Consider the following 55063-nt stretch of genomic DNA (forward strand, 5'->3'; position numbering starts at 1 on the left):
AGCGTTCGTCCTGAGCCAGGATCAAACTCTCCGTGAATGTCTTCACGAGAGCGGCACCATCGGGAGGAATAATCCCGACGTGCCCAGCGTCCTCGCTGTGTTTTTCTACAAAGGAACCTCGTCCGAGATGGACGGGGTATCAACATATCTGGCGTTGACTTTTGGCACGCTGTTGAGTTCTCAAGGAACGGAAGCTTCCTTCGAGACCGTTTCACCGGCCCCTCCGGGCTTTCCCTTCGTTGTCTCCAGCTTAGCAGATCCGATTTCCTTCTCTGCCACCCTCTGGAGGGGGTTTCGCTTTCGGCGTTTCCGCCTCGGCGACATTCACTACGTTAGCGGATTCCTTCGCGTCTTGCGAATTCGTCCCCCACTCACCGTTCGATTCCATGCCGATGGAATTCGAGGGCACGAAAGTGCACCCGAATCTTCGGGGTGGATGTCGTCGTGGTGAGTGACCGCCGATCGGAGGATCCGGACGAACCGGGCGCACCGTCTCAAGCGGCTCGGGCTACGTTACGCATGGGCGGCGGCGGAGTCAAGCCCCGCCGCCGCCCAAACGTGGATAACCAGCCGACGTCAGCCGCCGGCGACCTCGACGGCCGCCAGGCTCTTCTTGCCACGGCGCAGCACGAGCCAGCGGCCGTGCAGCAGGTCGGAGGCCTGGGGGGCCGCGTCCTCGTCGCCGATCTTGACGTTGTTCACGTACGCGCCGCCCTCCTTGATGGTGCGGCGGGCAGCGGACTTGCTGGCCACGAGCCCCACTTCGGCGAGGAGGTCCGCGACGGAGGCCAGCTCGGCCACCTTGGCGTGCGGCAGTTCACCGAGGGCCGCCGCGAGGGTCCGCTCGTCGAGCTCGGCGAGTTCGCCCTGGCCGAAAAGTGCCTTGGAGGCGGCGATCACCGCGGCGCACTGTTCGGCGCCGTGGACGAGGATGGTGAGCTCCTCGGCGAGGGCCCGCTGGGCCGCGCGGGCCTGCGGACGCTCCTCGGTGAGCCGCTCCAGTTCCTCGATCTCGGTCTGCGACCTGAAGCTGAAGATGCGCAGGAACTTGGACACGTCGCGGTCGTCGGCGTTCAGCCAGAACTGGTAGAAGGCGTACGGCGTGGTCATCTCGGGATCGAGCCAGACCGTGCCGGACTCCGTCTTGCCGAACTTCGTGCCGTCGGCCTTGGTGATGAGCGGGGTGGCGAGGGCGTGCACGGAGGTGCCCTCGACGCGTCCGATCAGGTCGATGCCGGCGGTCAGGTTGCCCCACTGGTCGCTGCCGCCGGTCTGCATGGTGCAGCCGTAGCGGCGGTGGAGCTCCAGGAAGTCCATGCCCTGGAGGATCTGGTAGCTGAACTCGGTGTAGCTGATGCCGGCCTCGGAGTTGAGCCGCCGGGCGACGGCCTCCTTGGCGATCATCTTGTTGACCCGGAAGTACTTGCCCACGTCGCGCAGGAACTCGATGGCCGACAGGCCCGAGGTCCAGTCCAGGTTGTTGACCATCACCGCGGCGTTCGGGCCCTCGAAGGAGAGGAAGGGCTCGATCTGCGCGCGGATCCGCTCCACCCAGCCGGCGACGACGCCGGCGTCGTTCAGCGTCCGCTCGGCGGTCGGCTTGGGGTCGCCGATCAGACCGGTGGCGCCGCCGACGAGGGCGAGCGGCCGGTTCCCGGCCAGCTGGAGCCGGCGGATGGTGAGGATCTGCACCAGGTTGCCGAGGTGCAGGCTGGGCGCGGTGGGGTCGAAGCCGCAATAGACCGTGACCGGGCCGTCCGCGAACGCCTTGCGCAGTGCGTCCTCGTCGGTGGAAACGGCGATCAGCCCTCGCCACCGCAGCTCGTCGACGATGTCCGTCACGGTTCTCGTGCCTCCTGGTGTCGTTCGATGCCTCGTACCCGTCGTACGGAGTCTTTCCGAGACTACGCGTTCCGCTCGACTCCTTTTGCGCGCCCCGGGGCACGGCGGCGCGGTGCGTGGGCGCGGTAGCGGCTGTCGGCGCTGTCGCCGTCGCCGTCGCGCGGCGGGACCGCCGCTGAGGCGTCCTCCGGACCGCAGGCGATGTTCGTGCAGTGCCACATGGCGTACGTGACGCGCTGAAGCTGTTCGCCGGATCACCTTCCGGAAACGGTGCCGATGTGTGACGGCGGGAGCGCTCCTCGTCGTCGTGCACAGTGCCGATGATCCTGACGGTCACCTGACCGGCCAGGAGCGCGCCGCGCTCGCGAGCGGTCACGCATCGTCTGGGCCGAGCCCGGGCCGCGCGCCGACGGTTCGCGGCGAGGCGTACAGCGGCTCAGGTTCCGGCGGACGGCTTGGCTCTCGGGCTCAGTCGGTACGCCGAGACCGTTGGATCACCGGCGAGATAGAAGCGGTGCTGCCAGTCGTGGGCTTTGCTCACGCCTACCCGAGGACCGACCCGGATGAGTGTGGCGGGTGCCGGCTCGCCCTCCGAGAGCGCGACCGACGCTCCTGCCAGCAGGTCTGCACCGTTGTGCTCCGCCGTGATGCCGAGGGCTTGGCAGAAATTCCCCGGACCTCGCGCGAGACGTGGACTTTCGACCCTGCCCCCTCGCCGCTCGCGGGCCAGGTCTTCACCTTCGATGACCCGGCCTGCCCGGATGAGGACAGCCGTGGCGATGCCGTCTGCCCCGGTGACGATGTTGGCGCACCAGTGGAGACCGTGGGACCGGTAGACGTACAGGTGCCCCGCGGGTCCGAACATGACGGCGTTCCGGGGTGTCATGCCTCGGTAGGCGTGCGAGGCGGGGTCGGCCGAACCGGAATACGCCTCGGTCTCCGTGATGGCGATGCTCACGGTTCCCTCAGGCGTCACATGGGTGAGGACGGCACCGAGCAGCTTGGGCGCGACTTCTTCAGCGGGGTGAGCAAGATCCACCACGTTCATGCTGACCGCCTTGACGTGCATAGGTGAAGTGAACGTACGCGTGGCCGGGCGGGCCGCACGTGACCGCGTCGCGGTCGGTGCGTCCGCGGTAGGCGTGGGAGCCGGGGTCGAGGGGGCCGGCGTAGGCCCCGATCTCGGTCGGCCTGAGCGCGACGGGGCCGTCGTCCGTCCTGCGTACAAGGGTTCGCCCCAGGAGGTCGGGGGCCGCCTCCGGCACCGGCCGGTCGAAGAAGGACCTGGGGAGCGGGGTGCTTTCCGGAGGGGGGATCATGCGGTACGAGAGTAATGGAACCGTTCGGGGTGGGGCCGCGTTCGTAATGACCGAGGCAACCGCCAGTAAAGGGAGAGGGACATCGTGGGCTTCAAGAAGCTGCTTGCGAGCTTGGGCGCCGGTGGCGCGTCGGTCGAGACGGTGCTCAACGAGCCGAACGTCGTCCCGGGCGGGGTCGTCCAGGGTGAGGTGCGGATCCAGGGCGGCTCGGTGCCGCAGCAGATCGAGGGGCTGTCGGTGGGCCTGCAGGCCCGTGTCGAGGTCGAGGGCCAGGACACGGAGTACAAGCAGGACATCGAGTTCCACCGGCAGCAGTTGGGCGGGGCGTTCGAGGTGCAGCCGGGTGCGGTGCACGTGGTGCCGTTCGGGCTGGAGATCCCGTGGGAGACCCCGATCACGACGTTCCTGGGTCGTCACCTGACCGGGATGAACGTCGGCGTCACCACGGAACTGGCCATCGCCCGTGCGGTGGACTCCGGTGACCTCGACCCGATCAACGTGCACCCGGTGCCCGCGCAGCAGGCGATCCTCGACGCGTTCGGCCAGTTGGGCTTCGGCTTCAAGAACGCGGACCTGGAGCGCGGCCACATCCGCAACACGCGGCAGCGGCTGCCGTTCTACCAGGAGATCGAGTTCTTCGCGCCGCAGCAGTACCGCGGGCTGAACCAGGTGGAGCTGAGCTTCGTCTCCGACGGCCACGAAATGGACGTCGTCCTGGAGATGGACAAGAAGCCGGGACTGTTCAGCGAGGGCAGCGACGCCTTCCGCTCGTTCACCGTGGACCTGAACAACTTCCACTCGACCGACTGGGCGGGGTACCTCAACCAGTGGCTGGCCGAGGTCGGCGGCAAGCGCAACTGGTTCTAGGATCGGCGGGCGGAAGCGCGTTTCGCGATCAGCAGGAGGTACCGAGGTGACCGAGCAGAAGCGGCGGCCGCTCCCCCACGATTTCCACCCGCCGGTGGCGTCGTTCACGGTGGTGAGCGAGGACATCGAGCCGGGTGGCACGCTGAAGGACTCGCAGGTCTACGCCGAGGGGAACGTCTCTCCGCACCTGCGGTGGGAGGGCTTCCCCGAGGGGACGAGGAGCTTCGCCGTCACGTGTTACGACCCCGACGCGCCCACCGGCAGCGGTTTCTGGCACTGGGTGCTCTTCGACATCCCGGTGTCGGTGACGGAACTGCCCGCAGGGGCCGGCAGCGACGGTTTCAAGGGGCTGCCCGAGGGTGCGGTGCACGTGCGCAACGACTACGGCAGCAAGGACTTCGGCGGTGCCGCGCCGCCGCCCGGGGACGGGCCGCACCGGTACGTGTTCACCGTGTACGCGGTGGACCAGGAGAAGCTGGGGCCGGAGGGGGACGTGTCGCCCGCCGTCGTCGGCTTCAACCTGCGGTTCCACGCGATCGCACGGGCCAACCTGATCGGCGAGTACGAGAACCCGCAGTAGTCGTGGCGCTCCCGGCCGCGGCCGGGGGCCTGAAATCCCGTTGCGCCCCGGCGCTCCCGCATCGCACTGTGGTGTCTGCCTGGTGACCTGACCGTCACCGGGGGTCGGCACCGCAGTGGCGGGGGCGGCGGGGCGTTGCGCTGTGCGGCTCTCGCCGCGCGACCTGCCTGCCGTCCGCCGGAGCCCGGTCATGCGCCCGGGCGTCCACGCCGATCGCCGCGCTCCGGGCGCCCCGGACCCCCGACGGGGGAGGGCGCCCGGGGTGGCCGGCGGCCGGCGGTCGCCGTTTCGCTTCCCGTTTCCTCCTGTTCGCTCTCACGTGCGGAAATTGCGTTGTCCGCACGGGTATCGCCCGGTCACAGTGGAGCCACCTCGCCACGGGGCGGGGATGGACCCGAGGGGTGGGCGACGTGCGTGAGACGCTGGTGCTGAACGCGACCTTCGAGCCGCTGTCGACTGTGTCGCTGCGGCGTGCGGTGGTGCTGGTCATGCAGGACAAGGCCGTGGTCGAGCAGGCTCATCCCGGGCTGCGGATCCGTGCGGCGGCGGTGGAGGTGCCGGTGCCGCAGGTGATCAGGCTCTGCAGGTACGTGAGGGTGCCCTTCCGACAACGGGCGGCGTGGTCGCGGCGGGGTGTGCTGGTCAGGGACCGGCACCGGTGCGCGTACTGCGGCCGGAGGGCGACCACCGTGGACCACGTGCTGCCGCGTTCGCGCGGTGGTGGGGACACGTGGCTGAACACGGTGGCCTCGTGCGCGGAGGACAACCACCGCAAGGCGGACCGTACGCCGGAGCAGGCGGGGATGCGGCTGCTGACCCAGCCGTTCGAGCCGACGCCGGCGGACGCGCTGCTGCTGGCGCTCGGATTGAAGGACCGTGAGGGCGTTCCGGGCTGGCTGCCGCAGACGGCCTGAGTCCCGGGTCCCGGGGCGGTCGCCCGGCTACTTGAGCAGGAGCTGGGTGATCGCCACGAGGCCCACGACGACGATGACGCCGCGCAGGGCGACGGGCGGCATGCGGCGGCCTACGCGGGCGCCGAGCACGCCGCCGATGGCTGCGCCGGCGGCGATGAGCGCGACGGCGGTCCAGTCGAAGTCGGCGACGAAGAGGAAGAAGACCGCTGCGACACCGTTGACGATCAGTGCGAGGACGTTCTTCGCCGCGTTGATCCGTTGCCAGGACTCCTCGAGGAGGACGCCCATCAGGGAGAGGTAGATGACTCCCTGGGCGGCGCCGAAGTAGCCGCCGTACATGCTGGCGAGGAGGAGTCCGGCCAGCAGGAGAGGACCGCCGTGCACGGGGACGGAGGTGCCGTTGCCGGATCTTCGGGCCTGGAGGGCGCGGGAGAGCCGGGGCTGGACGACGACGAGGACGAGGGCGATGGCGATGAGGACCGGCACGATCGTGTCGAAGGCCCGGGAGGGCAGCGTCAGCAGCAGCATCGCCCCGGTGAGACCGCCGACGAGGGCGGTGGCGCCCAGCCGCAGCAGGCGGGGGCCCTGTCCGGCGAGTTCGCGCCGGTAGCCGATGGCGCCGCTGATGGAGCCGGGGACGAGGCCGAGGGTGTTGGACACGTTGGCGGTGACGGGTGGCAACCCCACGGCGAGCAGGACGGGGAAGGTGATGAGCGTCCCGGAGCCGACGACGGTGTTGATGGTGCCGGCCCCGATTCCGGCCGCGAACACGGCCAGGGCTTCCCAGTAGGTCATAGGCGTCTCCATGGTCGGTGCGGCTCCTCTCCCCCTGACGGGACCGGGGGAGCCGGAGCGCACGGATCATGTCATACGCGTTCGCGGCGGCGGCCGCGCTGCTCAGTCCTTGTCGAGCCGGGGGGTCTCGCGGCGGGTGCCGCCGTCCCCGGGACCGCCGCCGGGGGCGCCGGGGAGGTTGACGATGCCGCCGAGACCCTTGAGGGCGTCGTTGAGTTCGCTGGGGATGATCCAGAGCTTGTTGGAGTCGCCCTCGGCGATCTTGGGGAGCATCTGCAGGTACTGGTAGGCGAGCAGCTTCTGGTCGGGGTCGCCCGCGTGGATGGACTCGAAGACCGTGCGGATGGCCTGGGCCTCGCCCTCGGCCTTGAGCGCGGCGGCCTTGGCCTCGCCCTCGGCGCGAAGGATCGCGGACTGCTTCTCGCCCTCGGCGGTGAGGATCTGGGACTGCCGGATGCCCTCGGCGGTGAGGATGGCGGCGCGCTTGTCGCGGTCGGCGCGCATCTGCTTCTCCATCGAGTCCTGGATGGAGGTGGGCGGTTCGATGGCCTTGAGTTCGACGCGGTTGACGCGGATGCCCCACTTGCCGGTGGCCTCGTCGAGGACGCCGCGCAGGGCCGCGTTGATCTCCTCGCGGGAGGTCAGGGTCCGCTCCAGGTCCATGCCGCCGATGATGTTGCGGAGGGTGGTGACGGTGAGCTGCTCGATCGCCTGGATGTAGCTGGCGACCTCGTAGGTGGCGGCCCGTGCGTCGGTGACCTGGTAGTAGATCACCGTGTCGATGTTGACGACCAGGTTGTCCTGGGTGATCACCGGCTGCGGCGGGAACGGCACGACCTGCTCGCGCAGGTCGATGCGGTTGCGGATGGTGTCGATGAACGGCACCACGATGTTGAGGCCCGCGCTCAGGGTCCTGGTGTAGCGGCCGAAGCGCTCGACGATCGCCGCGCTGGCCTGCGGGATGACCTGGACCGTCTTGATGAGTGCGATGAAGACGAGCACCACCAGGATGATCAGGACGATGATGATCGGCTGCACGTCCACTCCCACGCCGATTGCCTGTGGCTACCTGTACGAAGACATGATCAAGTCTGGCAGACCCCGCGGGGAGGCGGGCCGGGTTCGGCGAATTCCCGTGCCGTCTCCGGGTGCGGGGGCGCGCCGGATCACATCACGACCGCCGTCGCGCCCTCGATCTCGACGACGTCCACGCTCTCGCCGGGTTCGAAGGCCCGTCCGGTGTCGAGGGCGCGGGCCGACCAGACCTCGCCGTTGAGCTTGATGCGGCCGCCGTGCCCGTCGACTCGTTCGAGTACGACGGCCTGGCGGCCCTTGAGCGCGTCGATGCCGCTGCGCAGCTCCGGGCGCTGCGCGCGGCTCCGGTTGGCCAGCGGGCGTACGACGGCGATGCCCGCGACCGAGACGATGACGAAGATCAGCACCTGTGCGGTGATGCCGAGGCCGAGGCCGGCCGCGATCGCGGCGGCGACGGCTCCGACCGCGAACATCCCGAACTCGGGCATCGCGGTCACGACAAGCGGAATACCCAGCCCTACGGCGGCGATCAGCCACCACAACCAGTCGTCCACAGGCCCATGGTAGGGGGCCGCAGTGGATCTGTGACAGGGTGCGACGGCTCTGCCCGACGCTTTCGGCGCGGGGCCGGGTGCGCGGGTGGCGTCAGCGGGTCACTTCAGGGGCAGTCCGTTGGCGGTCCAGCGGTCGCCGCGGCGCTCGACGACGAGCGGGAGGCCGAAGCACAGGGAGAGGTTGCGGGAGCTGAGTTCGGTCTCCATGGGGCCGGCGGCGACGACCTTGCCCTGGCGGATCATCAGGACGTGGGTGAAGCCGGGGGCGATCTCCTCGACATGGTGGGTGACCATCACCATGGAGGGGGCGATCGGGTCGCGGGCGAGCCGGCCGAGGCGGCGGACGAGGTCCTCGCGGCCGCCCAGGTCGAGGCCGGCGGCGGGCTCGTCGAGCAGGAGCAGCTCGGGGTCGGTCATCATGGCGCGCGCGATGAGGGTGCGCTTGCGCTCGCCCTCGGACAGGGTGCCGAACCTGCGGTCGAGGTAGTCGCTCATGCCGAGGCGGTCGAGGAAGGCGCGGGCGCGGACCTCGTCGACCTGCTCGTAGCTCTCCTGCCAGTGCGCGGTCATGCCGTACGCGGCGGTGAGCACGGTCTCCAGGACGGTCTGCCTGCGCGGCAGCTTCTCGGCCAGGGCGACGCCGGCGATGCCGATGCGGGGGCGCAGTTCGAAGACGTCGACGCCGCCCAGCTTCTCGCCGAGGATCTGGACGGTGCCGGAGGTCGGGAAGAGGTAGCTCGAGGCGATGTTCAGCAGGGTCGTCTTGCCGGCGCCGTTGGGGCCGAGGATGACCCAGCGCTCGCCCTCGGCGACCGACCAGGAGACCTGGTCCACCAGAGCCCGGCCGTCTCGGACCACGGATACGTCCACCAGCTCCAGAACATCGCTCATGAGCGTGTTGTCTCCCACTTCCCGATCGCACGTCTGCCGTCGCGAGCACCTGTAGGCGCTGCCCCCAGGAAATCTACGCCACGGCCGGGCCGCCCCAGTCCTTAGGCTGGGGGGATGCTCGACGAACCTCGCTCAGGACGGTTGGCGGCCTGGGGAAATGCCCTGATTGCCGGACTTGCCGCGCCGGATGACGCCGCTCAGGAAGTGCTCGCCGACGATTCGGTCCACCGGATCTCCGGACTCCCCGGTGAGGACGGCCCGGTGGGCCTGACGCTGGGGCTGGGGCGGTTGCGCGCGCTGGGTGTCCGCGGCCTGCGGATCGCGCTCCCGGTGCCCGGGCATCCGCTCGGGCTCAGCGGGCCGCCGGAGTTCAACGCGCGGGCCCTGGCGGCGGGCGAGGCCGTCATCGCGGTGGGCGGACCGGCCGTCGGCCTGGTGCCGGAGGTCGTGGAGGCCGGGCCGCGGGGGGACGTGCACGTGTCGGTGGAGTGGCGGTGCCTGGAGGTGCGGGACGCGCCGCCGGCGGACGTGCCCTCGCTGGGCGAGGCGGAGCGGGAGCTCGCGGAGGCACTGCGGGACGCCACGGAGGCGCTGGCGCGGCTGGACGTGGCAGGCGCGGGCCCCGCGGCCCAGGCGGCTCTGGAGGCGTACCGGGCGCGGGCGGCGCGCGGGCGCGAGGTGCTGGCGCCGGGGTATCCGCCGCGGGCGGTGCGGGTGCTGGAACTGGCCCAGCGGGTCGGCGCGCTGATCGGGATCGCGACCGGTGCCCAGGCCGGGCACGGGGCGGCGGTCAGCGCCTCGGAGATCGCCGCGCGGGCCGAGTTGCTGCGGCCGGTGGAGCGCACGGCGCGGAGGGCGCAGGTGGCGGCGTACAACGCGTACGTCGAGGAGGCCGAGCAGCGCCGGGGCTGAGTCCGGCCCGGAACGGCGGAAGGCCCCGCGGACGACGCTGTCCGCGGGGCCTTCCGTGCACGTCAGTGGTTGAAGCAGACGTTGCCGATGGCCGGGTTCAGGATGCCGACCGCGTCGATGGTGTTGCCGCACAGGTTGATCGGGATGTTCACCGGAACCTGGATCACGTTGCCGGAGAGCACACCGGGCGAGCCGGCGGCCACGGCACCCGCGTGGGAGTCGGCGAGCGCGGTACCGGCCGAACCGGCGGCGGCCGCACCGGCGGCGGCGATGATCAGGGCGGCCTTCTTGGCGCTGTTCATGAAACTGTTCCTCCTGTGATGACACGGCCCGGTTCGAGGAGCCGCACTGTGAGGAACGCGGAGCCCGGGGCATTGACACGGGGAGGGCGCCGGAAACCTCCGTACGGCGGAATCTGCGGGAGGCGCCGGAACGTGCCGTGTGCCGTGCGGAAGGACGCCGTGGTCAGCACGAACGGACCGGCCCCGGTGCGGCGAGGCGCTCCGGGGCCGGTGGTCACGGCCATGCCGTGGGGGGTGACGTTCTGGGTCAGCGGTTGACGCAGACGTTCCCGATGGCCGGGTTGAGCAGGCCGATGACGCTGATGGTGTTGCCGCAGACGTTCACCGGGACGTGCACCGGCACCTGGATCACGTTGCCCGAGACCACACCGGGGCTGTTCTTCGCGCCACCGTGGGCCTGGGCGCCACCGCTGTGGGCGGAGGCGGCACCCGCGCCGACCATGGCGAGGCTCCCGGCGACCATGGCGACGGCTGCGGCCTTGTGCAGGTTCTTCACGTTTCTTGACCCTCCTTGCATGGGTACCGCGGCAGTCGCCGCAGCACGCCATGGAAAACGGCCCACGCCCGCCCAGGTTGCGCCATCCGGGCGACATACACCCGACGGTATGAATCTCACTCCGGACCGAGACGATCCGCTTGTCCTACCGCTAAGTGCCCCGGCTTCGGTGCCGTCGGATGCCGCTCACCTGCGGCGCCGGATCGACCGGATCAGCTGCCGATGCCGTGCCGGACGGCCCACAGGGCCGCCTGGGTGCGGTCGGAGAGGTCCAGTTTCATCAGGATGTTCGACACGTGGGTCTTGACGGTCTTCTCCGAGAGCACCAGGGCGCGGGCGATCTCGCGGTTGGAGCGGCCCTCGGCGATCAGCGACAGCACCTCGCGCTCCCGGTCCGTGAGGGTGCCCCCGCGGCCCTGGCCGGGGGTGGTCTCCTCCGGGGAGAGCAGGACGTCGGCGACCTCCGGCTGCAGCAGCACGTGTCCGGCGTGCACCGAGCGGATCGCGCCGGCCAGCGCGTCCGGGTCCACGTCCTTGTAGACGTAGCCGGCCGCGCCCGCGCGCAGGGCCGGGACGACCGTGCGCTGCTCGGTGAAGCTGGTGACGACCAGCACGCGGGCCTTGCTGCCGTTGTCGCGCAGCCGCCGCAGTGCCTCGATCCCGTCGACACCAGGCATGCGGACGTCCATCAGGATCACGTCGGGGGCGAGTTCACCGGCGCGGTCCACGCCCTCCTCGCCGTCCCCGGCCTCGCCCACCACCTCGATGTCCGGCTGCACCTCCAGGAAGGTCCGCAGACCTCGGCGGACGACCTGGTGGTCGTCGACCAGCAGGACGCGAATGGGGCCGTCAGCCACCGGGCACCTCCATCTCGATCACGGTGCCCCTGCCGGGCGCCGAATCCACCGTCAGCCCGCCGCCCACCCCGTCGGCCCGGTCCCGCATCGAGACCAGCCCCAGGTGGCGGCCGGCACGGCGCACCGCGGACGGGTCGAAGCCCCGCCCGTCGTCGCGCACCGTGAGCACCGCTCCCCTGCCCCGGCCCTCCAGGGACACCGTCACCCGGCCGGCGTCCGCGTGGCGCAGCGCGTTGTGCAGGGCCTCCTGGGCGACCCTCAGCAGCGCCTCCTCCTGGGCGGCGGGCAGGGCCCGCACGTGACGGTGGCCGAAGGAGACGCGCGCCGAGTGCGCCCGGTCCAGGACGCCGACCTGGGTGCGCAGGGTGGCCAGCAGGCCGTCCTCGTCCAGCGCGGCGGGCCGCAGCTCGACCACGACCGCGCGCAGTTCGTCGGCGGCCTCGGCGGCGAGGGCGGCGACCTGCCGCAGCTCCTCGCGGGCGCGTTCCGGATCGCGGGCCACCAGGGCGGAGGCCGCCTGGGCGGTCAGCCGCAGCGAGAACAGCTTCTGCGAGACGGCGTCGTGGAGCTCGTGGGCGATCCGCGCCCGTTCCCCGGCGAGGGTCAGCTCGCGGCTGCGCTCGTACAGGCGGGCGTTGGTGAGGGCGATGGCGGCGTGCGCGGCAAGGGTGCGCAGCAGTTCCTCGTCCTCCTCGGTGAAGCCGCCGCGGTCCTCCGGGGGACGGGTGGCGCAGCGCTTGTTGGCGAGGAAGAGGGCACCGAGGATCTCGTCGCCGTCGACCACCGGCATGCCGAGGAAGTCGGCCATGTCGGGGTGGGCGGACGGCCAGCCACCGAAGCGCGGGTCGCGCTTGACGTCGCGCAGGCGCTGCGGGGTGGCCTCGTGGAGCATCGCGGCGAGGATGCCGTGCTGCCGGGGCAGCGGGCCGATGGCCTTCCACTGCTCGTCGCTGACGCCGTCGACGACGAACTGGGCGAAGCCGCCGTGGTCGTCCGGCACGCCCAGGGCCGCGTACTGGGCCTCGAGCAGTTCGCGGGCGGACGAGACGATCGTCTGCAGCACCTCGCGCACTTCCAGGTGGCGGCTCATCGCGAGGACGGCCTCACTCACCGCCTCGATGCCGCGTCGGGACGATCGGCTGGACATGACCTCACCGTACCGGCGGGGTGGGAGCGGCGGGATCGGCCTCCTGACCGACCTCCCCCGGTCCGCGGACCTAGGGCGAAGTGCCTTCCGCCCGTGCTGCGGGCGGCCGAGGTGCCCGGGGCGGGGCCGCTCCTACGGTGGGGGCAGCCGCCGGGCGACGGGCCGGGCGGCCGGCGGGAGGACACGTCATGCCGGTGGCAATCATCACGGGAGCGTCGCGGGGACTGGGCCGGGCCCTCGCCGGGGCGCTCGCGGAGCGGGGCTGGGACCTGGTGATCGACGCGCGGTCGGCCGGGGCGCTGGAGCAGGCGGAGGGGGAGCTGGCGGAACGCACGCGGGTGGCCGCGCTGCCCGGTGACGTCACCGATCCGCGGCACCGGGTGGACCTGGTCGCGGCGGCCTGGGAGTTCGGCGGGCTGGACCTGCTGGTGAACAACGCGAGCGCGCTGGGCGCCGAGCCGCTGCGGCCACTGTCCGATCATCCGCTGGAGGGGCTGCGGGCGGCGCTGGAGACCAATGTGGTGGCCGCGCTGGGCCTGGTACAGGAGGCTTTGCCGCTGCTGGGCCGGCGGCGGGGGGCGGTCCTCAACATCAGCTCGGACGCCGCGGTCGAGGCGTACCCCACCTGGGGAGGGTACGGCGCGAGCAAGGCGGCGTTGGAGCAGCTGTCGGCGGTGCTGGCGGCGGAGGAACCGGACCTGCGGGTGTGGTGGCTGGACCCGGGCGACATGGGGACGGAGCTGTACGCGGCGGCGGTGCCCGACGATCCGGACGCGGACGGGCGTCCGGCTCCCGGGTCCGTGGTGCCGGCCGTGCTGGGGCTGCTCGACGGCGCCGCGGCCAGTGGACGCTACGTGGCGACGGCGCTGCTGGAGGCCGGGCGGTGACCGCGCTGGGCGCGCTGAGGGTGCCGGAGGAACTGGCGGCGCGGGTGCCGGTGGAGCAGCGCTCCGGCGGGGCGTCGGGCCGTGACGGGGTGCGGTTGCTGGTGGGCCGGCGGGCCGGGGGCGAGGTGGCGCACCACGCCTTCGGCGACCTGCCGGAGCTGCTGCGGGCCGGGGACGTGCTCGTGGTGAACACCTCGCGGACCCTGCCGGCGGCGGTGGACGCCACGCTCGGGGAGGCGCCGGTGGTGGTGCACTTCTCAGGCCTGCTGGACGACGGGCGCTGGGTGGTGGAACTGCGGACGCCCGACCGGCGGGGTACGACCCGGCCGCGCGCGGGAGGCCCGGCGGGCGTGGCGGTGGCGCTGCCCGGTGGTGAGCGGCTGGTGCCGCAGGAGCCGCTGAGCCCCTGCGGGGAGAGGCTGTGGGTGGCGTGGGCGTCGGTGGCGGACGCGATGGCGTTCCTGCACCGGCACGGGCGGCCGATCCGGTACGCGTACACCGAGCGGGACCAGCCGGCTGCGGCGTACCGGACGGTGTTCTCGGTGCCGTCGGACGACGGTCTCGGCTCGGCCGAGATGCCGAGCGCGGCCCGCCCCTTCACGACCGGGCTGGTCACGGCTCTGGTGAGCCGGGGGGTGCAGTTCGCCCCCGTGGTGCTGCACACCGGGGTGTCCTCGGGCGAGGCGCACGAGCCGCCGTACCCGGAGCGGTTCTCGGTGCCGGAGAGCACCGCGTGGCTGGTGAACGCCGCCCGGGCGGGCGGCGGGCGGGTGGTGGCGGTGGGCACCACCGCGGTGCGCGCCCTGGAGACGGCGGCCGACACACGGGGGCGGGTCGCGGCTGCGGGCGGCTGGACGGACCTGGTGGTCACCCCCGAGCGGGGCGTGCGGGCGGTGGACGGCCTCCTCACCGGGCTGCACGACCCGGCGGCCTCGCATGTGCTGATGCTGGAGGCGGTGGCCGGGCGGCAGTTGCTGGAACGGGTCTACGACGCCGCGGTGGGGGCGGGTTACCTCTGGCACGAGTTCGGGGACGTGAACCTGCTGCTGCCCTGACCTCCCGCCCGGGGCACGTGGCGTCGTGGCGCGGTCGCGGTGCGCGACGCACCTGTGAGGCGGCGCACAGGACGTACATCACGTACGAGGACGCGTAGTAGTGCACGGGCTGCCGGATGGACCGAAGGTACGGCGTGCGCCGTACCCGGCCGGTCCGGCGACTACGACTTCGGGTAGTAACGGGTGGGTTTGGCGGGGGAATTTGCCGGGGCTAACAATGCTCGGGTCGCTCCGCGCCGTGTTGGACATGCGGCGCTTCTCCCTGCCCGAGGGCGGGAGTGGAACGCAGCCGAATGGAAGAGGTCACTCCCCCATGCAGCTCCCGACGATCCCGAAGTTCGACCGTCTGACCAAGGCCCACAAGTACTCCGCCGCCGGCATCGCCGCGGCCGGCGTGGGCGTCCTGGCCATCACCGGTGTGACCGGGACCGGCGGGACGGCGCAGGCCTCCGGCAAGGCGGCGGAGCCGGCCGCGGAGCGGGCGCGGTCCGTAGCGGCCGAGCAGCACGCCTCGCACGCCGCCCACGTCGCGCACCGCAAGGTGCTGGCGAAGCAGCACGCCGCCCATGTCGCCCACCAGGCCGTGGTGCGCAAGCGCCAGGCGCAGGAGCGGGCGCGCAAGGCCGCGGACGAGGCGCGCCGGCAGGAGCGGCAGGCGGCGAACCGCAGCCATGAGCGCAAGGCCCTCGTCCCGCAGCAGCGTCAGGAGAACTCGCGTTCCGCGCCGCGCGCGGCCGCCCCGCAGGCGCCCGCCGCACCGTCCGGCACCCCGCAGCAGATGGCGCAGCAGATCATCGGTGACGCGGCGCAGTTCCAGTGCTTCTCCAACATCGTGATGCACGAGAGCACCTGGAACCCCTACGCGGTCAACCCCTCCTCCGGCGCCTACGGCCTGGTCCAGGCGCTGCCGGGCGCCAAGATGGCCTCCGCGGGCGCCGACTGGCGCACCAATCCGGCCACGCAGATCAAGTGGGGTCTGGACTACATGAACGGGCGCTACGGCAGCCCCTGCGGCGCCTGGTCGTTCTGGCAGGCCAACCACTGGTACTGAGCCGGCGCACGCAGGGCGCACGCCATACGGAAGGCGGCGGCTCCCCACCCCGGGGAGCCGCCGCCTTCCGTCGTCGTACGAGCGGCCGCTACTTGCGCATGACCTCCGGCTCGTGGCGGCGCAGCAGGCGCAGCACGAGGATGCCGCAGACGAGGGCGATGCCGAGCAGTATCGCCATGTCGAAGCCCCACTGGCTCGCCGAGTGCTCCCACAGCGGGTCGAGGTTGTCGGGCGTGGCCGGGTCCCACGGCGGCATGATGTGCCCGAGGTCCAGGGTGGCGCCGGCGGCGCCGACGGCCCAGCGGGACGGCATCAGCCAGGCCACCTGCTCCAGACCGACGGTGCCGAAGATCTGGAACAGGACACCGGTGAAGACGACCTGGACGATCGCGAACATCACCAGCAGGGGCATGGTCTTCTCGGCGGTCTTCACCAGTGAGGAGATGACCAGGCCGAACATCATCGAGGTGAAGCCCAGCGCGATGACCACCAGGGTGATCTCCGCGGCCGGGAAGCCCTTGACGATCAGGCCCTCCTCGGGGAGCTTGCGCACCGACAGCCCGATGGCACAGATGATGACGCCCTGCAGGGCGCTGATCAGGCCCAGCACGAAGACCTTGGAGAGCAGGTACGCGGAGCGGGACAGGCCCGTGGCGCGTTCCCGTTCGTAGATCACGCGTTCCTTGATCAGCTCGCGCACCGAGTTGGCGGCGCCCGAGAAGCAGGCGCCGACCGCGATGATCAGCATGATGGTGCCGGCGTCGGTGTTGAACTTGCCCGCCTCGTCGGGTGGCGCCAGTCCGAACTTCGCCGGGATGACCACGCTCACCAGGCCGAGGACGGCCGGGAGGATCACCATCAGGGCCATGAAGCCGCGGTCGGAGGCGATCACCGACAGATAGCGGCGGACGAGGGTGACGAACTGCGCCGGCCAGCTCTGCGGCTTGGGCGGCTTGGCCCGCTGCGGGGCCGCGCCTACGGACTGCGGGGCGACCGCGTCCAGGTCCGCGGCGTAGATCTGGTAGTGCTGGGAGCCGTGCCAGCGGCCGGACCAGTCGTAGTCGCGGTAGTTCTCGAAGGCGGAGAAGACGTCGGCCCAGGTTTCGTAGCCGAAGAAGTTCAGCGCCTCCTCCGGCGGGCCGAAGTAGGCCACGGCGCCGCCCGGCGCCATCACCAGCAGCTTGTCGCACAGGGCGAGTTCGGCCACCGAATGGGTCACGACGAGCACGGTGCGGCCGTCGTCGGCGAGGCCGCGCAGCAGCTTCATGACGTCGCGGTCCATGCCCGGGTCGAGACCGGAGGTGGGCTCGTCCAGGAAGATCAGCGAGGGCTTGGTGAGCAGTTCCAGGGCGACGGAGACCCGCTTGCGCTGGCCGCCGGAGAGCGAGGTCACGCGCTTGTCGGCGTGGACGTCCAGCTTGAGTTCGCGCAGCACCTCGTCGATGCGGGCCTCGCGCTCGGCGGCCTTCGTGTCGCCGGGGAAGCGGAGCTTGGCCGCGTAGCGCAGGGCTCTGCGGATCGTCAGCTCCTTGTGCAGGATGTCGTCCTGCGGGACGAGGCCGATGCGCTGCCGCAACTCGGCGAACTGCTTGTAGAGGTTGCGGCTGTCGTACAGCACCTCGCCCTCTTCGGCGGGGCGGTAGCCGGTCAGGGCGCGCAGCAGCGTCGACTTGCCGGAGCCGGACGGGCCGATGACGGCGACCAGCGACTTCTCGGGGACGCCGAAGGAGACGTCGTTGAGGATGGTCTTGGTGGTGCTGCCCTGCGGCACGCGGACGGTGAGCCGGCGGGCGGAGAAGGAGATCTCGCCGGTGTCGACGAACTCCTCGAGCTGGTCGCCGACGAGCCGGAAGGTCGAGTGGCCGACGCCCACGATGTCGTCGGGACCCAGCAGATGACGCTGTATCGGCTGGCCGTTGACGTACGTGCCGTTGTGGCTGCCGAGGTCGACGATCTCGTAGCGGCCGTCGGGGTGCGCCCTGAACTCCGCGTGGAAGCGGGAGACCTGCAGGTCGGAGACGACCAGCTCGTTCTCCAGGGCACGGCCGATCTTCATGACGCGGCCGAGCACCAGGTGGTGGAAGGTCGTCGGGCTGCGGTCGCCGTACACGGGCGGCGCGCCGGCGCCGCCCGACGGCCCCTGCGGCGACGGGATGCGGGCCTGGGGTTTGCGCTGGTCCGGACGGGAGGCCGGCGAGGGCTGCGGCACGTGGGCGGCGGGCGAGCCGTTCCCCCAGCCGCCCTGCCGCGGCGGGCCGCCGGAGTCGGGCGTCACCGGCGCGGCGGGCCCGGACCGGCGGCCCTGCTGCGGGTTCGCCAGCGCGGTCTCGGCGCTGTAGAGGTCACCGCCGGCCGCGGCGCCGCCGCTGAAGCTCAGGCGCGGGCCGTCGGTGGCGTTGCCCAGGTTGACGGTGGCGCCCGCGGCGACGTCGTAGGCGTGGACGCGCTGGCCCTGAACGTAGGTCCCGTTGGTGCTGCCGAGGTCCTCGACGACCCAACCGCGTTCGCCACGGCGGATGGTGGCGTGCCGCCAGGAGACCCGCGCGTCGTCGAGGACGACGTCCGACTGCGGATCGCGGCCGAGGCTGTACGACCTGGCCGGGTCGAGCGCCCAGGTCCGTCCGTTCAGTTCGAGTACGAGTCCAGGCACCCCAAGCCCCACAAAGTTGTCCCCCGAGTTCCCCATGGGGGGAGTCTAGGGATTGCGAACATCGGGCGGAACTCTTCCAGGCACGCGCACCCGTCAGGAAGCCGTGCCGCGGCGGTGATGTGAACCCTCTTCCGAGAAGCCGTTGACGGCGCCGAAACACCACCGGAGAGTGGTAACCGCCCATGAACCGTGCGGATCATGACGGATCGGGGCACCATGCAGCGCAGGCGGTACGGACGCGAGACCTCGGGGGCGGGCATGACCGCGTACACCTCCACACCTTCGAACGCGCCCGCGCGCCCTGGGCGACCGGTCCCTTGGGGCGGTGTGCTGCTCTCCGCGGTCGCCGCGGTGAGCTGGGCGTACCTGGGGATGGTGGGGGCCGCGGCGCTGGGGCTGCACCTGCTCGGCGCGGACACCGCGGGCTCGCTGGGGCCGATGACGGCGGCCGTGGTCGCCATGGCGGTGGGCGGCAAGGTCGTCCCCTCCGGTGACGTGGCGGTGTTCGGTCTGGGCGGCGCGGGCGGCGCGGGCCGGCTTGAGCTCATGCCGCTGGGTGTCGGCCTGATCGGTGCCCTGCTGCTGGCCTGGGTGTTCCTGCGGTCGCTGCGCGGGGCGGGGCTGACCGTCCCCGGGGGCGAACTGGCCGCGCGGGCCGGGGCGGTGGTGGTGCTGTTCGTGACGCTGCTGGGTGCGCTGGCGTGGGCCGGGGAGGACACCATCGCCCTCGACGGGGCCGCGCTGGGCGGGGACAAGGGCGGCGGCCTGACGGACGGGTTGCCGGGCATCGGTGACCTCGGCGGCGGGCTCGGGGACGGGCTGCAGGACCTGATCGATGCCAAGGCCTCGGTGAGCTTCCACGTCGCCACCGGCCGCAGCCTGCTGGGCGGTCTGCTGTGGGTGCTGGTCGTCCTCCTGCTGGCGCTGCTCAGCTCGCGCCGTACGCCGCTGCCCCCCGCCCTGGAGGGGCTGCACCGGGTCGTCCGGCCCGCCGCGTCGGCGCTGCGCCGGGTGCTGCTGCTGGCGGTCGCCGCGGGCTGCGCCGCCGCCGGGTACGCGGCGGTGACGGGTGACGAGCCGGGCCGGATCGCCGGGGCGGCCCTGCTGGGGGCGCCCAACGGGGTGTGGCTGGCGGTGCCGCTCGGGCTGTTCGTGTCCTGGCGGGGCACGGCCACCGGGGAGTTGGCGAAGGTGCTGCCGGATCCGCTGGACCGGCTGCTGTCGACCAGCGCCGAGGAGCCGGTGACGCCCGCCCGGCTGGCCGAGTACGACCAGCGGGTGTGGCTGCTGACCGTCGCCGCGGCGCTGATGATGCTGGCCGCGGGCGCGCTGGCGGCGGCCCGCACCCCGCGGTGGGGGACGACGCGGGCCGGGTACGCGGGGCGCTGCGCGATACGGCTCGGACTGGTCACGGCGGTCGCCTTCCCGCTGCTGGTGTGGGTGACCGGTGTCTCGGTGGACGCGGGTGTCTCCGTCTTCGGCTTCGACGCGGTGGGCGCCGGCATCGCGCTGCACGGCAGCCTTCCCCTGGCGTTCCTGCTCGGCGCGGTCTGGGGGGCGCCGGCGGGTGGCGCGGGGGCGCTGCTGGCGCTGGCGACGGGCACCGCCGGACGCCGGGTGTCGCCGTACGCGCTGCGCCGTGCGGCCGAGGCGGCGGCCGGGGAGAGCAGCTCGCGCACCTATCCGGGCATCGCGTACCAGCCCGGCCCGTACGTCCCGAGCCCCGGCTACGGCCCTCCGGACACCGGGCCCAACCCCTACCGGCAGCCCCCGCAGGGCCCCGCGCCGCAGGGTCAGGCGCCCCACGGCCCGCCACCGCGGGGTCAGGCGCCGCATTCCGCGCGGACCGTCACCGGGGCGCCGCTGCCCCCGCCGCCCGGCCCTCCCCCCGGGCCGCCCGGCCCGCCGCGCGAGGGCCCTCCGCCGCCCGGCGCGCCCGGCGGCAGCCGCTGACCACCGGCGGTGTCCGCCAGGCGGAACACATGTCCGTCCCGGGCACGGTGCCCGATACGGTGGAGACACCATGAACGACGCATCGCAGGCGACCGCTGCCACCGCCGCCAATGTGCCGACGCTGCTGGTCAAGATCTTCGGTAAGGACCGGCCGGGAATCACCGCCGGGCTCTTCGAGACGCTGGCCCGCTTCCAGGTGAACGTCATCGACATCGAGCAGGTCGTCACCCGGGGGCGCATCGTGCTGTGCGCCCTGGTGCCGGCCCCCGCGGGCCGTTCGGAGGAGGGCGAGCTGCGCGCGACGGTGCACGCGTGGGCGGAGTCGATGCGCCTGCAGGCCGAGATCATCTCCGGTATCGGAGACAACCGGCCGCGTGGCGAGGGCCGCTCCCATGTGACGGTGCTGGGGCATCCGCTGACGGCGGAGTCCACGGCCGCCATAGCGGCCAGGATCACCGGCGCGGGCGGCAACATCGACCGCATCTTCCGGCTCGCGAAGTACCCGGTGACCGCGGTGGAGTTCGCCGTCTCCGGCGTCGCCACCGACCGGCTGCGCCCGGCGCTGGCGCTGGAGGCCCACGAACGCGGGGTCGACGTGGCCGTGGTGTCGGCGGGCCTGCACCGCAGGGCGCAGCGGCTGGTGGTCATGGACGTGGACTCCACCGTCATCCAGGACGAGGTGATCGAGCTCTTCGCGGCGCACGCGGGCTGTGAGGACCAGGTCGCCGAGGTGACGGCCGCGGCGATGCGCGGCGAGCTGGACTTCGAGCAGTCCCTGCACGCGCGGGTCGCCCTGCTCGAGGGACTGGACGAGTCCGTGATCGACAAGGTCCGCCAGGAGGTGCGGCTGACGGCCGGGGCGCGCACGCTGATCCGCACGCTCAAGCGGATGGGGTACCAGGTGGGCGTGGTCTCCGGGGGCTTCACGCAGGTCACCGACGACCTCAAGGAGCGGCTGGGACTGGACTTCGCGGCCGCCAACACCCTGGAGATCGTGGACGGCAAGCTCACCGGCCGGGTGACCGGCGAGATCGTGGACCGGGCGGGCAAGGCCCGGCTGCTGCGGCGCTTCGCGGCGGAGGCCAGGGTGCCGCTGAGCCAGACCGTCGCCATCGGCGACGGCGCCAACGATCTGGACATGCTCAACGCGGCGGGCCTCGGGGTCGCCTTCAACGCCAAGCCGGTGGTGCGGCGGGCCGCGGACGCCGCGGTCAACGTGCCGTTCCTGGACACCGTGCTCTACCTGCTGGGCATCACCCGCGAGGAGGTCGAGGCGGCCGACGCCCGGGACGGCGCCACCGCCTGACCGGCATGGCTCCACGGGTACGGCGAGGGCCCCGGCAGCAGGCGCTCCGGGGCCTTCGCCGTACCGTCCCGCGGCTCACCGGGCCGCGTCCGGGGGCGGCTCAGTCGTGCGGGGACCAGAAGTCGACGAGGCGGCCGACGCCGTGCTCGACCGTCTTCCAGGGACCGGAGAAGGCGATCACCGCGATGGCCGCCGTCGGGAAGCCCGTGCGGTTCATCCGCGCGCGGGCGTCCCCGTCGCTCTCCCCCGCGAGGGCGTCCGCGAGCGCGTGGATGGCCGGGTTGTGCCCCACCAGCAGCACGTCGTCGACGTCCTCGGGGGTCTCGTTGAGCAGGGCGATCAGATCACCGAGGGTGGCGTCGTAGAGACGCTCCTCGTAGACGGTGCGGGGGCGGTGCGGGAGTTCGTGGGCGGCCAGCTTCCACGTCTCGCGGGTGCGCGTGGCCGAGGAGCAGAGGGTGAGTTCGAACGGGATCCCCAGTTCGGCGAGCCTGAGGCCGGCGACGGGGGCCTCCTTGCGTCCCCGTTCCGCCAGCGGTCGCTCGTGGTCGGGGACGTCGGGCCAGTCGGCTTTGGCGTGCCGGAGCAGGACGATCCGGCGGGGCGATGCAGCTGCGCTCATGACCCTCAGCTTTCCAGAAATCCGGCCGCCAGGCGCGGGCTGCGGGACGGATCACGGTTCGCCGCGGAAGGGTCACAGCAGGTGCTGCAGGAGCCCCGGGAGCCCTTCGCCGACCGCGTGCAGGAGCTGTCCGACGGGCTCCGCGGCCGAGGCCTCCGTGGCCCCCGGGCCCACGACCAGGGCGAGCAGCGCCGCGAAGGCGAGGGCGGGCAGGGCGAGCGCCCACCACGGCAGGCGCGTCTGCGTGCCGCCCCCGACCGCCGGGCGAGCGGCGCGGGTTCGCGGGGTACGCGAGGGAACAGCCTGCGTGGACACGGGGCGCCTCCGTGGGTCGGCCGGGGTGCCGGGACGTCGTCCCGCCTTGCACCACGACGCTACGGAAACGCGGCCGCCGGTCCCATCGGGTGGCCCACCCACTTGACCCTGACCCTGGCCCCCTAGGGGAGGTGGGGTTGTCCCTACCCCGGGTCTCGGGGGTGGCGGGTCAGCCGAACTTGGCGCCGATGACGGCGATCACCGCGACGAAGGCTGGGACGGCCATCATCAGGCCGAAGACGATCAGGAGCTTCTTCTGCGGCTGCGGGGGGTCGGGCTCGAGCACGGGCATGCCGCCCAGTCTCGCATCCGCCGGCGCCGCCCGCGCACGCGGGTTGTCAGAGCTCGTCCTCCACGGCGCGGTCGCGGCCGGCGACCACACCCGCGGCGATCTGCGGCACCAGCAGGGCCAGCATGAAGGCCACCGGCAGGTCCCAGCCGCCGGTGTGCTGGTAGAGGGTGCCGACGAGGATCGGACCGGGGATGGAGAGCAGGTAGCCGGTGCACTGCGCGAAGGCGGACAGCCGCACGACCCCGCCGCCGGTGCGCGAGCGCATCCCGATCATGGTGAGCGCGAGGGGGAACGAGCAGTTGGAGATGCCCAGCAGCAGGGCCCACACCCAGGGCGCGGCGGCCGGGGCCGCCCACAGTCCGCCGTAGCCGGCTATCCCGAACAGGCCGAGGCCGACGGCGAGTCCGCCCTGGTGCCGCATCCGGCCGGCGAGCGCGGGCAGCACGAAGGAGAGCGGCACGCCCATCACCATGGTGACGGCGAGCAGCACACCCGCGGTGGAGGCGGAGACCCCGGCGTCGCGGAAGATCTGCGGGAGCCACCCCATGGTGATGTACGCACCCGTGGCCTGGAGCCCGAAGTAGACGGCGAGCGCCCAGGCGGTGCGGCTGCGGGCGATGCTGCGGGCCTGCGCCCGCTCCGGGGCCGCGGCCTGCCGGGAGGCGGCGGGGGCCGGGCCCCGGTCGCGGACGAGGGCGAGCCAGGGCAGTACGGCGACGGCGGCGAGCACGCCCCAGGCCGCGAGGCCGAGCCGCCAGTCGCCGCCGAAGGCGCGGGTCGCCGGGACGGTCGCCGCGGCGGCGAGGGCGGTGCCCAGGGACAGGGCCATCGAGTAGAGACCGGTCATGGTGCCCACGCGGTCCGGGAACCAGCGCTTGACGACGACGGGCATCAGGACGTTGCCGACGGCTATGCCGCCCAGCGCGAGGGCGCTGGCGGCGAGGAAGGGCACCGTGCCGCCGGTGAACGGGCGGAGGAGGAGCCCCAGGGTGATCGCGACCAGGCCCGCGCAGACCACGGCACCCGGGCCGCGGCGGCGGGCCAGCCGGGGCGCGGTCACCCCGAACACGGCGAAGCACAGCGCGGGGACGGAGGTGAGCAGGCCCGCGACGGCGCCGCTCATGCCGAGGCCGTCGCGGACCTCCTCCAGGAGCGCGCCGAGGCTGGTGATCGCGGGCCGCAGATTGAGTGCGGCGAGCACCAATGCGACGGCCACCAGGATCCGCGTGCGCCGTACGCCTTGCGCGGCGGTGGGGAGGTGTGCGGGCATGGTGGCCCGTTCCGTGGCAGGGTCGAGCGTCGCTTCGTCGTCACGCATGCCGACCATCATAGAATGATGGGATGAATGTTGAGGAGAGCCCATGCCCCTGACCTCGCCCCGGCGCTCCGCCCTGGCCGACCAGGTGATCGCGCAGCTGCGCGCCCAGATCACCTCCGGTGAGTGGCCGGTGGGGTCGCGGATCCCCACCGAGACCCAGTTGGTCGAGCAGCTGGGGGTGGCCCGCAACACCGTCCGCGAGGCGGTCCGGGCGCTCGCGCACAACGGACTGCTCGACATCCGGCAGGGCTCCGGCACCTATGTGCTGGCCACCAGCGAGCTGGCCGGGGTCATGCACCGCCGCTTCGCCGGCTCCGACCCGCAGCACGTCGCCGAGCTGCGCAGCGCCCTGGAGGCGTCCGCCGCCGCGCTCGCCGCGCGGCGCCGCACGGATCGCGACCTGAGGCAGCTGGACGCGGCCCTGGCACGGCGGGAACGCGCCTGGGAGTCGGGCCACGCCGAGGCCTTCGTCGACGCCGACGCGGCGCTTCACCTGTCCGTCGTGGCGGCCTCGCACAACGAGGTCGTCGTCGAGCTCTACGCCGACCTCGGCGAGGTGCTGCGCGCGTTCCTGCGCGCGGACGTCGGCGAGGAGCTGCGCCCCGAGCAGTACGTGGACCACGCCCGGCTGGTCGAGGCGATCCGGGCCGGCGATCCGGAGGCGGCCTCCGCCGAAGCGTCGGCGCACGCCTTCAGCTGCCGGTTCAGCCCAGCGTCCCGGTGACCCAGATCTCCTGGATCTCCTCCCAGCAGCGGTCGCTGAGGGTGACGCTCTCGGCGGGTCCGACCGGGACGAGGACTCCGTCGACGTCCGGGTCCCACCACTGGAGGCACTCGATGTGCAGCTGGACCCGGTCCAGGTCGGGGTCGGGGTTGAAGCACACGGCGACGCCCTCGCTGCCCTGCACCGAGGTCCGGCACTCCGCGACGTCCGGCAGCCGTGCGGCGGCCCCCGCCGCGACCGCCGGGCCGACGCCCGCGGCGCACGCCGCGACCGCCGCCGCGGCACACACGTAGGCACGCACGTAGGCACGCACACAGGCACGCACGATGCACGGCCTCCCTCCGCTGACCCCCGGCTCTCCCCCGCACAGCCATCCTCCCGGCCCGCGGGCCCAGGCCACCCGGTCTGCTGGGCCGAACGGGGGACAAGGCCCCGAACGCGCGTACGGCCCCGGCGCCGCCCGAAGGCGGCGCCGGGGCCGTACGCCAAGGGGCCGTGACGGCCGTGCGATCAGGCGCCCACCGCGTGCAGACCGCCGTCGACGTGGATGATCTCGCCCGTCGTCTTCGGGAACCAGTCGCTCAGCAGCGCGACGACACCGCGGCCGGCCGGCTCGGGGTCGGCGAGGTCCCACTCGAGCGGGGAGCGGTGGTTCCAGACGTCGGCCAGGTCGCTGAAGCCCGGGATGGACTTGGCGGCCATGGAGCCGATCGGTCCGGCCGAGATCAGGTTGCAGCGGATGTTCTGCTTGCCGAGGTCCCGGGCCATGTAACGGGACGTGGCCTCCAGCGCCGCCTTGGCCGGGCCCATCCAGTCGTACTGGGGCCAGGCGAACTGCGCGTCGAAGGTGAGGCCGACCACCGAGCCGCCCTCCTGCATCAGCGGCAGGCAGGCCATGGTGAGCGACTTCAGCGAGTACGCGGAGACGTGCATCGCGGTGGCGACCGACTCGAAGGGCGTGTTGAGGAAGTTGCCGCCGAGCGCGTCCTGCGGCGCGAAGCCGATGGAGTGCACGACGCCGTCGAGGCCGCCCAGCTCCTCGCCTACGACGTCGGCGAGGGAGGCCAGATGCTCGTCGTTGGTGACGTCGAGCTCGATGACCTTGACCGGCTTCGGCAGCTTCCTGGCGATGCGCTCGGTCAGCGTGGGCCGCGGGAACGCCGTGAGGATGATCTCGGCACCCTGCTCCTGGGCGAGCTTCGCGGTGTGGAAGGCGATGGAGGACTCCATCAGCACGCCGGTGATGAGAACGCGCTTTCCAGCGAGGATTCCACTCATGTGCTCAGTGACCCATGCCCAATCCGCCGTCGACGGGAATGACGGCTCCGGTGATGTATGCGGCTTCCTCGGAGGCGAGGAAGCGGACCGAGGCGGCGATCTCCTCGGGCTGCGCGTAACGGGCCAGCGGGACCTGGCCGACGATGTTCTGGCGCTGCTCGTCGGTGAGCACCCGGGTCATGTCGGTGTCGACGAAGCCGGGGGCGACCACGTTGACCGTGATGTTGCGGGAGCCGAGCTCACGGGCCAGCGAGCGCGCGAAACCGACCAGACCGGCCTTGGACGCGGCGTAGTTCGCCTGTCCCGCCTGGCCCGTCAGGCCCACCACGGAGGAGATCAGCACGACGCGGCCCTTGCGGGCGCGCAGCATCTTCCTCACCGCGGCCTTGACCACGCGGAAGGTGCCGGTCAGGTTGGTGTCCAGGACCGACGTGAAGTCGTCGTCGGACATCCGCAGCAGCAGCTGGTCGCGCGTGACGCCGGCGTTGGCCACCAGCACCTCGACCGCGCCCTGCTGGGCCTCGATATCCTTGAACGCCTGCTCGACCTGCTCACCGTCGGTGATGTCGCACTTGACGGCGAAGAACCCCTCGGGTGGCTCGCCCGAGCGGTAGGTGACGGCGACCTTGTCTCCCGCGTCGGCGAACGCTCGGGCGATGGCGAGGCCGATGCCCCGGTTTCCTCCGGTGACGAGAACCGAGCGGCTCAACGGATCACCCTTTCCCTAGAGGTCTGGTACTCCAGAAAACTATCTGCCTACCTGGCGGTACGTGGAATCGACCCCCGACAGGGGCATGTGCGAGTCGCTGTCGAGTCCCTACAGAAAACCGCAGGCGGGCGGATTGTCGGAGCGGCATGATTCACTGCGGAGACGTCGACGACTGGACAGAAGGGGAGGCCGACGTGCCCCACGAGGTCGATCAGTCATTCCTGGCGCTGCCGCTCAGGGCGCTCGCCGACGCGGCGCTGGCACGAGCCCGCGCGCTGGGCGCCGAACACGCCGACTTCCGCTTCGAGCGGGTGCGCAGCGCCTCGTGGCGACTGCGTGACGGGAGGGCGTCCGGCTCGTCCGACACCACGGACGTCGGCTACGCGGTGCGCGTGGTGCACGGCGGGGCGTGGGGTTTCGCCTCCGGGGTCGACCTGAGCATGGACGCCGCGGCGCGCGTGGCCGGGCGGGCGGTGGCGATGGCGAAGCTGTCGGCCAAGGTGATCGCGGCGGCGGGCTCCGACGAGCGGGTGGAGCTGGCGGCCGAGCCGGTCCACCCCGACCGGGTGTGGGTCTCCTCGTACGAGGTCGACCCCTTCGATGTGCCCGATGCCGACAAGACGGGTCTGCTGTCCGAGTGGAGCGGGCGGCTGCTGGCCGCCGACGGCGTGTCGCACGTCGACGCCTCCCTGATGACCGTCCACGAGAACAAGTTCTACGCGGACACCGCGGGGACGACCACGACCCAGCAGCGGGTGCGGGTCCACCCCGAACTGACCGCCGTCGCCGTGGACCCGAAGTCCGGCGGGTTCGACTCGATGCGGACCCTGGCGCCGCCCGCCGGTCGCGGCTGGGAGTACCTGACCGGAACCGGCTGGGACTGGGACGCGGAGCTCGCGGAGATCCCCGGGCTGCTCGCCGAGAAGATGGCGGCGCCGTCGGTGGAGGCCGGCTCGTACGACCTCGTGGTCGACCCGTCGAACCTGTGGCTGACCATCCACGAGTCCATCGGCCACGCCACCGAGCTGGACCGCGCGCTGGGTTACGAGGCCGCCTACGCGGGCACCTCGTTCGCCACCTTCGACCAGCTGGGCACGCTGCGGTACGGCTCCGCGCACATGAACGTCACCGGCGACCGCACCGCCGAGCACGGCCTGGCGACCGTCGGCTACGACGACGAGGGCGTCGCCGGTCAGTCCTGGGACCTGGTCAAGGACGGCGTCCTGGTCGGCTACCAGCTCGACCGCAGGATCGCCCGGCTCACCGGCTTCGAGCGCTCCAACGGCTGCGCGTACGCGGACTCCCCCGGCCATGTGCCGGTGCAGCGGATGGCGAACGTGTCGCTGCTGCCCGCGCCGGACGGGCCGTCGACGCAGGAGCTGATCGGCGGCGTCGAGCGCGGCATCTACGTCGTGGGCGACCGCTCGTGGTCGATCGACATGCAGCGCTACAACTTCCAGTTCACCGGTCAGCGCTTCTTCAGGATCGAGAACGGCCGGCTGGCCGGGCAGTTGCGCGACGTCGCCTACCAGGCCACCACCACCGACTTCTGGGGCTCCATGGAGGCCGTCGGCGGGCCGCAGACCTACGTCCTGGGCGGGGCCTTCAACTGCGGCAAAGCCCAGCCGGGACAGGTCGCCGCCGTCTCGCACGGCTGCCCCTCCGCGCTCTTCCGAGGCGTCAACATCCTCAACACCACGCAGGAGGCCGGTCGATGAGCTCCGTTTCGAAGCCCCACGAGATCGTCGAGCGCGCCCTGGAGCTGTCCCGGGCGGACGGCTGCGTCGTCATCGCCGACGAGGGCTCCTCGGCCAACCTGCGCTGGGCGGGCAACGCCCTGACCACCAACGGCGTGACGCGGGGCCGCACCCTGACCGTGGTCGCCACGGTGGACGGTGCCCAGGGCACCGCCTCGGGCGTGGTGTCCCGCGCCGCGGTCACCGCGGACGAACTGGAGCCGCTGGTACGGGCCGCCGAGGCGGCCGCGCGTGCCTCCGGCCCCGCCGAGGACGCCCAGCCGCTGGTCGAGGGGGTGCCGGCGAGCGCCTCCTTCACCGAGCCGCCGGCCGAGACCTCCTCCGAGGTGTTCGCCGCCTTCGCGCCGGCCCTGGGCGAGTCCTTCGCCGCGGCGCGGGCCGGCGGCCGGAGGCTGTACGGATTCGCGTACCACTCCGTCACCTCCACCTACCTGGGCACGTCCTCGGGGCTGCGGCTCCGTCACGACCAGCCCAGCGGCACCCTGGAGCTCAACGCCAAGTCCGAGGACATGTCCCGCTCGGCGTGGGCCGGTGCCGCCACCCGCGACTTCACCGACGTCGACCCGGCGGCCCTCGACGCCGACCTGGCTCAGCGCCTGGCCTGGGCCGAGCGCCGGATCGACCTGCCCGCCGGGCGGTACGAGACCCTGCTGCCGCCGTCCGCCGTGGCGGACCTGGTGATCTACCAGCAGTGGAGCGCCGCGGCCCGGGACGCGGCGGAGGGCCGTACGGTCTTCAGCCGGCCGGGCGGGGGCACCCGGGTCGGCGAGCAGCTCTCGGAACTGCCGCTGACGCTGCGCAGCGACCCGAACGAACCGGGGCTGGAGTCGGCGCCGTTCGTGATCGCGCACGCCTCGGGCGACACCGCGTCGGTCTTCGACAACGGGCTGCCCGTCGAGGCGACCGACTGGGTGCGCGAGGGCGTGCTCAACCGGCTGTCCACCACCCGGCACAGCGCCGGTCTGACCGGGCTGCCGTTCGCGCCGTCCGGGGGCAACCTGATCCTGGACGGCGGCGGCAAGCGGTCGCTGGAGGAGATGGTCGCGGACACCGAGCGCGGCCTGCTGCTGACCTGCCTGTGGTACATCCGCGAGGTGGATCCGGCCACCCTGCTGCTGACCGGGCTGACCCGGGACGGGGTCTACCTGGTGGAGGGCGGCGAGGTGACCGGTGTGGTGAACAACTTCCGGTTCAACGAGTCGCCGGTGGACCTGCTGGGCCGGGCCACCGAGGTGGGCCGCACCGAGCGGACGCTGCCGCGCGAGTGGAGCGACTGGTTCACCCGGGCCGCGTTCCCGGCGATGCGGGTCCCGGACTTCAACATGAGCTCGGTCAGCCAGGGGGTCTGACCAGGACGATGGGCGGGGCGATGGACGAGAAGCAGACGGTCAAGGTCTCGAAGTTCCTGGCGCGGGTGCTGCGGCACGACCCGGCCTCGATCGGGATCACCCTCGACGAGGCCGGCTGGGTGGACGTGGACGAGCTGATCGCCGCGTCCCACCGGGCCGGCCGGCGTTTCTCGCGCGCCGACCTCGATCACGTCGTGGCCGCCAACAACAAGAAGAGGTACGCCTTTTCCGACGACGGGCGGCGGATCAGGGCCAGCCAGGGGCACTCGGTCGAGGTCGACCTCGGGCTGTCCCCGGCGGATCCGCCGGCCGTCCTCTTCCACGGCACGGCGAGCACCACCCTGCCGATCGTGCTGCGCGAGGGGCTCAAGCCGATGTCCCGGCAGGACGTCCACCTGTCCGCGGACGTGGAGACGGCCGTGCGCGTCGGTGCGCGGCACGGCCGTCCGGTGGTGCTGGCGGTGGACGCGGCGGGGCTGGCCGCCACGGGCCACGTGTTCCGGGTGAGCGCCAACGGAGTGTGGCTCACCGACCTGGTGCCGCCGACCCATCTGCGGCAGCACGCCCACTGAGCGGGGCGCCCTGGCGGGCGGCCGGTGCGTCCTGTCAGCCGGCCGTACGGCGCCGCCTGCCGCGGACCGAGGCCCACAGCGGGGTGATCACGGCGACCACGAGGATCGCGCCCAGGATCTGCAGCACGTGGCGGATCCAGTCGACGCCGCTGGTGTGCCGTACACCGACCCATCCGGCGACCGCGTTGCCGAGGAAGGCGCCGAGGATGCCGCAGATGATGGTGAGCCACCAGGGGATGTCCTGCCTCCCCGGCAGGAGCAGCTTCGCCAGGAAGCCGAGCACGATGCCGACGATGATCGCCCAGAACCAGTTCATGCGGTCAGTCTCGGCGTGGCCCGGGTACGACGCATGCGGAAGGCGGCCATACGCCGTACGGCGGGTGCTGTCACACCCCGGCGGCCTCCCCGGTCTCCACTGCGACGGACCCACGGCGTAACGTGGGTCGTGCCGGAACCGGGTGGCTTCCGGCGCTTCGAGCAGGTGGTGGAACGTGATGCGGAAGCGGAGCGGTACCGAGGTCTTCCGGATCACCGGGACCGCGGCGGGGCTCACCGAGGACGTCCGCGGAAGGCAGCGGCGCTACATCATCTCGATGTCGGTCCGCACCCTGTCGTTCATCCTGGCGGTCGTCCTGTGGAACGTCTCGACGCCCCTGGCCTGGATCGCGCTGGTGCTCGGTCTGGTGCTGCCGTACATCGCGGTGGTCATCGCCAACGCGGGCCGGGAGAACGCCCCGGGGCTGCCGTCGGCCCGGATCGCGCCGCCGGCCCCGCCGGCGCTCGGCCCCGGTGAACCGCTGCTGCCGGCGGAGCGGACCCGGGAAGAGGACGGACGGCCTCGTTCCGGTCAGGCCTGAACCTTTTCCCCGCTTTGATCACGCTCCGAAGCTCAAGAAAACCTCAGATCAATCATGAGGATCCACTGCACTGGGGGCCTTGCCGCGTGACATACTGCGTACGCGCTCCGCATCCCCCGTCGGAGCGACGGACCGACGCCGGGCGGCTCCCCCCGTGGCTGCCCGGCGTCGCCATGTTTGGATGGGGTTCGTGACCGACGAATCCCCGATCTGCTCCGCCAAGGGTTGCCGCGCCCCCGCCGTGTGGGTGCTCGCCTGGAACAACCCGAAGATCCACACACCCGAGCGCCGCAAGACCTGGCTGGCGTGCGAGGAACACCGCGAACACCTGTCGTCGTTCCTGGGCGTCCGCGGTTTCCTGAAGGACGTCGTGCCCTTCGATGAGTGGGAGACGAGCTCAGCCGCCGATGGCTGACATGGGCCGCTCGGGCTGCAGGAACGTGGGGTCGTCCAGGCCGGAGCCGGCCTTCTTGCCCCACATCGCGGTGCGCCAGAGTTCGGCGATCTCCTCGTCGGAGCCGCCGGAGCGCAGCGCGCCGCGCAGATCGCTCTCCTCGCGCGCGAACAGGCAGTTGCGCACCTGACCGTCCGCGGTGAGCCGGGTGCGGTCGCAGGCCCGGCAGAAGGGCCGCGTGACGGAGGCGATCACACCGACCCGGGCGGGGCCGCCGTCCACCAGCCAGCGTTCGGCGGGGGCGTGGCCGCGGGCCTCGTCCGTCTCGGGGGTCAGGGTGAAGCGGGTCCGCAGGCTCTCCAGGATCTCCTGGGCGGTGACCATGTCGCTGCGCTGCCAGCCGTGCTGGGCGTCGAGCGGCATCTGCTCGATGAAGCGCAGCTCGTAGTCGTGCTCCAGGGCCCAGGCAAGCAGCTCGGGGGCCTCGTCGTCGTTGATGCCGCGCATCAGGACGGTGTTGACCTTGACCGGGGTCAGTCCCGCGGCATGGGCGGCCTCCAGGCCGCGGACGACGTCCTCGTGCCGCTTGCGGCGGGTGAGGGTCTGGAAGACGTCGGGCCGCAGGGTGTCCAGGGAGACGTTCACCCGGTCCAGCCCGGCCCCGCGCAGCGCGGCCGCGGTACGGGCGAGGCCTATGCCGTTGGTGGTGAGGGAGAGCTTGGGGCGGGGCTCCAGCTCCGCGCAGCGTTCGACGATGCCGACGAGGCCGGGGCGGAGCAGGGGCTCGCCGCCGGTGAAGCGGACGTCCTTGACGCCGAGCGTGGTGACGGCGATCCGCACGAGCCGGACGATCTCGTCGTCGGTGAGCAGCTCCGGCTTGCCGAGCCACTGCAGGCCCTCCTCGGGCATGCAGTAGGTGCACCGCAGATTGCACCGGTCGGTGAGCGAGACCCTGAGGTCGGTCGCGATCCGGCCGTAGGTGTCGATCAGCACGGCGCGCCTCCCTTAGAGGGTCCGGTCGGTGGGACGTCGGTGCCGTCCCGTTACTTCGCAGCCTACGGGACGGCACTGACGTTCAACAGTCTGTTTAATGCGCTCCGGCTCCGGTGAGGGAGCGGACCTCCAGCTCCGCGTACTTGCGGTCGGCGTCCTCTTCCGGCTTGGACAGGAGCGTGCCCACCACACCGAGCAGGAAACCGACGGGGATGGAGATGATCCCGGGGTTCTCCAGCGGGAACCAGTGGAAGTCCACGCCGGGGAACATCGCGGTCGCCTTGCCCGAGACCACGGGGGAGAAGACCACCAGGAACACGGAGGTGACCAGGCCCCCGTAGATGCTCCACAGCGCCCCGGTGGTGTTGAAGCGCTTCCAGAACAGGCTGTAGAGGAGCGTCGGCAGGTTCGCGGATGCCGCGACGGCGAAGGCCAGGGCGACCAGGAAGGCGATGTTGAGCTTGCCCGCGAAGATGCCGAGCAGGATCGCCACGGCCCCGATGGCCACCGCGGCGATCTTCGCCGCCGCGACCTCCTCCTTCTCGCTCGCCGTGCCCTTGCGGATGACGTTGGCGTACAGGTCGTGCGCGAAGGACGACGAGGAGGCGAGGGTGAGGCCCGCGACCACGGCCAGGATGGTGGCGAAGGCCACCGCGGAGATCACCGCCAGCAGGATCGCGCCGCCCGTGGAGCCCGCGCCGCCGCCGATCTCCTGCGCGAGCAGCGGGGCCGCCGTGTTGCCGGCCGCGTTGGAGGTGGTGATCGTCTCCGGGGTGAGGAGCGCGGCCGCCCCGAAGCCCAGCGCGATCGTCATCAGGTAGAAGCAGCCGATGATGCCGATCGCCCAGTTCACCGAGGTGCGGGCGGCCCGGGCGGTGGGCACCGTGTAGAAGCGGATCAGGATGTGCGGCAGACCGGCCGTGCCGAGGACGAGGGCCAGGCCCAGCGAGATGAAGTCGATCTTCGAGGTCGCCGTGACGCCGTACTTCAGGCCCGGCTCCAGGAACGCCGCCCCCTTGCCGCTCTTCTCCGCGGCCGCGCCAAGCAGCGAGGACAGGTTCCAGTTGAACTTGGCGAAGACCAGGAACGTGATCAGCAGGGTCCCGCCGATCAGCAGCACCGCCTTGACCATCTGCACCCAGGTGGTGCCCTTCATGCCGCCGATGGTCACGTACAGCACCATGACGACGCCGACGAGGATGACGATCAGACGGCGCGGCCCCTCACCGGTGATGCCGAGCAGCAGCGCCACGAGGGCGCCCGCGCCGACCATCTGGGCCAGCAGGTAGAAGATGCTGACGACGATGGTCGAGATGCCCGCGGCCGTGCGCACCGGGCGCTGCCGCAGCCGGAAGGCGAGGGCGTCGGCCATGGTGAACCGGCCTGAGTTGCGCAGCGGTTCGGCGACCAGCAGCAGCGCCACCAGCCAGGCGACGAGGAAGCCGATCGAGTAGAGGAAGCCGTCGTAGCCGACGAGGGCGATGGAGCCGGCGATACCCAGGAAGGACGCGGCCGACATGTAGTCGCCGGAGATCGCCAAGCCGTTCTGGAAGCCGCTGAAGGAGCGGCCGCCGGCGTAGAAGTCGGTGGCGTCCTTGGTCTGGCGGCCCGCCCAGACGGTGATGCCGAGCGTCGCGACGACGAAGACCGAGAACAGGGTGATGATCAGCGGCCGGTGCTCGCTCGCGCCGACCGCGACCACCTGGACTCCCGTGGTGTGCAGCGCGGTCATGCGGTGGCCTCCGTGCTCTCGGTGTCGTCGGTGTCGTCGGCGCCCCGGGTGCCGGGGCCTTCCAGGCGCGCCCTGATGGCGTCGGCGCGGGAGTCGAGCTTGGCGTTCGCGTGCCGGGAGTACCAGACGGCGATGCCGAAGGTGGTGGCGAACTGCGCGAGCCCGAAGACGAGGGCGACATTGATGTGGCCCACGACCTTGGTGTCCATGAAGCCGCCGGCGTAGTTCGACAGCAGGACGTACAGCAGGTACCAGGTGATGAACGCGACCGTGAGCGGGAACGCGAACGAGCGGTACGAGCGGCGCAGTTGGGCGAACTCCGCGCTCGCCTGCACCTCGGCGTACGAGTCGGCAGACGGCGGACCGGAGCTTGCCGAAGGTCGTGCGGGGTCCACGATGCCTCCTGTGGGGGCGGAGTTTGAGAGGGCATGAGCAGGTGACGCGACCCGCGCGGGCGCACGGGGCGCCGACGTGAGCTACGTCACGTAAAGATCGGACCCGCGCATGGTAGAGGCGCAACCACGGCCTTCGACAGGGGGCGGTAGTTGAAAACTGGTTCTTCTTCGGCAACCGGAACCAGAGCTTTCTTTACCAATCCATTGATAGCGCGTGGACGGCGGCGATAGCTTCCAGCGTCATGTACCCGTCCATGGGCAACTCGGCCCGCCAGGACGGGTGTTTGGACGATTGGAGATCCCATGGCTCCACTGCCCGGACGGCGCCGCGCCTTCGCGATACCCATCGGATTCGCGGTGGCGAGTGCCCTCGCCTTCCTGCCGAACGCCGCCTCGGCCGCCACCGCCGGATCCGCCTCGAACGGCGGCGGTGCCGCGTACGACGGCCCGACGCTGTCGTACGTGGTCAACACCAAGACCGACCGGGGAACCATCAAGTCCGTCGAGCGGGCCGTGTCCCGCAGCGGTGGTGACATCGTCACCACCTACGACCGGATCGGCGTGATCGTCGTCCACTCCGCGAACCCCGCGTTCGCCTCCGAGATGCGCAAGGTGCGCGGTGTGCAGACGGCCGGGGCGACCCGTACGGCCGCGCTGTCCACGGCGTCGACGACGGATCTGGGCGCGGTGCAGGAGATCACCGCCGCCGGCGCGGCCCGCGCGAAGGCCGCGGCCACCGCCGGGCAGGAGCCGATGGAGCCGGACCAGTGGGACCTGCCGGCCATCCGGGCCGACAAGGCCGCCCGGATCAACCCGGGCAGCCGCAAGGTCACGGTCGCCGTCATCGACACCGGCGTCGACGACACGCACCCGGACCTCACCGCCAACTTCTCGGCCTCGCAGTCCGCCAACTGCGTGGGCGGCAAGGCCGACACGAGCCCGGGCGCCTGGCGTCCCTATGTCCCGGAGGCCTACCACGGCACGCACGTCGCCGGTGAGATCGCCGCGGCGCGCAACGGGATCGGCGTGGCGGGTGTCGCCCCGGGCGTGAAGGTCGCCTCCATCAAGGTGGCCGACCCCGTCACCCAGCTGTTCTTCCCGGAGAGCGTGGTCTGCGCCTTCGTCTTCGCCGCCGACCACGGCGTCGAGATCACCAACAACAGCTACTACATCGACCCGTGGCTCTACAACTGCTTCGGCGACCCCGACCAGCGGGCCATCGTCGACGCCGTCAACCGGGCCGCGCAGTACTCCCACAAGAAGGGCGTGCTGAACGTCGCCTCGGCGGGCAACTCCAACCACGACCTCGACTCGCACGCGATCGAGGACGCGACGAGCCCCGACGACACCACCCCGGTCACCCGGACGATCGACCCGCACGTCTGCTGGGACCTCCCGACGCAGCTGCCGGGCGTCGTCACCGTCTCCGCGACCGGTGTGCAGAAGCTGAAGTCGTACTACTCCAGCTACGGTCTGGGCGTCGTCGACGTCGCGGGCCCGGGCGGCGACCGCTACCAGATCCCCGCCACCCCCTCGGCCAACGGGCGCATCCTGTCGACGCTGCCCGGCAACACCTACGGCTACCTGCAGGGCACGTCGATGGCCAGTCCGCACGTGGCCGCCGTCGCCGCGCTCATCAAGAGCCGCCACCCGCACGCCTCCCCGCAGCAGCTGCAGGGGATGCTCAAGGCCCAGGCCGACGACCCGCGTTGCCCGACGGGTCTGTACGACCCGGACGGCAACGGTGTGCAGGACGCCACCTGCATCACGGGACGGCACGTGACCAGCTTCTACGGCCACGGCATCGTCGACGCCCTGGACGCCGTCACCAAGTGACGTGCCCCGCGTGACAGATGGAACGCCCGGCGGGACATCCCGCCGGGCGTTCCATCTGTTTGAGCCGCTGTCCGGGCCGCTGTCCGTCCGGACGGGGTCAGGCCTTGACGAGGACCTTCAGCGCGATGCGCTCGTCCATCGCCTTGTAGCCGCCCGGGACGCCGTCCAGGCCGACGGTGAGGTCGAAGACCGGGGAGGGGTCGATCGTCCCGTCGAGGATGTCCGGGAGCAGTTCGGGGATGTAGGTGCGCACCGGGGCGACGCCGCCGCGCAGGGAGACGTTGCGGTCGAACATGTCGCTCAGGTCGAGGCCGGTGGCGCTGCCGTGCGGGACGCCGACGTAGCCGACGGTACCGCCGTCGCGCGTGACGGCGACCGCGGTACGCATCGACTGCTCGGTGCCGACGGCCTCGATGACCGCGTGGGCGCCGTGGCCGCCGGTCAGTTCGCGGACGGCCTCGACGGCCGCCTCGCCGCGCTCGGCGACGACGTCGGTGGCACCGAAGGCACGGGCGATGGCGGTGCGGGCCTCGTGCCGGCCGAGGGCGATGATCCGCTCCGCGCCGAGCCGCCGCGCGGCGAGCACCCCGCACAGGCCGACCGCGCCGTCCCCCACGACCGCGACGGTGGCCCCGGGCCGCACACCGGCGCCGACGGCCGCGTGGTGGCCGGTGCCCAGCACGTCGGAGAGGGTGAGCAGACTCGCCAGCAGGCGGTCGTCGGACAGCGCCTCGGCGGGCAGCCGCACCAGGGTGGCGTCCGCGAACGGGACGCGTACGGCCTCGCCCTGGCCGCCGTCGGAGCCGACCTGGCCCCAGAAACCGCCGGCCGGACAGGAGGTCGTCAGGCCCTCCGCGCAGTAGTCGCACGTGCCGTCGGACCACACGAAGGGGGAGACGACCAGGTCGCCGGGCCTGAGCCCGGACACCTGGGAGCCGGTCTCCTCGACGACGCCGAGGAACTCGTGCCCGATGCGCTGTCCCGGCTCACGGGCCGACTCGCCGCGGTACGCCCACAGGTCGCTGCCGCAGATACAGGCCAGCACCACGCGCACCACCGCGTCGGTGGGCCGCCGCACCACCGGGTCCGGCACCTCCTCCACCCGGATGTCGTGGGGGGCGTGGATCACGGTGGCGCGCATACGAAGTCGTCCTCGGCGGTTGTTCGAACGGGGTCGTACCACCGTACCGGCCGGTGGAGAGCAGGAACTGCGCGGCGAGGTAGCCGAGCATGATCCAGAAGTCGGCCGCCGGGAGCTGCGGGAGGTCGGCGAGCCGGGTCGCGAGCAGGGTGTCGGAGAGCAGGAAGAGCGCCCCGCCCACCGCCGTCGCCCGCGGGCCGAGCGCCGCCGCGCCGGCCGCCATCGCCGTCAGCAGCAGGCTGTACGCGGCGACCGGCACGCGCAGCCCGGAGGGCAGACCCGGCCACACCACCACGAGCGCGGCGAGCCACACGACCGCGTAGCCGGCCGCCGTGCGGGCCGCGCGCCGCCGGTCGGCGAAGGCCCCGCCGGCGGTGAAAAGTGTGAGGTAGCAGACGTGCCCGGCCGCGAACGCGCCCATCCCGAGGAGGAAGGACGTGTCCCCGTCGAACTGCAGCAGCACGTCCCCCGCCCAGCCGCACAGCAGCGCGGCCACCAGCAGCCGGGGGCCGCCGCGCAGCACCGCGCAGGCCGCGAGCAGCGGCACCAGGACGGGCTTGGTGAGGTGGCCGGCCGTCGCGGACCCCGCGAGCTGCGCCGCCAGGTGGGCCGCGGCCACCACCGCGAAGGCCGCCGTCGCCGCGCGGGCGGCGCGCTCGCGCGTCACGCCGCGGGCTCCTCGCCCCGCGGCCGCCAGCCGGGACCGCGCAGGACGTGGCCCGCGCGGTCGCGCCAGGTGCGGGCCGCGGCGAGGTCACGGGCGATGGCGGCGTACTCGTGGGTGGCCACCCGCAGCGGGTTGAACGTGGTGATGTTCTTGGTGAGCCCGAACACCGGCCGCTCGCCCTCCGCGGCGAAGGAACCGAACAGCCGGTCCCAGACGATCAGGATGCCGCCGAAGTTGCGGTCCAGGTAGCCGCCCTGCGAGGCGTGGTGCACGCGGTGGTGCGAGGGGGTGTTGAGGACGAACTCGACCGGGCGGGGCATCCTGTCGATGCGCTCGGTGTGGATCCAGAACTGGTAGACCAGGCTGAGCGAGGAACAGAACGCCAGTGCCGCAGGGTGCACCCCGCAGGCGATCACCGGCAGGTAGAACACCCATGACGTCATGCCGGTCCAGGGCTGGCGCAGCGCGGTGGAGAGGTTGAACTTCCGGCTGGAGTGGTGCACCACGTGGCTCGCCCAGAGGATGCGGATCACATGGTGACCGCGGTGCTGCCAGTAGTAGAAGAAGTCCTGCGCGAGCAGCATCAGCGGGATCGTCCACCAGTCCACGGGCACCCGGAGCGGGGTGAACTCGTACACGGCGGTGTAGACCACGACGATCGGGATCTTCCAGAGGAAGTCGAAGAACAGGCTGCCGAGTCCCATCGACAGGCTCGTCGCGGTGTCCTTGGCGGCGTACCCGGCGGCGTCCTCGTCGGGATGGATCCGGTAGCTGATCAGCTCCACGACGGTGAGCAGCACGAACGCGGGTATGGACCACATCACGGCATCGGGCAGTTGCGGCATGCGCGCACCTTAAGGGCGCCTGGCGGCCACGGCCAGAGGTCGTTACCGATCGGTTCTACCCGGGGGTATCCGAGGAGGTCCGCCGGGGCGGCAGCCGCGGCGGTGCGCGAGCCCGACCGGAGCCGTACGGCGGGTGGTTGACCGGCCGGACCGAAGCGTCACACGCCCGCCGCGGCGCCCCCGGACGGACCGCCCACGGGGGCATCCGACGGTGCGCCAGGGGCGGGTGGCGGCGCGGACTGTCGGTGGCCGCCCGTATTGTGTTCCTCCATGCACGCGCCCCAGCTTCCGCAACCGTCGTGGCCAGAGGCCTACCCCGACGGATACGCCGTCGTGGACGTCGAGACCACGGGCCTCGGCCGCGACGACCGGATAGTGTCCGCGGCCGTCTACCGGCTGGACGCGCGCGGCGAGGTGCAGGACCACTGGTACACCCCCGTCAACCCGCAGCGGGACCCCGGCCCGGTGTGGATCCACGGCCTCACCTCGGACATGCTGGCGGACGCCCCGCTCTTCGGCGAGGTCGCCGCAGAGCTGGCGGGCCGGCTGTCGGGCCGGGTGTTCGTCGCCCACAACGCGGTCTTCGACTGGTCCATGCTGGCCCGGGAGTTCGCGCGGGCCGGCACCGTGGCGCCCGTGGAGCACCGGCTGTGCACCATCGTGCTCTCCAAGGCGCTGGCGCTGCCGCTGGCCAACCACAAGCTGGAGTCCCTGGCAGCGCACTTCGGCGTGGTCCAGCAGCGCGCCCACCACGCCCTGGACGACGCCCGCGTGCTGGCGGAGGTGTTCCGTCCCAGCCTGCGGCAGGCCGCGGCGGGCGGACTCCGGCTGCCGCTGCACGCCTGCCGTCCGCTGACGGAGTGGATCGACACGGCCGTGCCCGGGCAGTCGGCCTCCGCGGGCTACCGCAGCACCTACCGGCCGATGAGCTGGCGGCCCGCGCGGAGGCGGCCGCCCTGCCCCTACCCCAACCCGGGGCGGCTGGAGTCCGGGGGGCCACTGGTCCAGGGAATGCGGGTCGCCTTTTCGGGCGACACGAGCATCGACCGCGAACTGCTGGAGGACCGCGCCACCGAGGCGGGTCTGCACGTGTCGTCCTCGGTGAGCCGGCTGACCAGCCTCCTGGTGACGAACGACCCGGACTCGCTCACCACGAAGACCGTACGGGCCCGGCAGCTCGGCACCCCGGTGGTCGGCGAGCGCCGCTTCGCCGACCTGCTGGGCGACGTCGCCCCCGCGCCCGACGTGCACGGCTGACACCGCCGTTCGAGTGGTGCGCCCGCGACGCACCCGGTCACCGATTGCCGCGCCGGGGCCCGGACCGCACCCTGGGCCTCATGGCCCGATGCGAAGTATGCGGAAACGACTATGTGATGAGCTTCGAAGTGCACGCCCAGGGGGCCGTGCACGTCTTCGACAGCTTCGAGTGCGCCATCCACCGGATGGCCCCGATCTGCGAGCACTGCCGGGTACGGATCGTCGGCCACGGGGTCGAGGTCGACGGCCACTGGTACTGCGGCGGCCACTGCTCGAAGGCCGAGGGCCGCAGCGGCATCATCGACCGGGTCGGCTCGCTGCCCGGCAGCGGCTGACCCCCGGCGGGCGCTGATCCCGGCGGGTGCGCGGCGGCGCCGCCCGACCCCTCCGCGGAGCGCCCCGCGACCGAGTTGTACGGTCGTGGGGTGTACCGCTTCCTGTTGTCCCGGCAGTGGGTGATCCTCACCCTCATCGCACTGCTCCTGATGCCCGCCATGGTCGAGCTGGGCTTCTGGCAGATGCACCGCCACGAGCGCCGGGTGGCCAGCAACCACCTGATCGCGGACAACCTCGGGGCGAAGCCCGCCCCGGTGGAGTCGCTGACCGCCCCCGGCGCGGCCGTGCCGAAGCGGGAGGTCTACCGCACCGTCACCGCGACCGGGCGCTACGACACCGCCCACGAGGTCGTCGCCCGCCAGCGCACCGCCGCCGACGGCGACAGCATCGGCTACCACGTGATCACCCCGCTGGTCCTGGCCGACGGGCGGTCGGTGCTGGTCAACCGGGGCTGGATCCCTGCCGGTACCGATCTGACGAAGCTCCCGAAGGTCCCCGCGGCCCCGTCCGGCGACGTCACCGTCACCGGACGGCTGCGCCCGGACGAGACGACGGCGGCGACCGGCATCCGGAACAAGGGCGGGCTGCCCGACCGCATGATCATGCTGATCAACAGCGCCCTGGTGGCCGAGGACCTGCCCGCGGCGGAGCGGCCGGTCGGCGGTTACATCGAGCTGGAGACGACCTCCCCCAAGCCCTCCGGGCGGCAGCCCGAGCTGATCCCGGACCCCGACCACAGCAGCATCGGCATGCATATGGGGTACGCGATCCAGTGGTGGCTCTTCACCGCCATGGTGCCGGTCGGCTGGGTCATCCTCGTCCGCCGGGAGCGTCGGGAGCGGCTCGCCGCCCGCGACGCGGCGGCGCGGGAGGCGGGCGGTACGGCCGAGCCGGTCGCCGCTGCGGTCGCGTCGCCCTAGCGCCGGGGGCACCCTCGTAGAGCAGGGACCCTCGTAAGAGGGAGAGACGGAGGCCGACCGTGGCGGCACTGATCGAGGACTACGCGATCATCGGCGACCTGCAGACCGTCGCGCTGGTCTCCAAGAGCGGCTCCATCGACTGGCTCTGCCTGCCGCGCTTCGACTCCTCCGCCTGCTTCGCCGCGCTGCTGGGCGACGAGGACAACGGCAACTGGCGGATCGCCCCGGAAGCGGCCTGGCACGGGGAGCCCTGCACGCACCGCTCGTACCGCGACGGCACGCTGGTGCTGGAGAGCGTGTGGGAGACCCGCGACGGCACCGTCAAGGTGATCGACTTCATGCCGCAGCGCGATCGCGCGCCGGACGTCGTGCGCATCGTCGAGGGCGTAAGCGGGCGCGTGGCGATGGCCGGCGAGCTGCGGCTGCGCTTCGACTACGGGCGGGTCGTCCCGTGGATGCGCCGTACCGACGGCCACCGCGTCGCGATCGCGGGGCCGGACTCGGTGTGGCTGCGCTCCGTACCCCAGGTGCCCATGTACGGCAAGAACCTCGCGACCCACGCGGACTTCGCCGTCGCCGAGGGCGAGCGGATCGCCTTCGTCCTGACCTGGCACCCCTCCCACGAGAGCCGGCCACGCCTGATCGACCCCTTCCGGGCACTGGAGCAGAGCTGCGCGGACTGGGAGTCGTGGTCGGCCAAGTGCCGCTACGACGGTCCCTGGCGGGACGAGGTGCTGCGCTCGCTGATCACCCTCAAGGCGCTCACGTACGCGCCCAGCGGCGGCATCGTCGCGGCCGCCACCTCCTCGCTGCCGGAGGAGATCCGCGGGGTGCGGAACTGGGACTACCGCTTCTGCTGGCTCCGCGACGCGACGCTCACCCTGAACGTGCTGGTCGAGACCGGCTACCTCAAGGAGGCCTACCACTGGCGCGACTGGCTGCTGCGCGCCGTCGCCGGCGACCCGGCCGACCTCCAGATCATGTACGGGCTGGCGGGCGAGCGCCGGCTGCCCGAGGAGGAGCTGGACTGGCTGGCCGGGTACGAGGCGTCCCTGCCGGTGCGGACCGGCAACGCCGCCGCCAAGCAGCTCCAGCTCGACGTCTACGGCGAGGTCCTCGACTCGCTGTTCCTGGCCCGCGGCTTCGGGCTGCGCGACGAACCGCACGCCTGGGCGGTGCAGCGCACACTGATGGACTTCCTGGAGACCAAGTGGCGCGAGCCCGACGAGGGCCTGTGGGAGGTGCGCGGTGACCGGCAGCACTTCGTGCACTCCAAGGTGATGGCCTGGGCGGCCGCCGACCGGGCGGTGCGCACCCTGGAGGGCCTGCCGCACCTGTCCGGCGACGCGGACTCCTGGCGGGCGATGCGCAGCGAGGTGCACCGAGAGGTGTGCCGCAAGGGCTTCGACCGGGAGCGCAACACCTTCACGCAGTACTACGGCTCCAAGGAACTGGACGCGGCGACCCTGCTCATCCCGCAGGTGGGCTTCCTGCCCGTCACCGACAGCCGGGTGGTCGGCACGGTGGACGCGGTGCGCCGCGAACTGGACCACGGCGGCTTCGTCCGCCGCTACACCCTGGAGGACAGCAGCGTGGACGGGCTGCCCGGCGGTGAAGGCGCCTTCCTGGCCTGCTCGTTCTGGCTCGCCGACGCGCTGCACCGCATCGGCCGCACCGACGAGGCACGCGTCCTGTTCGAACGGCTGCTGGGCCTGCGCAACGACGTCGGTCTGCTGGCGGAGGAGTGGGACCCGGTCGAGCGGCGCCAACTGGGCAACTTCCCTCAGGCGTTCAGCCACATCGGACTCGTCAACACCGCGCTCACGCTCTCCGGCCGCGATCGGGCACGATAAGGCCATGGATCTCGGGCTGCGGGACAGGGTGTACGTCGTCACGGGCGCGACCCGCGGGCTGGGCTTCGCCGCCGCGCGGGAACTGGTGGCCGACGGCGCACGGGTGGTCGTCGGCGGCCGCCGCAAGGAGTCGGTCGCCGCCGCCGTCGCGGCGCTGGGCGGCGCCGAGCGGGCCACCGGCGTCGTCGCCGACAACGCCGAACCGCAGGCTCCGGAGCGGCTGATCGCCGCCGCCCGCCGGGCGTACGGCAGGCTCGACGGCCTCCTCGCCAGCGTGGGCGGCCCGCCGGCGGGCGGCACCGACGTCATCGGCGACGACCAGTGGCGGGACGCGTTCGAGTCCGTCTTCCTCGGGGCCGTACGACTGTCCCGGGCGGCCGCCGACGAACTCGGCGAGGGCGGCGTCATCGGCTTCGTGCTCTCCGGCTCGGTGCACGAACCGATCCCCGGGCTCGTGGTCTCCAACGGCCTGCGGCCGGGCCTGGCGGGCTACGCCAAGAGCCTGGCCGACGAGCTGGGGCCGCGCGGCATCCGCGTGGTGGGGCTGCTGCCCTCCCGGATCGACACCGACCGCGTCCGTGAGCTCGACGCCCTCACCGGCGACGCGGAGGCCGCCCGCGCCCGCCTCAGCGAGCGCATCCCGCTGCGCCGCTACGGCACCCCGGAGGAGTTCGGCCGCGCCGCCGCCTTCCTGATGTCACCCGCGGCGTCCTATCTGACGGGGATCATGCTTCCGGTGGACGGCGGGGCGCGCCGCGGCTTCTAGATCCTCCCATCCCCCCTCGGGACCCGGTCGCCGAGGAGGTCCGGCCCCGGCGCGGTCAGCTGACGCGGGCCGCGCGGTGGCTGACGGCGCGCAGCCGGGCCTCGGCGGGGAGCAGGGGCAGGCCGGTGCTGACACGGGCGCGGTCCAGGACCGCGGAGTCGAGTTCGGCGAGGACGTCGCCGGGGACGGCGTTCGGCGACAGGGCGAGCTGCAGCCGGGCACGGGGCGCGGTGGGCGTGCCCATGATCGCGGTGGTGGCGTGGTCGACGCCGTGCAGTTGCTCGGCGTCGGCGGCGATGATCTCCTCCAGGGCGCGGCCGCGCAGCAGCGCCGTGCCGTCGTCGTCGGCGTCCACCGCGAGCCGGCGCAGCCTGCGGTCGCGCACCTGGGCGAGCAGCCACCACAGGGCGCACAGCACGACCAGGGTCAGCACGCCGGTCACGACGGGCCACCACCAGGAGGTGTCCTCGTAACGGGTCCGGTCGCCCGCACTGAGCAGCACGTCGTCCCGGCCGGTGTACGGGTGGTGCAGCAGACCCGTCGCGGAGCACAGCACGACGGCGCCGGCCAGCACCAGGACCAGCCCGGTGAGCACGAGGACGACGCGATTGACGGTGGCGCGCACCGCGCCTCACCCCTCTCCCATACGGCGGACGTGCAGCGCGAGGCCCAGCGGCCGGGCCAGGCCCAGCTGTTCCATGGCCTCGGCCAGGGCGGCGGCGAGATCGGCGCGGACCGCCTCCGTCTCCCGGAAGGCGACCACGGCGCGCACCGTGGCGGTGCGGCGGGTGACGGTGACGCGCGCCGATCGCACCCCGGAGACCTCCACCGCGCGGTCGCGCAGGGTGAGTTCGGCGGCGTGGCGGTCGAGCCCGGCCCGTACGGGGGCCGTTCCCTCGCGCATGGCGAGCACGTCGCGGAGCCCGGGGGTGACGGCGAGGACGAGCAGCCACAGCCCGAGCACGACCGCCACGCAGGCCACGGCGAGGATCCACGGGTCGTCCAGCGGGCGGGTGGCCAGTTGGTCCGCGAGGTCGCGGCGCCAGGCCATCCCGGGCCGGCCGGCACGTACCGCGGCGATGTCGTAGAGCAGCAGTCCGGCCACGACGGCCAGCAGGGCGGCGGTGATCGCGGCGGGGAGGCGGCGCGGGGACCAGAAGCGCCGCGGGCGGGAACGGGGGCGCGACGGGAGGGGCGACGGGCCGAGTCCGCTCACCGGACCCTCGCCTCCTCCACGATGTGGCCGGCCCGCGAGTGCAGGCGTTCGACCTCGACGGTCACCCCGAGGACCGTGAAACCGGTCGTCTCCTCGACGCGGGAGGCGACATGGCGGCGCACCGACCGGCACACCCCGGCGATGTCCACCGGGTAGCCGAGTTCGACGGAGAGCCTGACGTACACCTGCTCGCGGACGGCGGAGACGCTCGCCTGGGGACGCGCGCCGCGCGGCACGTACTCCCGGCCGGGGGCGTCGGCGAGGGCCTCGCGGGCCGCCTGGGAGGCGATCTTCGCCAGCACGCGGTCGGCGAGGCGGAGCGAGCCGCGCTCTGTGGGGACGAGGGGCTGGACGGGGGAGTTCGGCGCCGTGGCCGTCATCTGCAGGGCTCACCGCCTCCGGTCACGACTGCGGAAGAACTCCCCGGGCTCCAGGTCGCCGTCGAGGAACCGGCCGACCACGAACCCCACGGCGCCGAGTGCCGCCACCAGCAGGAAGGCCGCGAACCCGCCGAAGTACCCGGCGAATCCGAGCGCCATCCCGACGATCAAGCCGAGCACGGCCATGCTCATCGTCCGCTCCCGTTTCCCTCCCGGGGCCCGTCACTGGACCCGCTGCTCCTGGTCGTCGTCGTCCGTGTCGTCGGGGAGCTTGACGTCGCCCACCGCGATGTTGACCTCGATGACCTCGAGCCCGGTCATCCGCTCCACGGCCGCGATGACGTTCTCGCGCACCCCGTGGGCGACCGCCACGATCGAGACCCCGTAGTCCACCACGATGTCCAGGTCGAGCGCCGCCTGCACCTCGCCCACCTCGGCCCGCACCCCCCGGGTCACCGACCTGCCGCCGGGCACCCGGTCGCGGACCGCGCCGAAGCCGCGCGAGACACCGGAGCCGAGGGCGTGCACGCCCTCCACGTCGCGGGCCGCGAGCCCGGCGATCTTCTCGACCACGCCGTCCGCGATGGTGGTCCGCCCGCGCGTCGCGGGATCGCCCAGGGGCGCCCGCCGACCTGCCGTGCCGTTGCCGGCCGGGCTGGTCCCCTTCTCCAGGGTCCGGCCCCGCTCCTCCGGCTGCTGAGCGGTCTCGGTCATCGCACCTCGTCCCTTCGGGTTTCCGACGGCGGGAGCGGTACGGGCTGCTCCGTGCACCACACTATGTGGGCATGCCCCGTCGCGCCGTGAGGATGCAGCGATCAGGGCCACGATGGCGGCGCGCGCGGACGCGCGCGCCGGAGGGAGGCGACGGCCGATGACCGCGGACCGGCTGGCTCGAGCGGTGCGCCGGCAACTCGGGCTGGGCCGGGTGCTCCCGCTCGGCGGGCCCGGGGACACGGTGTGGGTCACCGAGCGGGCGGCGGCCGGCGTACTGCGCGCGGCGGCCGGCGCGGTGCCCGGGATCCGCCTGGGCGCGCTGCGTATCGGCACGGCGGACGGGCCCGGCGGAGCGGATGGGCCGGATGGTCCGGGCGGCTCGGACGGCTCGGGCGGCGAGCCGGGTGACGCGGCCGGGCTGCTGCCGGAGTCGGCGCCGTCCGGGGCGCTGCCCAGGCGGCCGCTGCGCGTGGAGGCGGGCTTCGAGGCCACCCCGGAACGCCCGTTGCCCGACTCGGCCGGACGGCTGCGCGACGCGCTGTGGCGTGCGGCCACCGAGGACGTGGGTCTGGAGACGGAGGCGGTCGACCTGACCGTCACCGGACTGCTGGAGGAGGGCGGCGCCCGGGTGGCGCTCACCACCGAGCCCGTCGACCCGCCGGAGGGCGGACGGACCACCACCACCGCGGGCCGCGCCGCGGCGGCGGTGCCCGGGGTAGCCGGGCTGACCTCCCGGCTCGGCGGACAGCGCCATCCGTTCCGGGTGCAGATCGCCGTGGACGCCGGCCACCGCGCCCTGGACGTCGGACGGGCCGTGGCCATGGCGGTGACGGCCGTGACGCAGGACGTCACGACCGTCGTGGTCACCGACATCGCCGGGCACTGAGGCCATGGACCAGGGGCCCGGCGCCGCCGCTACTCCCCCACGCCCGCCAGGTCCCGCAGCCGGCGGCCCTGCGCGGCGCGCTCGGCCACGCGCTGCTCCTCGTACGTACGGCCCGGGGCCTCGCGCAGCAGGGCCTTCGTCTCGATCACCGCGTCGCGCGGCGCGGCCAGCAGAGCGCCCGCCAGGTCCTTGACAGTGGCGTCCAGTTCGGCCGCCGGGACGGCGACGTTGGCCAGGCCGACGGCGCAGGCCTCCTCCGCGTCGACGAAGCGGCCCGTGGCGCAGATCTCCAGCGCCCGGGCGTAGCCGACCAGTTCGGTCAGCGGCTTGGTGCCGGCGAGGTCGGGGACCAGGCCCAGGCTGGTCTCGCGCATGGCGAACTGCACGTCGTCGGCGACGACGCGCAGGTCGCAGGCGAGGGCCAACTGGAAGCCCGCCCCGATGGCGTGCCCCTGCACGGCGGCGATGGTGACGACGTCGTTCCGCCGCCACCAGGTGAACGCCGCCTGGTACTCGGCGATCGTCGCGTCGAGTTCGCCCTCGGGAGCCCGCGCGAGATCGACGAACGACGGCTCGCCGTCGAATCCCTCGGGCGTGAAGGCCTGCCGGTCCAGCCCCGCGGAGAAGGAAACGCCCTCCGCGCGGAGCACGACGACCCGAACGCTGCCCGGGAGCAGCCGGCTGGCCTCGACCAGCGCCCGCCACAGGGCGGGCGACTGGGCGTTGCGCTTGACCGCGTTGCACAGCGTGACGGTGGCGACGGAATCCTCCGTCACGAGTCGGACGCCGTCGCGTTCCAGCAGCACAGTGGGGTCGGACATCGGGCACCTCCTGGCGATCCGCAGTCTGGATTACCGAAGAGTAACCACCCGGTCGGCCGTCCCCGCGACCGGGTGGTCCCGCCACGCCACCGGGCCGCCACGCAGGGTGCCCGGCCGTGTGTCAGGCCGTGTGTCAGGCCGTGGAAACCTTCTTGCCCCGTGTCGCTCCGCCGCGACCGCGCAGGGTCACGCCGGACTCACTGAGCATCCGGTGGACGAAGCCGTACGAGCGGCCGGTCTCCTCGGCCAGCGCCCGGATGCTTGCTCCACCGTCGTACTTCTTCTTGAGGTCTGCCGCGAGCTTCTCGCGCGCGGCGCCGGTCACCCGGCTGCCCTTCTTCAGAGTCTCGGCCACCCGTGCCTCCTCTAGGGAAGTGCGCTCTGTGACTCTCATGATCACCCCTAGGAGACTTCCTGGCCACCCATTCGGCAAGGTCCGTGCGACAACATTTGGCGCCCGGTTGACGCGAACACCCGGCGCCGGACGGGTGGAATCCGGCATTCCGCACAGCCTTCCCCGGCTCCCTCCGGAGCGCGGCGGAGAAAGGGCAGGTCACCTGGGCCGGTAAGGAGTTTCCCCATGTGACGCGGCTGATCCATCCGTACGTCCGGTATTTCGCACGTTCCCGCGCCGGAGTACGAGCCGGTCTCACACAGATGAAGGATCACCCGTCGGCCGAATGATCCAGTGGAGTGATCCACACGGATGATCGGCCGCGGGCCCCGGAAGGATCAGGCGAGCGCGACGAGGTCGGCGTAGTCCTGGCCCCACAGGTCCTCGACGCCGTCGGGCAGCAGGATGATCCGCTCGGGCTGCAGCGCCTCCACCGCGCCCTCGTCGTGGGTGACGAGGACGACAGCGCCCGAGAAGGTGCGCAGCGCGCCGAGGATCTCCTCGCGGCTGGCCGGGTCGAGGTTGTTGGTGGGCTCGTCGAGCAGCAGCACATTGGCGCTGGAGACGACCAGGGTGGCCAGCGCGAGCCGGGTCTTCTCACCGCCGGAGAGCACGCCGGCGGGCTTGTCGACGTCGTCGCCGGAGAAGAGGAACGAGCCGAGGATCTTGCGGATGGCGACCAGGTCCATGTCCGGCGCCGCCGAGCGCATGTTCTCCAGGACCGTCCGGTCGGCGTCGAGGGTCTCGTGCTCCTGGGCGTAGTAGCCGAGCTTGAGGCCGTGGCCCGGGACGACCTCGCCGGTGTCCGGCTGCTCCACCCCCGCCAGCAGCCGCAGCAGGGTGGTCTTGCCGGCGCCGTTGAGGCCCAGGATGACGACCCGGGAGCCCCTGTCGATGGCCAGGTCGACGTCGGTGAAGATCTCCAGCGAGCCGTACGACTTCGACAGCCCCTCGGCCGTCAGCGGGGTCTTGCCGCAGGGCGCGGGGTCCGGGAAGCGCAGCTTGGCGACCTTGTCGGACTGCCGCACCGCCTCCAGCCCGGACAGCAGCTTGTCGGCGCGGCGGGCCATGTTCTGGGCGGCGACGGTCTTGGTGGCCTTGGCGCGCATCTTGTCGGCCTGGGCGTTGAGGGTCGCGGCCTTCTTCTCGGCGTTGGCGCGCTCGCGCTTGCGGCGCTTCTCGTCGGCCTCGCGCTGGGTGAGGTACTGCTTCCAGCCCATGTTGTAGACGTCGATCTGGGAGCGGTTGGCGTCCAGGTAGAAGACCTTGTTGACGACCGTCTCGACCAGGTTGATGTCGTGGGAGATGACGATGAAGCCGCCGCGGTAGGTCTTGAGGAAGTCCCGCAGCCACACAATGGAGTCGGCGTCGAGGTGGTTGGTCGGCTCGTCCAGCAGCAGGGTGTCGGCGTCCGAGAAGAGGATGCGCGCCAGCTCGACGCGGCGGCGCTGACCACCGGAGAGGGTGTACAGCGGCTGGGCGAGCACGCGGTCCGGCAGGCCCAGGGCGGCGGCGATGGTGGCGGCCTCGGCCTCGGCGGCGTAACCGCCCTTGGTGAGGAACTCGGTCTCCAGGCGGGCGTACTTCTTCATCGCGTTGTCGCGGGTGGCGCCCTTGCCGTTGGCCATCCGGTCCTCGTTCTCGCGCATCTTGCGCAGGACGGTGTCCAGGCCGCGGGCGGACAGGATGCGGTCGCGGGCCAGGACGTCGAGGTCGCCGGTACGCGGGTCCTGGGGCAGATAACCGACCTCACCGGAGCGCGTCACGGTGCCGGCGGCGGGCAGGCCCTCGCCCGCGAGCACCTTGGTCAGGGTGGTCTTGCCGGCGCCGTTGCGGCCGACCAGGCCGACGCGGTCGCCGCGGGCGATGCGGAAGGAGGCGGACTCGATGAGGACGCGGGCTCCGGCGCGCAGCTCGACGCCGGTGGCAGTAATCACGGGAAGAAGCTCCTGGGAGTGTCGGACGGCAGTCGGGCGTGGATTCGCGATGGTCGCGGTCGGACGCCGTCTAATGCGTGAGGATCACTGCCATGCCTCCAGTCTACCGGGGGCGGCACGGGTGCCCGGCAAGCGGTTTTCGGGCGGGGCCGGGGCGGGTCCGCCCGGCCGGTCACGACGGCGGCTTCGACGGCGGCCGCGACGGGCCGGGCGGGACGAAACAGCCGATAATCGGAGGTATGCAGTTCGACGACGACGCATCGCTCGACACCTCCCAGGTGGAGGACCGGCGAAGCGGCGGACGACTCGGCGGCAGGCCGCGGGGCAAGATGGTGGGTGGTGGTCTCGCCGGGCTGATCGTCGTGGTGATCGGGCTGATCTTCGGCATCAGCCCCGACCAGCTGGGGCTCTCCTCCGATCCGCCGGGCCGGGCCCCGGGCACCACGTCGGGCTCGGACCTCGCAGCCGGCTGCCGCACCGGTGCGGACGCCAACGCCCGCCAGGAGTGCCGCATGGTCGCGGTGATCAACAACGTGCAGGCGTACTGGGCGTCGGAGTTCCGCAAGCGCGGCATGACCTACGAGCCCGCTCCCACCGTCTTCTTCGACCAGCCCCTCCGCACCGGGTGCGGGGTCGCGGACCCCGCGTCGGGGCCCTTCTACTGCCCCGTGGACCGCAAGGTCTATCTGGACCTGGACTTCTTCTCGACCCTGAGCAGCCGCTTCGGCGCGGAGGGCGGCCCGTTCGCCGAGAGCTACGTCGTCGCCCACGAGTACGGGCACCACGTGCAGGACCTCGTGGGGACGCTGGGCAAGGCGCAGGACCGGCTCACCGGTCCGAGCAGCAACTCGGTGCGCGTGGAGCTGCAGGCCGACTGCTACGCGGGCGTGTGGGCGCACAACGCCACACGCACCCTGGACGAGGACACGGGCAGCCCGATGATCAGCGCGCTCGACGAGGAGGACATCCGCCGGGGGCTGGACGCGGCCGCGGCGGTCGGCGACGACGCGATCCAGTCCCGGACGCAGGGCAGGGTGACCCCGGAGTCCTGGACCCACGGCTCGTCGGCGCAGCGCCAGCAGTGGTTCACGACCGGGCTGGACACCGGTGACCCCGGCCACTGCGACACCTTCCAGCGCTGACCGGGTGGAATGTCCGCGCGCAGGGCCATTGTCGGACCCCCCTGCCAGACTGGGATCCACGTCACACAGGACGTCAGGTCCGGAAGGGGAGAGTGATCGTCATGGCCGCCGAGGCAACCGCGCCCACCGTCTGTCCGACGCTGCGCTACAAGGACGCGAAGGCCGCCGTCGCCTTCATCAAGGAGGCCTTCGGCTTCACCGAGGTCGCGGTGTACGAGGACGAGAACGGCGTGGTGGAGCACGCGGAACTGGCGTACGGCAACGGCGTGGTGATGCTCGGCAGCGAGCGGTCGGGCACCGCGTTCAGCCGGATCGCCTCGGACCTGGGCGCCGCATCGGTGTACGTGGCCGTGCAGGACACCGACGCCCACCACGAGCGCGCCGTCGCCGCCGGGGCGGAGGTCGTGCTGCCGCTCACCGACCAGGACTACGGGTCGCGGGACTACACGGCCCGCGACCCGGAGGGCAACCTCTGGTCCTTCGGCACCTATGTGCCGCGGATACCGGAGTAGCCCTGGGGCGGCTACCCGTCACTCTCCCCCGGTGTGCACCTGGAAGGCGGCCCGGCGGATCATCTTGGACAGGGCGGGGTCGGGGTGCGCGGCGGCGAGGGCGACCAGCACCTGGACGGTGCGGGGGTGCCCGGCGTGACGCAGCTCCTCCAGCAGGCGGGTGACCGAGCCCTGGACGGCCGTCTCGAGATGGCTCACCAGCAGGTGGCTCTCGCCGTGGTCGGCCACGGCCGCGGCGGTGTCCACCCAGAGCCAGGTGGACTCCTCACGGGTGAGCAGCGCGGCGACGTCCTCCGGGTCCGCTCCCTCGTGCTCGGCGAGCCAGAGCAGCGCGTAGGGCCGCAGACCGGCCTCGTCGACCACATGGCGGACGGACGGCTCCGCGGGGCCGCCGACGACGCGCAGCGCCTCGAAGGCCAGGGCGCGCAGCAGGGCGTCGTCGCCGCGCGCCACGTCCAGGAACTCGCCCACCGCCTGGGCCACCGGGCGGGCCGCAAGCCAGGCCTTGTACTCGTCGCGGGCGGCGCCGGGCGCCATCCCGATGCACGCCTTGAGCATCTCCTCGGCGGAGTGCTCGAAGTGCCCGGCGGGGCCCTGCGCGGCGACGCAGATCTGCTCCAGCTTCACCCACACCGCCCAGCTGCCGAGCGCGGTGATGGTGACCTCGCCGGGGCGGGCCGGGTCGCGGGGCCTGAGGGCGCCGACACGGGCGAGCGCGTCCAGCGTCCAGTCCAGCAGCGCGGGCAGTTCGTCGCGGCCGCCGTCGGCCGGGGGCTCGTGGCGCTCCGCGCGTAGTTCGGCCACACGCTGCCGCAACAGGTCCAGCAGCACGGCCACGGCGACCGGACCGGAGGAGAGGTGGAGCAGGGAGAGCAGTTGCGGCGCGGCCTCCACGACCTCGGCGACGAGCGAGGGGTCGGCGTCGGCGCACTCCGGATCGAGCGCCGCCGGGTGCGCCAGCGACCACGCGTCGAAGAGCGCGACCCAGCCGCGCAGCACGGCGGTGTCGTCGCGGTCCCAGGCGCGCAGGCGCCAGCCGGGTCGGGCGGCACCTCCTTTGTGCAGCTCGATCAGGCCGGTCAGCCGGGCCCGGTCCCAGGCGGTGCGTACCTGCCGCTCCGTCAGGCCCAGCGAGGCGACGGCCCGCAGCACGTCGGGGTCCCGCAGTATCCCGGCGGTCCCGGGGGCGGCGGCGCCGGTCTCCGCGTCGGCCCAGCGGGCCAGCCTTACGGCGTCCGAGAGTTCGGTGCGCGCCCTGCGGGCGAGCTCGGGCAACGCCGGGATTCCCTCCGGCGGCCGCGGCGGGCGGCTTCGCCGTGTGGTGCCGGCACGGCGCGCGGTGGCGAGTGGCCTGCGCGGGACAAGACGCAGCGGAGTGTCTCGCGGAATACGGGACGTCACGGGAGCAGTCTTGCGGGTGAGCACCCGGAAACCCAAACGAGCGTCCCCGTACCGTGATTGACGCTGCCCGAATTAACCGGAGAGATGTGCTTTTGTGCGGACATTAAGACCACGTAGGGAGGGGCTCAGAGGAGGGGCGTGAGGAAGCGCCGGAGGGCCTCCTCGTATGTTGAGGGGTTGGCGTTCCACATGGCCGCGTGCGACGCGCCGCTGACGGCGTGCAGCGTGACCAGGTCCGGACGCTGCCGGGCGAGTTGGCGGGACGGCCCCCACGGGGCGAGTGTGTCGTCGGGCCCGTGGAAGACGAGCGCCGGGACGTCCAGCCGCTCCGGGTGGGCGGCCTCGGCGATCCGCTCCGCGTGCAGGCCGGTGCGGCCCTCGGTGGCGCGCACGCCCAGCGGCAGCAGCGCCCGCGGCGCGCCCCGGGCGGCAGCAGCGGCGCGGACCGTGTCCTGCCAGTCGAGCACCGGGGAGTCCAGGACCATCCCGGACACCAGGGCCCGCAGCGGGGAGTGGCTGGTCGCCCGGAGCGCCATCGTCGCGCCGGTGGACCAGCCGTGCAGCACCAGCCGGCGCGCGCCGTGCCGGACCGCGTAGCGCATGGCCGCGTCGAGGTCGCGCCATTCGGAGTCGCCGAGGTGGCCGATGCCGTCCCAGGAGGGGGGCGCGCCGGCGTCGTTGCGGTAGGAGAACGCCAGGACGGGCAGCCGCAGTTTGGCCAGGAACGCCATGAGGTTCATGCCGAGTTCGCGGGAGGTGCCGAGGCCGTGTGCGAGCACGACCCAGGTGTCGCGGGCGCCGGGCACGAACCAGGCCGGCAGCAGGCCGAGTTCGGCGGGGATCTCGGCGTCCCGGTACTCCAGGCCGAGGGCCGAGCCAGGGGTGCCTGTGTGCACCTGCGGGGTGAGTCGCAGCGTGTCGCCCGGCGCGACGCCGCCGCGGTTGATCCGCACCAGGCGACGCGTCACGGAGTCCGGGGCCGTCGACAGCACCTCGCCGACCGTGACGTGCACCCCTGCGGCGATCAGGCCGTGCACTCCGCGCCGTACAGTGCCCAGGGTCCGGGTGAGGGTGATGTCCTGCCCGGTCACGGCGTGGACGGTGAGCGGGTCCGGGTCGACGCCGCTCGCGCTCGGCCTCAGGGCAAGCTCGGAGACGTGCCGCCCGGCCGCCACCGCGGCCGCACCGGCACCGAACGCTGTCGTGGCGGCGAGGGCCGCCGCCGTGGTGAGGCGCATCGCTTCCAGTCTCCGCGCGCTCACCCGGGGCGGCCAGTGGGCGGAGCCGTCCGGGCTCAGCCGCGCTCGTCCTCGTGGGCC

Annotated in this window: 60 protein-coding genes and 1 pseudogene; 25 read left to right on the plus strand and 36 right to left on the minus strand. The window is 72.5% G+C overall.

Annotated elements, in window-relative coordinates; genetic code table 11:
- The coding region (locus tag B085_RS50940; protein WP_234018631.1) for a hypothetical protein at positions 1 to 451 on the plus strand (451 nt) is incomplete at its 5' end.
- 125 nt (positions 452 to 576) lie between these two features.
- On the opposite strand, the gene tyrS is transcribed toward B085_RS50940, so the two are convergent.
- The 3 genes and pseudogenes from tyrS to B085_RS47255 all read right to left on the minus strand — a co-directional run.
- On the minus strand, positions 577 to 1842 hold the full coding sequence (tyrS, locus tag B085_RS0121040; RefSeq protein WP_018560558.1) for a tyrosine--tRNA ligase: 1266 nt from the start codon (positions 1840 to 1842) through the stop codon (positions 577 to 579).
- A gap of 436 nt (positions 1843 to 2278) precedes the next feature.
- Positions 2279 to 2890 (minus strand): DNA-3-methyladenine glycosylase, encoded by a 612-nt coding sequence (locus B085_RS0121045; RefSeq protein WP_026251282.1) that lies wholly within the window; start codon positions 2888 to 2890, stop codon positions 2279 to 2281.
- Positions 2891 to 2909: 19 nt separating this feature from the next.
- Positions 2910 to 3161, minus strand: a pseudogene (locus B085_RS47255) (DNA-3-methyladenine glycosylase); the annotation flags it as partial.
- Between the two features lie 84 nt (positions 3162 to 3245).
- On the opposite strand from B085_RS47255, the gene B085_RS0121050 reads away from it, so the two are divergent.
- From B085_RS0121050 to B085_RS0121060, 3 genes are all read left to right on the plus strand, one after another.
- Positions 3246 to 4028: a sporulation protein gene (locus B085_RS0121050; protein ID WP_018560561.1), complete on the plus strand. Its 783-nt coding sequence runs from the start codon at positions 3246 to 3248 to the stop codon at positions 4026 to 4028.
- Between the two features lie 46 nt (positions 4029 to 4074).
- Positions 4075 to 4608: a YbhB/YbcL family Raf kinase inhibitor-like protein gene (locus B085_RS0121055; RefSeq protein WP_018560562.1), complete on the plus strand. Its 534-nt coding sequence runs from the start codon at positions 4075 to 4077 to the stop codon at positions 4606 to 4608.
- Between the two features lie 410 nt (positions 4609 to 5018).
- Positions 5019 to 5522, plus strand: a complete 504-nt coding sequence (locus B085_RS0121060; protein ID WP_026251283.1) for an HNH endonuclease — start codon at positions 5019 to 5021, stop codon at positions 5520 to 5522.
- Positions 5523 to 5549: 27 nt separating this feature from the next.
- Here B085_RS0121060 and B085_RS0121065 read toward each other — a convergent pair whose 3' ends face one another.
- The 4 genes from B085_RS0121065 to B085_RS0121080 all read right to left on the minus strand — a co-directional run bounded on the left by B085_RS0121065 (position 5550) and on the right by B085_RS0121080 (position 8797).
- Positions 5550 to 6317 (minus strand): sulfite exporter TauE/SafE family protein, encoded by a 768-nt coding sequence (locus tag B085_RS0121065; protein WP_018560564.1) that lies wholly within the window; start codon positions 6315 to 6317, stop codon positions 5550 to 5552.
- A gap of 102 nt (positions 6318 to 6419) precedes the next feature.
- On the minus strand, positions 6420 to 7355 hold the full coding sequence (locus tag B085_RS0121070; RefSeq protein WP_026251284.1) for an SPFH domain-containing protein: 936 nt from the start codon (positions 7353 to 7355) through the stop codon (positions 6420 to 6422).
- Between the two features lie 128 nt (positions 7356 to 7483).
- The gene (locus B085_RS0121075) at positions 7484 to 7894 is read right to left on the minus strand and encodes an NfeD family protein (protein ID WP_018560566.1); all 411 of its coding nucleotides are present in this window, start codon (positions 7892 to 7894) and stop codon (positions 7484 to 7486) included.
- A 111-nt stretch (positions 7895 to 8005) separates the two neighbouring features.
- Positions 8006 to 8797: an ABC transporter ATP-binding protein gene (locus tag B085_RS0121080; protein WP_026251285.1), complete on the minus strand. Its 792-nt coding sequence runs from the start codon at positions 8795 to 8797 to the stop codon at positions 8006 to 8008.
- A 114-nt stretch (positions 8798 to 8911) separates the two neighbouring features.
- On the opposite strand from B085_RS0121080, the gene B085_RS0121085 reads away from it, so the two are divergent.
- Positions 8912 to 9709, plus strand: coding sequence for a hypothetical protein (locus B085_RS0121085; protein WP_026251286.1), 798 nt, complete (start codon positions 8912 to 8914; stop codon positions 9707 to 9709).
- 62 nt (positions 9710 to 9771) lie between these two features.
- Here the strand turns inward: B085_RS0121085 and B085_RS0121090 are convergent, their stop codons facing one another.
- The 4 genes from B085_RS0121090 to B085_RS0121105 form a co-directional block, all read right to left on the minus strand.
- The gene (locus tag B085_RS0121090; protein WP_018560569.1) at positions 9772 to 10011 is read right to left on the minus strand and encodes a chaplin; all 240 of its coding nucleotides are present in this window, start codon (positions 10009 to 10011) and stop codon (positions 9772 to 9774) included.
- Between the two features lie 247 nt (positions 10012 to 10258).
- Positions 10259 to 10507 carry a chaplin gene (locus tag B085_RS0121095; RefSeq protein WP_018560570.1) on the minus strand — a complete coding sequence of 83 codons (249 nt, stop codon included), beginning with the start codon at positions 10505 to 10507 and terminating at the stop codon, positions 10259 to 10261.
- A 212-nt stretch (positions 10508 to 10719) separates the two neighbouring features.
- On the minus strand, positions 10720 to 11364 hold the full coding sequence (locus tag B085_RS0121100; protein WP_018560571.1) for a response regulator: 645 nt from the start codon (positions 11362 to 11364) through the stop codon (positions 10720 to 10722).
- A complete protein-coding gene (locus B085_RS0121105) occupies positions 11357 to 12511 on the minus strand; it encodes a GAF domain-containing sensor histidine kinase (protein WP_018560572.1) in 1155 nt (384 codons plus the stop codon). The genes B085_RS0121100 and B085_RS0121105 overlap by 8 nt, the downstream gene beginning before the upstream one ends.
- A gap of 188 nt (positions 12512 to 12699) precedes the next feature.
- On the opposite strand from B085_RS0121105, the gene B085_RS0121110 reads away from it, so the two are divergent.
- From B085_RS0121110 to B085_RS0121120, 3 genes are all read left to right on the plus strand, one after another.
- Positions 12700 to 13398: an SDR family oxidoreductase gene (locus B085_RS0121110; RefSeq protein WP_018560573.1), complete on the plus strand. Its 699-nt coding sequence runs from the start codon at positions 12700 to 12702 to the stop codon at positions 13396 to 13398.
- Complete coding sequence (locus B085_RS0121115; protein WP_018560574.1) at positions 13395 to 14453, plus strand: S-adenosylmethionine:tRNA ribosyltransferase-isomerase; 1059 nt, start codon at positions 13395 to 13397, stop codon at positions 14451 to 14453. Before B085_RS0121110 ends, B085_RS0121115 begins: the two co-directional genes overlap by 4 nt.
- A 313-nt stretch (positions 14454 to 14766) precedes the next feature.
- Positions 14767 to 15504 (plus strand): transglycosylase SLT domain-containing protein, encoded by a 738-nt coding sequence (locus tag B085_RS0121120; protein ID WP_018560575.1) that lies wholly within the window; start codon positions 14767 to 14769, stop codon positions 15502 to 15504.
- Positions 15505 to 15592: 88 nt separating this feature from the next.
- Here B085_RS0121120 and B085_RS0121125 read toward each other — a convergent pair whose 3' ends face one another.
- A complete protein-coding gene (locus B085_RS0121125; RefSeq protein WP_018560576.1) occupies positions 15593 to 18154 on the minus strand; it encodes an FHA domain-containing protein in 2562 nt (853 codons plus the stop codon).
- A gap of 258 nt (positions 18155 to 18412) precedes the next feature.
- Between B085_RS0121125 and B085_RS50110 the strand changes: the two genes are divergently transcribed.
- A complete protein-coding gene (locus B085_RS50110) occupies positions 18413 to 20107 on the plus strand; it encodes a streptophobe family protein (protein WP_063741057.1) in 1695 nt (564 codons plus the stop codon).
- Between the two features lie 70 nt (positions 20108 to 20177).
- Positions 20178 to 21413, plus strand: a complete 1236-nt coding sequence (gene serB / locus B085_RS0121135; RefSeq protein WP_018560578.1) for a phosphoserine phosphatase SerB — start codon at positions 20178 to 20180, stop codon at positions 21411 to 21413.
- A gap of 100 nt (positions 21414 to 21513) precedes the next feature.
- On the opposite strand, the gene B085_RS0121140 is transcribed toward serB, so the two are convergent.
- From B085_RS0121140 to B085_RS0121155, 4 genes are all read right to left on the minus strand, one after another.
- Entirely contained in the window at positions 21514 to 22035 is a 522-nt protein-coding gene (locus tag B085_RS0121140; protein ID WP_018560579.1) for a SixA phosphatase family protein, read from the minus strand.
- Between the two features lie 72 nt (positions 22036 to 22107).
- A complete protein-coding gene (locus B085_RS0121145) occupies positions 22108 to 22350 on the minus strand; it encodes a hypothetical protein (RefSeq protein ID WP_018560580.1) in 243 nt (80 codons plus the stop codon).
- Positions 22351 to 22519: 169 nt separating this feature from the next.
- Positions 22520 to 22642, minus strand: a complete 123-nt coding sequence (locus tag B085_RS51490) for an SGM_5486 family transporter-associated protein (RefSeq protein ID WP_018560581.1) — start codon at positions 22640 to 22642, stop codon at positions 22520 to 22522.
- Positions 22643 to 22688: 46 nt separating this feature from the next.
- Positions 22689 to 23960: a CynX/NimT family MFS transporter gene (locus tag B085_RS0121155; RefSeq protein ID WP_106435000.1), complete on the minus strand. Its 1272-nt coding sequence runs from the start codon at positions 23958 to 23960 to the stop codon at positions 22689 to 22691.
- Positions 23961 to 24003: 43 nt separating this feature from the next.
- Here B085_RS0121155 and B085_RS0121160 point away from each other — a divergent pair, with 43 nt between their 5' ends.
- Positions 24004 to 24684 (plus strand): FadR/GntR family transcriptional regulator, encoded by a 681-nt coding sequence (locus B085_RS0121160; RefSeq protein WP_018560583.1) that lies wholly within the window; start codon positions 24004 to 24006, stop codon positions 24682 to 24684.
- Here B085_RS0121160 and B085_RS0121165 read toward each other — a convergent pair.
- The 3 genes from B085_RS0121165 to fabG form a co-directional block, all read right to left on the minus strand.
- Complete coding sequence (locus B085_RS0121165) at positions 24665 to 25009, minus strand: hypothetical protein (RefSeq protein WP_234018632.1); 345 nt, start codon at positions 25007 to 25009, stop codon at positions 24665 to 24667. The two genes, B085_RS0121160 and B085_RS0121165, sit on opposite strands and share 20 nt — an antisense overlap.
- Positions 25010 to 25194: 185 nt before the next feature.
- On the minus strand, positions 25195 to 25962 hold the full coding sequence (gene fabI, locus B085_RS0121170) for an enoyl-ACP reductase FabI (RefSeq protein WP_026251288.1): 768 nt from the start codon (positions 25960 to 25962) through the stop codon (positions 25195 to 25197).
- Positions 25963 to 25966: 4 nt separating this feature from the next.
- Complete coding sequence (gene fabG / locus B085_RS0121175) at positions 25967 to 26671, minus strand: 3-oxoacyl-[acyl-carrier-protein] reductase (protein WP_018560586.1); 705 nt, start codon at positions 26669 to 26671, stop codon at positions 25967 to 25969.
- Between the two features lie 194 nt (positions 26672 to 26865).
- On the opposite strand from fabG, the gene B085_RS0121180 reads away from it, so the two are divergent.
- Genes B085_RS0121180 through B085_RS0121190 form a run of 3 tightly spaced genes read left to right on the plus strand, consistent with a single transcriptional unit; the run spans position 26866 to position 30349 of the window.
- The gene (locus B085_RS0121180) at positions 26866 to 28389 is read left to right on the plus strand and encodes a TldD/PmbA family protein (RefSeq protein WP_026251289.1); all 1524 of its coding nucleotides are present in this window, start codon (positions 26866 to 26868) and stop codon (positions 28387 to 28389) included.
- Positions 28386 to 29777 carry a metallopeptidase TldD-related protein gene (locus tag B085_RS0121185; RefSeq protein WP_018560588.1) on the plus strand — a complete coding sequence of 464 codons (1392 nt, stop codon included), beginning with the start codon at positions 28386 to 28388 and terminating at the stop codon, positions 29775 to 29777. The genes B085_RS0121180 and B085_RS0121185 overlap by 4 nt, the downstream gene beginning before the upstream one ends.
- A gap of 20 nt (positions 29778 to 29797) precedes the next feature.
- Entirely contained in the window at positions 29798 to 30349 is a 552-nt protein-coding gene (locus B085_RS0121190; protein WP_018560589.1) for an RNA 2'-phosphotransferase, read from the plus strand.
- Positions 30350 to 30383: 34 nt separating this feature from the next.
- Here the strand turns inward: B085_RS0121190 and B085_RS0121195 are convergent, their stop codons facing one another.
- The gene (locus B085_RS0121195) at positions 30384 to 30665 is read right to left on the minus strand and encodes a GlsB/YeaQ/YmgE family stress response membrane protein (protein WP_018560590.1); all 282 of its coding nucleotides are present in this window, start codon (positions 30663 to 30665) and stop codon (positions 30384 to 30386) included.
- 178 nt (positions 30666 to 30843) lie between these two features.
- Between B085_RS0121195 and B085_RS0121200 the strand changes: the two genes are divergently transcribed.
- Complete coding sequence (locus B085_RS0121200) at positions 30844 to 31206, plus strand: DUF3099 domain-containing protein (protein ID WP_018560591.1); 363 nt, start codon at positions 30844 to 30846, stop codon at positions 31204 to 31206.
- Between the two features lie 190 nt (positions 31207 to 31396).
- Entirely contained in the window at positions 31397 to 31621 is a 225-nt protein-coding gene (locus B085_RS0121205) for a hypothetical protein (RefSeq protein ID WP_026251290.1), read from the plus strand.
- Here B085_RS0121205 and moaA read toward each other — a convergent pair.
- The 3 genes from moaA to B085_RS0121220 form a co-directional block, all read right to left on the minus strand.
- Complete coding sequence (gene moaA, locus B085_RS0121210) at positions 31604 to 32593, minus strand: GTP 3',8-cyclase MoaA (RefSeq protein WP_018560593.1); 990 nt, start codon at positions 32591 to 32593, stop codon at positions 31604 to 31606. The two genes, B085_RS0121205 and moaA, sit on opposite strands and share 18 nt — an antisense overlap.
- Before the next feature lie 94 nt (positions 32594 to 32687).
- On the minus strand, positions 32688 to 34325 hold the full coding sequence (locus B085_RS0121215) for a cation acetate symporter (RefSeq protein WP_018560594.1): 1638 nt from the start codon (positions 34323 to 34325) through the stop codon (positions 32688 to 32690).
- Positions 34322 to 34720: a DUF485 domain-containing protein gene (locus B085_RS0121220; RefSeq protein ID WP_018560595.1), complete on the minus strand. Its 399-nt coding sequence runs from the start codon at positions 34718 to 34720 to the stop codon at positions 34322 to 34324. Before B085_RS0121220 ends, B085_RS0121215 begins: the two co-directional genes overlap by 4 nt.
- A 303-nt stretch (positions 34721 to 35023) precedes the next feature.
- On the opposite strand from B085_RS0121220, the gene B085_RS0121225 reads away from it, so the two are divergent.
- Positions 35024 to 36556 (plus strand): S8 family peptidase, encoded by a 1533-nt coding sequence (locus B085_RS0121225; protein ID WP_018560596.1) that lies wholly within the window; start codon positions 35024 to 35026, stop codon positions 36554 to 36556.
- 97 nt (positions 36557 to 36653) lie between these two features.
- Here the strand turns inward: B085_RS0121225 and B085_RS0121230 are convergent, their stop codons facing one another.
- The 3 genes from B085_RS0121230 to B085_RS0121240 are packed head-to-tail and all read right to left on the minus strand — an operon-like array spanning position 36654 to position 39209.
- Positions 36654 to 37637 (minus strand): zinc-binding dehydrogenase, encoded by a 984-nt coding sequence (locus B085_RS0121230; RefSeq protein WP_018560597.1) that lies wholly within the window; start codon positions 37635 to 37637, stop codon positions 36654 to 36656.
- Positions 37543 to 38364, minus strand: a complete 822-nt coding sequence (locus B085_RS47260; RefSeq protein WP_018560598.1) for a lysoplasmalogenase — start codon at positions 38362 to 38364, stop codon at positions 37543 to 37545. The genes B085_RS0121230 and B085_RS47260 overlap by 95 nt, the downstream gene beginning before the upstream one ends.
- Complete coding sequence (locus tag B085_RS0121240) at positions 38361 to 39209, minus strand: sterol desaturase family protein (protein WP_018560599.1); 849 nt, start codon at positions 39207 to 39209, stop codon at positions 38361 to 38363. The genes B085_RS47260 and B085_RS0121240 overlap by 4 nt, the downstream gene beginning before the upstream one ends.
- 270 nt (positions 39210 to 39479) lie before the next feature.
- Between B085_RS0121240 and B085_RS0121245 the strand changes: the two genes are divergently transcribed.
- The 5 genes from B085_RS0121245 to B085_RS0121265 all read left to right on the plus strand — a co-directional run bounded on the left by B085_RS0121245 (position 39480) and on the right by B085_RS0121265 (position 44341).
- A complete protein-coding gene (locus B085_RS0121245) occupies positions 39480 to 40466 on the plus strand; it encodes a DEDDh family exonuclease (protein ID WP_026251292.1) in 987 nt (328 codons plus the stop codon).
- 80 nt (positions 40467 to 40546) lie between these two features.
- Positions 40547 to 40801 carry a hypothetical protein gene (locus tag B085_RS0121250; protein WP_078620001.1) on the plus strand — a complete coding sequence of 85 codons (255 nt, stop codon included), beginning with the start codon at positions 40547 to 40549 and terminating at the stop codon, positions 40799 to 40801.
- Positions 40802 to 40891: 90 nt separating this feature from the next.
- Positions 40892 to 41722 (plus strand): SURF1 family protein, encoded by an 831-nt coding sequence (locus B085_RS0121255; protein ID WP_018560602.1) that lies wholly within the window; start codon positions 40892 to 40894, stop codon positions 41720 to 41722.
- A 59-nt stretch (positions 41723 to 41781) separates the two neighbouring features.
- The gene (locus B085_RS0121260) at positions 41782 to 43575 is read left to right on the plus strand and encodes a glycoside hydrolase family 15 protein (protein ID WP_018560603.1); all 1794 of its coding nucleotides are present in this window, start codon (positions 41782 to 41784) and stop codon (positions 43573 to 43575) included.
- A gap of 4 nt (positions 43576 to 43579) precedes the next feature.
- Positions 43580 to 44341 (plus strand): SDR family oxidoreductase, encoded by a 762-nt coding sequence (locus tag B085_RS0121265; RefSeq protein ID WP_018560604.1) that lies wholly within the window; start codon positions 43580 to 43582, stop codon positions 44339 to 44341.
- A 55-nt stretch (positions 44342 to 44396) separates the two neighbouring features.
- On the opposite strand, the gene amaP is transcribed toward B085_RS0121265, so the two are convergent.
- The 5 genes from amaP to B085_RS0121290 are packed head-to-tail and all read right to left on the minus strand — an operon-like array spanning position 44397 to position 46651.
- The gene (gene amaP / locus B085_RS0121270; RefSeq protein ID WP_018560605.1) at positions 44397 to 44966 is read right to left on the minus strand and encodes an alkaline shock response membrane anchor protein AmaP; all 570 of its coding nucleotides are present in this window, start codon (positions 44964 to 44966) and stop codon (positions 44397 to 44399) included.
- Between the two features lie 6 nt (positions 44967 to 44972).
- Positions 44973 to 45557, minus strand: coding sequence for a DUF6286 domain-containing protein (locus tag B085_RS0121275; protein ID WP_018560606.1), 585 nt, complete (start codon positions 45555 to 45557; stop codon positions 44973 to 44975).
- Complete coding sequence (locus B085_RS0121280) at positions 45554 to 45937, minus strand: Asp23/Gls24 family envelope stress response protein (RefSeq protein ID WP_018560607.1); 384 nt, start codon at positions 45935 to 45937, stop codon at positions 45554 to 45556. Before B085_RS0121280 ends, B085_RS0121275 begins: the two co-directional genes overlap by 4 nt.
- Positions 45938 to 45946: 9 nt before the next feature.
- Positions 45947 to 46129 (minus strand): hypothetical protein, encoded by a 183-nt coding sequence (locus B085_RS0121285; protein ID WP_018560608.1) that lies wholly within the window; start codon positions 46127 to 46129, stop codon positions 45947 to 45949.
- Between the two features lie 30 nt (positions 46130 to 46159).
- On the minus strand, positions 46160 to 46651 hold the full coding sequence (locus B085_RS0121290; RefSeq protein ID WP_018560609.1) for an Asp23/Gls24 family envelope stress response protein: 492 nt from the start codon (positions 46649 to 46651) through the stop codon (positions 46160 to 46162).
- A gap of 157 nt (positions 46652 to 46808) precedes the next feature.
- On the opposite strand from B085_RS0121290, the gene B085_RS0121295 reads away from it, so the two are divergent.
- Positions 46809 to 47537 carry a hypothetical protein gene (locus tag B085_RS0121295; RefSeq protein WP_018560610.1) on the plus strand — a complete coding sequence of 243 codons (729 nt, stop codon included), beginning with the start codon at positions 46809 to 46811 and terminating at the stop codon, positions 47535 to 47537.
- Between the two features lie 29 nt (positions 47538 to 47566).
- Here B085_RS0121295 and B085_RS0121300 read toward each other — a convergent pair whose 3' ends face one another.
- The 3 genes from B085_RS0121300 to B085_RS0121310 all read right to left on the minus strand — a co-directional run bounded on the left by B085_RS0121300 (position 47567) and on the right by B085_RS0121310 (position 50689).
- The gene (locus B085_RS0121300) at positions 47567 to 48358 is read right to left on the minus strand and encodes an enoyl-CoA hydratase/isomerase family protein (RefSeq protein ID WP_018560611.1); all 792 of its coding nucleotides are present in this window, start codon (positions 48356 to 48358) and stop codon (positions 47567 to 47569) included.
- 133 nt (positions 48359 to 48491) lie between these two features.
- Positions 48492 to 48713 (minus strand): helix-turn-helix domain-containing protein, encoded by a 222-nt coding sequence (locus B085_RS0121305; protein ID WP_018560612.1) that lies wholly within the window; start codon positions 48711 to 48713, stop codon positions 48492 to 48494.
- Positions 48714 to 49090: 377 nt separating this feature from the next.
- Positions 49091 to 50689, minus strand: a complete 1599-nt coding sequence (locus tag B085_RS0121310; protein ID WP_018560613.1) for an ABC-F family ATP-binding cassette domain-containing protein — start codon at positions 50687 to 50689, stop codon at positions 49091 to 49093.
- 239 nt (positions 50690 to 50928) lie between these two features.
- Between B085_RS0121310 and B085_RS0121315 the strand changes: the two genes are divergently transcribed.
- Positions 50929 to 51831 carry a neutral zinc metallopeptidase gene (locus tag B085_RS0121315; RefSeq protein WP_018560614.1) on the plus strand — a complete coding sequence of 301 codons (903 nt, stop codon included), beginning with the start codon at positions 50929 to 50931 and terminating at the stop codon, positions 51829 to 51831.
- Positions 51832 to 51932: 101 nt separating this feature from the next.
- Positions 51933 to 52343 carry a VOC family protein gene (locus B085_RS0121320; protein ID WP_037732181.1) on the plus strand — a complete coding sequence of 137 codons (411 nt, stop codon included), beginning with the start codon at positions 51933 to 51935 and terminating at the stop codon, positions 52341 to 52343.
- A gap of 18 nt (positions 52344 to 52361) precedes the next feature.
- Here the strand turns inward: B085_RS0121320 and B085_RS0121325 are convergent, their stop codons facing one another.
- Together B085_RS0121325 and B085_RS0121330 are read right to left on the minus strand one after the other, a co-directional pair.
- Positions 52362 to 53744, minus strand: coding sequence for a hypothetical protein (locus B085_RS0121325; protein WP_199789228.1), 1383 nt, complete (start codon positions 53742 to 53744; stop codon positions 52362 to 52364).
- A 125-nt stretch (positions 53745 to 53869) separates the two neighbouring features.
- A complete protein-coding gene (locus B085_RS0121330) occupies positions 53870 to 54982 on the minus strand; it encodes an alpha/beta hydrolase family protein (RefSeq protein WP_018560617.1) in 1113 nt (370 codons plus the stop codon).
- Positions 54983 to 55063: the final 81 nt, after the last annotated feature.

This window comes from Streptomyces sp. BoleA5 (genome assembly GCF_000373665.1).
Classification (GTDB): Bacteria; Actinomycetota; Actinomycetes; order Streptomycetales; family Streptomycetaceae; genus Actinacidiphila.

Coding starts and splice junctions, on each gene's coding strand:
- B085_RS0121045 (WP_026251282.1), bottom strand. CDS start 2,890: ATGAACGTGGTGGATCTTGCTCACCCCGCTGAAGAAGTCGCGCCCAAG.
- B085_RS0121065 (WP_018560564.1), bottom strand. CDS start 6,317: ATGACCTACTGGGAAGCCCTGGCCGTGTTCGCGGCCGGAATCGGGGCC.
- B085_RS0121080 (WP_026251285.1), bottom strand. CDS start 8,797: ATGAGCGATGTTCTGGAGCTGGTGGACGTATCCGTGGTCCGAGACGGC.
- B085_RS0121085 (WP_026251286.1), top strand. CDS start 8,912: ATGCTCGACGAACCTCGCTCAGGACGGTTGGCGGCCTGGGGAAATGCC.
- B085_RS0121090 (WP_018560569.1), bottom strand. CDS start 10,011: ATGAACAGCGCCAAGAAGGCCGCCCTGATCATCGCCGCCGCCGGTGCG.
- B085_RS0121105 (WP_018560572.1), bottom strand. CDS start 12,511: ATGTCCAGCCGATCGTCCCGACGCGGCATCGAGGCGGTGAGTGAGGCC.
- B085_RS0121110 (WP_018560573.1), top strand. CDS start 12,700: ATGCCGGTGGCAATCATCACGGGAGCGTCGCGGGGACTGGGCCGGGCC.
- B085_RS0121120 (WP_018560575.1), top strand. CDS start 14,767: ATGCAGCTCCCGACGATCCCGAAGTTCGACCGTCTGACCAAGGCCCAC.
- B085_RS50110 (WP_063741057.1), top strand. CDS start 18,413: ATGACCGCGTACACCTCCACACCTTCGAACGCGCCCGCGCGCCCTGGG.
- serB (WP_018560578.1), top strand. CDS start 20,178: ATGAACGACGCATCGCAGGCGACCGCTGCCACCGCCGCCAATGTGCCG.
- B085_RS0121140 (WP_018560579.1), bottom strand. CDS start 22,035: ATGAGCGCAGCTGCATCGCCCCGCCGGATCGTCCTGCTCCGGCACGCC.
- B085_RS51490 (WP_018560581.1), bottom strand. CDS start 22,642: ATGCCCGTGCTCGAGCCCGACCCCCCGCAGCCGCAGAAGAAGCTCCTG.
- B085_RS0121155 (WP_106435000.1), bottom strand. CDS start 23,960: ATGCGTGACGACGAAGCGACGCTCGACCCTGCCACGGAACGGGCCACC.
- B085_RS0121160 (WP_018560583.1), top strand. CDS start 24,004: ATGCCCCTGACCTCGCCCCGGCGCTCCGCCCTGGCCGACCAGGTGATC.
- fabI (WP_026251288.1), bottom strand. CDS start 25,962: ATGAGTGGAATCCTCGCTGGAAAGCGCGTTCTCATCACCGGCGTGCTG.
- B085_RS0121185 (WP_018560588.1), top strand. CDS start 28,386: ATGAGCTCCGTTTCGAAGCCCCACGAGATCGTCGAGCGCGCCCTGGAG.
- B085_RS0121190 (WP_018560589.1), top strand. CDS start 29,798: ATGGACGAGAAGCAGACGGTCAAGGTCTCGAAGTTCCTGGCGCGGGTG.
- B085_RS0121195 (WP_018560590.1), bottom strand. CDS start 30,665: ATGAACTGGTTCTGGGCGATCATCGTCGGCATCGTGCTCGGCTTCCTG.
- B085_RS0121200 (WP_018560591.1), top strand. CDS start 30,844: ATGCGGAAGCGGAGCGGTACCGAGGTCTTCCGGATCACCGGGACCGCG.
- B085_RS0121215 (WP_018560594.1), bottom strand. CDS start 34,325: ATGACCGCGCTGCACACCACGGGAGTCCAGGTGGTCGCGGTCGGCGCG.
- B085_RS0121225 (WP_018560596.1), top strand. CDS start 35,024: ATGGCTCCACTGCCCGGACGGCGCCGCGCCTTCGCGATACCCATCGGA.
- B085_RS0121240 (WP_018560599.1), bottom strand. CDS start 39,209: ATGCCGCAACTGCCCGATGCCGTGATGTGGTCCATACCCGCGTTCGTG.
- B085_RS0121245 (WP_026251292.1), top strand. CDS start 39,480: ATGCACGCGCCCCAGCTTCCGCAACCGTCGTGGCCAGAGGCCTACCCC.
- B085_RS0121250 (WP_078620001.1), top strand. CDS start 40,547: ATGGCCCGATGCGAAGTATGCGGAAACGACTATGTGATGAGCTTCGAA.
- B085_RS0121265 (WP_018560604.1), top strand. CDS start 43,580: ATGGATCTCGGGCTGCGGGACAGGGTGTACGTCGTCACGGGCGCGACC.
- B085_RS0121280 (WP_018560607.1), bottom strand. CDS start 45,937: ATGACGGCCACGGCGCCGAACTCCCCCGTCCAGCCCCTCGTCCCCACA.
- B085_RS0121285 (WP_018560608.1), bottom strand. CDS start 46,129: ATGAGCATGGCCGTGCTCGGCTTGATCGTCGGGATGGCGCTCGGATTC.
- B085_RS0121290 (WP_018560609.1), bottom strand. CDS start 46,651: ATGACCGAGACCGCTCAGCAGCCGGAGGAGCGGGGCCGGACCCTGGAG.
- B085_RS0121295 (WP_018560610.1), top strand. CDS start 46,809: ATGACCGCGGACCGGCTGGCTCGAGCGGTGCGCCGGCAACTCGGGCTG.
- B085_RS0121300 (WP_018560611.1), bottom strand. CDS start 48,358: ATGTCCGACCCCACTGTGCTGCTGGAACGCGACGGCGTCCGACTCGTG.
- B085_RS0121315 (WP_018560614.1), top strand. CDS start 50,929: ATGCAGTTCGACGACGACGCATCGCTCGACACCTCCCAGGTGGAGGAC.
- B085_RS0121320 (WP_037732181.1), top strand. CDS start 51,933: ATGGCCGCCGAGGCAACCGCGCCCACCGTCTGTCCGACGCTGCGCTAC.
- B085_RS0121330 (WP_018560617.1), bottom strand. CDS start 54,982: ATGCGCCTCACCACGGCGGCGGCCCTCGCCGCCACGACAGCGTTCGGT.